General features: G+C 55.2%; 42 protein-coding genes and 1 pseudogene (1 of these 43 running past the window's edge). 34 read left to right on the forward strand and 9 right to left on the reverse strand.

Annotated features, from left to right (window positions below; genetic code table 11):
• Nucleotides 1-237: 237 nt before the first annotated feature.
• From BJF95_RS01245 to BJF95_RS01255, 3 genes are all read right to left on the reverse strand, one after another.
• A complete protein-coding gene (locus BJF95_RS01245) occupies nt 238-804 on the reverse strand; it encodes an invasion associated locus B family protein (RefSeq protein WP_075637636.1) in 567 nt (188 codons plus the stop codon).
• Between the two features lie 190 nt (nt 805-994).
• Complete coding sequence (locus tag BJF95_RS01250) at nt 995-7,165, reverse strand: autotransporter domain-containing protein (RefSeq protein WP_083638636.1); 6,171 nt, start codon at nt 7,163-7,165, stop codon at nt 995-997.
• Nucleotides 7,166-7,864: 699 nt separating this feature from the next.
• Nucleotides 7,865-8,770 carry a LysR family transcriptional regulator gene (locus BJF95_RS01255; RefSeq protein ID WP_075637638.1) on the reverse strand — a complete coding sequence of 302 codons (906 nt, stop codon included), beginning with the start codon at nt 8,768-8,770 and terminating at the stop codon, nt 7,865-7,867.
• Between the two features lie 101 nt (nt 8,771-8,871).
• Here BJF95_RS01255 and BJF95_RS01260 point away from each other — a divergent pair, with 101 nt between their 5' ends.
• The gene (locus BJF95_RS01260) at nt 8,872-9,192 is read left to right on the forward strand and encodes a nuclear transport factor 2 family protein (RefSeq protein WP_075637639.1); all 321 of its coding nucleotides are present in this window, start codon (nt 8,872-8,874) and stop codon (nt 9,190-9,192) included.
• Nucleotides 9,192-9,971 (forward strand): SDR family oxidoreductase, encoded by a 780-nt coding sequence (locus BJF95_RS01265; RefSeq protein WP_075637640.1) that lies wholly within the window; start codon nt 9,192-9,194, stop codon nt 9,969-9,971. The genes BJF95_RS01260 and BJF95_RS01265 overlap by 1 nt, the downstream gene beginning before the upstream one ends.
• Before the next feature lie 311 nt (nt 9,972-10,282).
• Here BJF95_RS01265 and poxB read toward each other — a convergent pair whose 3' ends face one another.
• Nucleotides 10,283-12,019, reverse strand: coding sequence for a ubiquinone-dependent pyruvate dehydrogenase (poxB, locus tag BJF95_RS01270; protein ID WP_075637641.1), 1,737 nt, complete (start codon nt 12,017-12,019; stop codon nt 10,283-10,285).
• A gap of 300 nt (nt 12,020-12,319) precedes the next feature.
• On the opposite strand from poxB, the gene BJF95_RS01275 reads away from it, so the two are divergent.
• The 9 genes from BJF95_RS01275 to BJF95_RS01315 all read left to right on the forward strand — a co-directional run bounded on the left by BJF95_RS01275 (nt 12,320) and on the right by BJF95_RS01315 (nt 27,666).
• Complete coding sequence (locus tag BJF95_RS01275) at nt 12,320-12,976, forward strand: helix-turn-helix domain-containing protein (RefSeq protein WP_075637642.1); 657 nt, start codon at nt 12,320-12,322, stop codon at nt 12,974-12,976.
• A 146-nt stretch (nt 12,977-13,122) separates the two neighbouring features.
• Complete coding sequence (locus BJF95_RS01280) at nt 13,123-14,226, forward strand: NADH:flavin oxidoreductase/NADH oxidase (RefSeq protein ID WP_075637643.1); 1,104 nt, start codon at nt 13,123-13,125, stop codon at nt 14,224-14,226.
• A 136-nt stretch (nt 14,227-14,362) separates the two neighbouring features.
• Nucleotides 14,363-15,286 carry an XdhC family protein gene (locus tag BJF95_RS01285; RefSeq protein WP_075637746.1) on the forward strand — a complete coding sequence of 308 codons (924 nt, stop codon included), beginning with the start codon at nt 14,363-14,365 and terminating at the stop codon, nt 15,284-15,286.
• Between the two features lie 267 nt (nt 15,287-15,553).
• A complete protein-coding gene (locus BJF95_RS01290; protein WP_075637644.1) occupies nt 15,554-17,842 on the forward strand; it encodes an FdhF/YdeP family oxidoreductase in 2,289 nt (762 codons plus the stop codon).
• Between the two features lie 528 nt (nt 17,843-18,370).
• Nucleotides 18,371-23,491, forward strand: coding sequence for an ATP-binding sensor histidine kinase (locus BJF95_RS01295; RefSeq protein ID WP_083638638.1), 5,121 nt, complete (start codon nt 18,371-18,373; stop codon nt 23,489-23,491).
• A gap of 296 nt (nt 23,492-23,787) precedes the next feature.
• Complete coding sequence (locus BJF95_RS01300) at nt 23,788-25,230, forward strand: PAS domain S-box protein (RefSeq protein WP_075637645.1); 1,443 nt, start codon at nt 23,788-23,790, stop codon at nt 25,228-25,230.
• Nucleotides 25,211-25,864, forward strand: a complete 654-nt coding sequence (locus BJF95_RS01305) for a response regulator transcription factor (protein WP_139317359.1) — start codon at nt 25,211-25,213, stop codon at nt 25,862-25,864. The genes BJF95_RS01300 and BJF95_RS01305 overlap by 20 nt, the downstream gene beginning before the upstream one ends.
• A gap of 64 nt (nt 25,865-25,928) precedes the next feature.
• Nucleotides 25,929-26,339 (forward strand): response regulator transcription factor, encoded by a 411-nt coding sequence (locus BJF95_RS01310; protein WP_245297205.1) that lies wholly within the window; start codon nt 25,929-25,931, stop codon nt 26,337-26,339.
• A 16-nt stretch (nt 26,340-26,355) separates the two neighbouring features.
• A complete protein-coding gene (locus BJF95_RS01315) occupies nt 26,356-27,666 on the forward strand; it encodes a hypothetical protein (RefSeq protein WP_139317360.1) in 1,311 nt (436 codons plus the stop codon).
• 55 nt (nt 27,667-27,721) lie between these two features.
• Here the strand turns inward: BJF95_RS01315 and BJF95_RS01320 are convergent, their stop codons facing one another.
• Nucleotides 27,722-28,048, reverse strand: coding sequence for an RbsD/FucU family protein (locus BJF95_RS01320; RefSeq protein WP_425348666.1), 327 nt, complete (start codon nt 28,046-28,048; stop codon nt 27,722-27,724).
• 55 nt (nt 28,049-28,103) lie between these two features.
• Nucleotides 28,104-28,178, reverse strand: a pseudogene (locus tag BJF95_RS24605) (fucose-binding protein); the annotation flags it as partial.
• A 355-nt stretch (nt 28,179-28,533) separates the two neighbouring features.
• Here BJF95_RS24605 and BJF95_RS01325 point away from each other — a divergent pair.
• The 13 genes from BJF95_RS01325 (at nt 28,534) to BJF95_RS01385 (ending at nt 42,048) form a co-directional block, all read left to right on the forward strand.
• On the forward strand, nt 28,534-29,595 hold the full coding sequence (locus BJF95_RS01325; RefSeq protein WP_075637649.1) for an ABC transporter ATP-binding protein: 1,062 nt from the start codon (nt 28,534-28,536) through the stop codon (nt 29,593-29,595).
• Nucleotides 29,596-29,670: 75 nt separating this feature from the next.
• Nucleotides 29,671-31,329, forward strand: a complete 1,659-nt coding sequence (locus BJF95_RS01330) for an ABC transporter substrate-binding protein (protein ID WP_075637650.1) — start codon at nt 29,671-29,673, stop codon at nt 31,327-31,329.
• A 140-nt stretch (nt 31,330-31,469) separates the two neighbouring features.
• Nucleotides 31,470-32,564, forward strand: coding sequence for a carbohydrate ABC transporter permease (locus BJF95_RS01335; protein WP_425348667.1), 1,095 nt, complete (start codon nt 31,470-31,472; stop codon nt 32,562-32,564).
• Between the two features lie 10 nt (nt 32,565-32,574).
• The gene (locus BJF95_RS01340) at nt 32,575-33,507 is read left to right on the forward strand and encodes a carbohydrate ABC transporter permease (RefSeq protein WP_075637652.1); all 933 of its coding nucleotides are present in this window, start codon (nt 32,575-32,577) and stop codon (nt 33,505-33,507) included.
• Between the two features lie 53 nt (nt 33,508-33,560).
• Complete coding sequence (locus BJF95_RS01345) at nt 33,561-34,016, forward strand: RbsD/FucU family protein (RefSeq protein WP_075637653.1); 456 nt, start codon at nt 33,561-33,563, stop codon at nt 34,014-34,016.
• 9 nt (nt 34,017-34,025) lie between these two features.
• Nucleotides 34,026-34,964, forward strand: a complete 939-nt coding sequence (gene rbsK / locus BJF95_RS01350; protein WP_075637654.1) for a ribokinase — start codon at nt 34,026-34,028, stop codon at nt 34,962-34,964.
• 111 nt (nt 34,965-35,075) lie between these two features.
• A complete protein-coding gene (locus tag BJF95_RS01355; protein ID WP_075637748.1) occupies nt 35,076-36,047 on the forward strand; it encodes a sugar phosphate isomerase/epimerase family protein in 972 nt (323 codons plus the stop codon).
• Between the two features lie 102 nt (nt 36,048-36,149).
• Nucleotides 36,150-37,202, forward strand: coding sequence for a sugar ABC transporter substrate-binding protein (locus BJF95_RS01360; RefSeq protein WP_139317368.1), 1,053 nt, complete (start codon nt 36,150-36,152; stop codon nt 37,200-37,202).
• A gap of 62 nt (nt 37,203-37,264) precedes the next feature.
• Complete coding sequence (locus tag BJF95_RS01365) at nt 37,265-38,791, forward strand: sugar ABC transporter ATP-binding protein (protein ID WP_075637656.1); 1,527 nt, start codon at nt 37,265-37,267, stop codon at nt 38,789-38,791.
• A gap of 18 nt (nt 38,792-38,809) precedes the next feature.
• The gene (locus tag BJF95_RS01370) at nt 38,810-39,787 is read left to right on the forward strand and encodes an ABC transporter permease (RefSeq protein ID WP_075637657.1); all 978 of its coding nucleotides are present in this window, start codon (nt 38,810-38,812) and stop codon (nt 39,785-39,787) included.
• Nucleotides 39,784-40,659 carry a MurR/RpiR family transcriptional regulator gene (locus BJF95_RS01375; protein WP_075637658.1) on the forward strand — a complete coding sequence of 292 codons (876 nt, stop codon included), beginning with the start codon at nt 39,784-39,786 and terminating at the stop codon, nt 40,657-40,659. The genes BJF95_RS01370 and BJF95_RS01375 overlap by 4 nt, the downstream gene beginning before the upstream one ends.
• Entirely contained in the window at nt 40,656-41,570 is a 915-nt protein-coding gene (locus BJF95_RS01380; RefSeq protein ID WP_075637659.1) for a ribokinase, read from the forward strand. Before BJF95_RS01375 ends, BJF95_RS01380 begins: the two co-directional genes overlap by 4 nt.
• Before the next feature lie 262 nt (nt 41,571-41,832).
• Nucleotides 41,833-42,048 (forward strand): hypothetical protein, encoded by a 216-nt coding sequence (locus BJF95_RS01385; protein WP_245297206.1) that lies wholly within the window; start codon nt 41,833-41,835, stop codon nt 42,046-42,048.
• 116 nt (nt 42,049-42,164) lie between these two features.
• On the opposite strand, the gene BJF95_RS01390 is transcribed toward BJF95_RS01385, so the two are convergent.
• From BJF95_RS01390 to BJF95_RS01400, 3 genes are all read right to left on the reverse strand, one after another.
• Nucleotides 42,165-42,722 carry a DedA family protein gene (locus BJF95_RS01390; protein WP_075637660.1) on the reverse strand — a complete coding sequence of 186 codons (558 nt, stop codon included), beginning with the start codon at nt 42,720-42,722 and terminating at the stop codon, nt 42,165-42,167.
• Between the two features lie 173 nt (nt 42,723-42,895).
• Nucleotides 42,896-44,566, reverse strand: a complete 1,671-nt coding sequence (locus BJF95_RS01395; RefSeq protein WP_075637661.1) for an FAD-dependent oxidoreductase — start codon at nt 44,564-44,566, stop codon at nt 42,896-42,898.
• 57 nt (nt 44,567-44,623) lie between these two features.
• Complete coding sequence (locus tag BJF95_RS01400) at nt 44,624-44,881, reverse strand: UBP-type zinc finger domain-containing protein (RefSeq protein ID WP_175577181.1); 258 nt, start codon at nt 44,879-44,881, stop codon at nt 44,624-44,626.
• Nucleotides 44,882-45,310: 429 nt separating this feature from the next.
• Between BJF95_RS01400 and BJF95_RS01405 the strand changes: the two genes are divergently transcribed.
• The 10 genes from BJF95_RS01405 to BJF95_RS01450 all read left to right on the forward strand — a co-directional run.
• The gene (locus tag BJF95_RS01405; RefSeq protein ID WP_075637662.1) at nt 45,311-45,829 is read left to right on the forward strand and encodes a Dps family protein; all 519 of its coding nucleotides are present in this window, start codon (nt 45,311-45,313) and stop codon (nt 45,827-45,829) included.
• 14 nt (nt 45,830-45,843) lie between these two features.
• Complete coding sequence (locus BJF95_RS01410; protein WP_075637663.1) at nt 45,844-46,815, forward strand: alpha/beta fold hydrolase; 972 nt, start codon at nt 45,844-45,846, stop codon at nt 46,813-46,815.
• A gap of 98 nt (nt 46,816-46,913) precedes the next feature.
• A complete protein-coding gene (locus BJF95_RS01415; RefSeq protein ID WP_175577178.1) occupies nt 46,914-48,608 on the forward strand; it encodes an MFS transporter in 1,695 nt (564 codons plus the stop codon).
• Nucleotides 48,605-49,717: an HlyD family secretion protein gene (locus BJF95_RS01420; RefSeq protein WP_075637664.1), complete on the forward strand. Its 1,113-nt coding sequence runs from the start codon at nt 48,605-48,607 to the stop codon at nt 49,715-49,717. The genes BJF95_RS01415 and BJF95_RS01420 overlap by 4 nt, the downstream gene beginning before the upstream one ends.
• A 196-nt stretch (nt 49,718-49,913) precedes the next feature.
• The gene (kdpF, locus tag BJF95_RS24610; protein ID WP_075637665.1) at nt 49,914-50,000 is read left to right on the forward strand and encodes a K(+)-transporting ATPase subunit F; all 87 of its coding nucleotides are present in this window, start codon (nt 49,914-49,916) and stop codon (nt 49,998-50,000) included.
• Nucleotides 50,001-50,020: 20 nt separating this feature from the next.
• Nucleotides 50,021-51,730: a potassium-transporting ATPase subunit KdpA gene (gene kdpA, locus BJF95_RS01430; RefSeq protein WP_075637666.1), complete on the forward strand. Its 1,710-nt coding sequence runs from the start codon at nt 50,021-50,023 to the stop codon at nt 51,728-51,730.
• An 11-nt stretch (nt 51,731-51,741) separates the two neighbouring features.
• On the forward strand, nt 51,742-53,778 hold the full coding sequence (gene kdpB, locus BJF95_RS01435; RefSeq protein ID WP_075637667.1) for a potassium-transporting ATPase subunit KdpB: 2,037 nt from the start codon (nt 51,742-51,744) through the stop codon (nt 53,776-53,778).
• A gap of 4 nt (nt 53,779-53,782) precedes the next feature.
• The gene (gene kdpC, locus BJF95_RS01440) at nt 53,783-54,352 is read left to right on the forward strand and encodes a potassium-transporting ATPase subunit KdpC (RefSeq protein ID WP_075637668.1); all 570 of its coding nucleotides are present in this window, start codon (nt 53,783-53,785) and stop codon (nt 54,350-54,352) included.
• Between the two features lie 8 nt (nt 54,353-54,360).
• Nucleotides 54,361-57,066, forward strand: coding sequence for a sensor histidine kinase (locus BJF95_RS01445; RefSeq protein ID WP_075637669.1), 2,706 nt, complete (start codon nt 54,361-54,363; stop codon nt 57,064-57,066).
• Nucleotides 57,063-57,671, forward strand: the 5' portion of a protein-coding gene (locus tag BJF95_RS01450; protein WP_075637670.1) for a response regulator. 93 nt of this gene lie beyond the right edge of the window; the window shows 609 of its 702 coding nt (coding positions 1-609); it begins with the start codon at nt 57,063-57,065; the stop codon falls past the right edge of the window. The genes BJF95_RS01445 and BJF95_RS01450 overlap by 4 nt, the downstream gene beginning before the upstream one ends.

The following is a 57,671-nucleotide window of genomic DNA, read 5'->3' on the forward strand; positions in this document are numbered from 1 at the left end:
CATGGAAAAAGCCGACAGCCTCCTCATCGGACAGACCTTCGAAGTCAAAAACCGCGACGTCATATACGCGTCCCGTCACCCCTCCGTCGACTTCTCAAAATTCGTCAACATGGTCGCAAGCCCCGTCGGTATCGTCGCTGCAGCCACTACCGTATCAAGCAATCTCAAGTAAATAATGACGCTGTGACAGGCTGGGCATTTACAGATGCAACGCCTGTCACAATGCCTATTATTCGATCAGGGCTTCAGGCTCGCATCAAGGGCTGCTGCAAAGCCGTTGAAGGACAGTGGCAAAGTCACAGGACGTCGATTGCCATCCTCAAATGTGAAACTTCCGGCTTGTGTGGCGGATTTTAGGGCCTGCAAGATTGTTGTATCCACTTCGATCTCTGCAAAACAGCCTTGTAAGCAACGCTTATATTCAAGATGCAGTGGATTTGCCTTCTCGTCTATCTTCAATGTCACACCAGCCGGCAGCCAGACGCCTGCGGGAACCTGCACAACCATCCGCATATTGTCCTTGGGGTTGATTTTTCCCAAAGCAACGATTGCCACAAGACCGCGCCCTTCCACTTGCAAATTCTGGGTGATCTCGCAGGTCTGCGCATTCTCAGCGGAGGTCACACACCGCACCAGCCAGTCCTGGTAGGTTGCCGTTGTGCCCTGAGGTTGCGAGGGCGCGTCAACCGGGGCAACCGGCTTGGCTTGTGTTCCCGCAGCCTTTGTCTGGGCCATCGCTGTGAGCGGTCCGCCTGAAAGGGCGACCAGGAGGCTCACCATTACCGCAGTTGCGCGCTTTGTCATGTCTGCTTTACCTTCACTGTCGTTCAAAAATAGATCCGCCGGAGGCACGGACCGAAAACAAGGCCCATTGAGCGATCGGCTCAACAGACATAGCAAACGGCCTGCTGCATGATGTCTTCAATCGGACTCGATTGAAGGAGAAAACAATGCAACACGTTTAAATGATGCCAAAACGCAGCGCCCAGTCATGTCAGAACTTCACAGAGAACTGAGCACTAAAGGCATTCTGAACCCCATGCGTCGCAATTTGCCCCGAATAGTTAAACTGGAATTTGGAAGTTTCGGAAATGTCGTAGGCCACGCCGATCCCGATCAACGCCGTATCCTTTGCTGTCGGCACACCAGAGACCCGGAACATTGATCCACCGGACTGGAACCGGGCGCTCGCCTCAGAGGAGGTATCGCCGTTGGCATGTTGCCAGCCAAGGGTCAGGCTTGGGGTCAACACGCTTTCACCCAAGGCTATCGTTGTTGCAGCCCGTGCACCCAAGGTGGAGTAAAGCGTATTTTGCGTGTCGGTATTGACCGCCAGTGCAGCGCCGTTCAAGCCACGTTCTGTGAAAGATCCACCCTTTGTGTTAACATAGGCCAAGCCAACGAAGGGCTCAAGATTATAACCGCCGACATCCATGTCATAGGCCAGTTCGCCAAACACCTGGGTCGTGCCAAGCATGCGGTCTGCTTGTTCTGAATCCGAGAAGCCTGAGAAGGAGATGTTCCGCGATATTGTTACATCATGCCAGGAGTGTGAAACCCCAACCCGCAGAGCAACAGGTCCGAACTGCTTTCCGGCATAAAGGCCTAAATCGTAATTGCTCATCGAGCCAGACGAATTGCGACCATCGACATCGAAATGCGATTGGCTGAAGCCACCAATCAGACCCACGCGCAAGGTATCAGACAACTCGACATCAACACCGCCAAAAACACCGCCAATCGTGTTGGAGGTTGTTGCGGCATTGGTGTTGCCAAACCGCTCACCCCAGCCACCATAGCCCTGCACCCAGACAGTGGGCAAAAGATCCTTACCCACGTCGGCACTCACAGGTCCACCCGCCTTGGCCGCGGCATTCAAGGCGCTGGAAGGATCGCCGCTTGTCGCCTCGGACTGGCGAAGACGAGCGCCAACGGCATCACGCAGATAAATAGACTGCTGGTGTATGACTGGGTTGGTAGACGCATAGATCTCGCCCGAAAGCTGATCCAGAGCAGGTGCCACCGCCGTTTGCGGCAGGGCATAAAGTGCGTCAAACACCAATTTGCCGGTGCCCAAAGACTGCGCCGCGTCAGCCACATTGGTCTGGTTGGGGGTGCGGGCATAATCTCGGAAATTCACGCCGTTAGAGTTCAACGTCAGATAGACATTCTGGGCATCGTAGCTCAACTGCGGTGACAGGAAAGCATAATTTGACGTCACACCACCAAAGGTTCCAGTGACTGTGCCCGATGTGGTGATGATTGCCATCTTGCTGGTCGAGGGATAGCGCCCCGCCACAGCCGACACCTGCACACTGGCCCCCGACGACAGGGTAACCGCCCCGTTGGCGATGATGAGGTCATGGGCACCTTCAGGGGTTACATCCACAGCATAGATCGAGCCACTATTGAATGTTACCGGACCGTTCACCGTAAGGGTGCCAGGCGAATAACCCGGAGCAGCAGTGCCCCCCGAATTGATGGTCAGACCACCAATTGAGGCAGTACCTCCGAGAACACCACCCGCATTCACGGTGAACTGCGAGGCCGTCACCGTGCCCTGTTGTAGCTGGGTAAAGCTGTCTTCGACCGACACCGGACCATTGTAAGGGGAAGAGAACTCGACCTTGCCGCCGCCCTTGAAGGTCACGGAACCGGCACCCGTGACGGAGCCGTTAAAGACGTAATTGTCAGAACGGTTAAAGACGAGGTTGGCATTGTTCACCACATTGCCGGTAATGGAACCCGTCGTACCGCCATTGCCGATCTGAAGCGTGCCTGCCGCAATTGTGGTGCCGCCTGTATAGCTGCTGGCCCCCGTGAGCACCAAAATGCCAGAGCCGGTTTTGATCAGGCCACCCGATCCATCGATAACACCGGAATAAAGCGTACTGGTATTATTGCCGCCTGCGGTGAGATTGGCACCGGCAAGTGTAATGCCACCGGCCCCCGCAATCGATCCAATTGTCTCGTTGCTCTGCACGGTCAGGTGCGCACCATTTGCCACACTCACAGCACTTGTATCACCAATGGCCTGACCGCCACTCACGATCAGCGTGCCAGCGTTAACATTGGTATTGCCCGTGTATGTGTTTGTCCCAGCCAGTGTCAGCGTGCCCGAGCCGAGCTTGTTGAAAACACCGGTGCCAGAAAGCGATCCCGCGTAGGTGCCTGCATCACTGCGGTTGAAAGCAAGAATACCGTTGTTGACAACATCCCCCAGGATTGAACCCGAAGTGCCACCATTGCCAATCTGCAAGGATCCTTGCGTGATTGTCGTGCCCCCGGTGTAGTTGTTCATTCCCGTCAAAACCAGTGTGCCGAGGTCGGTCTTTTCAAGCCCTGTTGTGCCTGTAATGTCCGAATTGATCGTCGCTACAAAAGAAGCACCCGAGGATGTTCCATCACCGACGCGAATGGGGGTCTGGCCAGAAGATGCTGCTAGCGTCAACTGCCCGCCGGTGAGGGTGTAACCATCAACCATGAACTGGAGTCCCGATGCAGAGACGGCCCCAAATGTATTGTCAATCGTCACCGTTCCGGCTGTTCCGCCGAACACGGCGAATGTGTTGCTCCATCCGCGTGATTGATTGGCCAGTGGTGTGGTCCAATTGGTCACGCCCGCGTTGTTGGTCCAGGTGCCATTGCCGCCGTGAACCGTTCCATCTGGCGTGGTCTGGCTACCATTCCAGTACGACATCGTACTGGTCAGGACGGACAGATTGACCTGCCCGGAAACCTGCTGGATCTCATAGGAAAAATCAGTTGGCGTCGTGCCAAGCCGAAGACCCGCGTTGGACGCAAGCGTGGTATAATCAAGCAAGCGATAAACACCCTGCGTCATCGCTCCGGCATTGATGACATTCAGCATGCCATCCAGAGACAATGTGCCAACAGAGGCAAGCGCGGTGCCTGTCGGCGCGCCCAGGATCACGGACAGGGTGGCATTATGCGACAACGTCAAACCTGTCATGGAAAGGCCATAGCCCGAAACGGTGGGTGGCGCGAGAACCAATGTGCCGCTGTCTTGCACCGAGACCATGCCATTGATAGCGCCACCATTTGTGGCCAACAAGAAAGCGCCAGACCCGACAGTCACGTTGCTGGTCAGTGACGTGCCATCTGAAATTTGCAACTGACCGTGTTCAACGGTTGTGCCAGCAGCCGCACTGTTGGCACCGGTCAGTGTTAACTTACCAGCACCACGCTTGATCAGCCCGCCAGACCCGGTGATAGCCCCGCCTGCGACAACATCGTCTGTACGATTAAAGACAACCGTGCCGCTGTTGGCAATTGCACCCGCGAGTGAACCGGAATTGCCACCATTGCCCAGTTGTAATGTGCCTGCCGACACGGTTGTGCCGCCGGTATAGGTATTTGCGCCGGTGAGTGTCAAAACGCCCGCACCTGCTTTGGTGACAGATCCTGTGCCCGAGACGGTGTTGGCGTATTGCACATCATCGGAACGGTTGAAAACCAGGGACGCATTGTCCGTAATGTTGCCCGCAACCGAACCTGCGGTACCGCCATTGCCGATCGATAGTGTACCACCCGAAATTGTCGTGCCACCGGTATAGGTGTTGGTGCCGGTGAGAATACTTGTGCCGCTCAATTGGCTCAATTGGCCGGCACCAGTGATATTGGCGGAGAGGCCAAAGTTGCTCTCCGTATGGTTGAGCACAAGCTTGCTTGCGCCAGCACCCAGCACGATTTCAGCGGTGTTGATGGTGCCAGCCGCCGCTGCCGTTTGCCCGGAGGCAGCACCGACATTCAAAGTACCAATCGCGCCACTCAGATAACCAACCTTGATGGCAGCGGCAGAGATCTGCGCGCCATCGGACAAGGTAAGCGTACCTGTTCCTTCACTTCCCACATACAGATTGCTGTTCATCTGTATTAGAGAGCCGTTGCCGCTCAATGTTACTGTGCCTTGGGAGCCGACATCATTGCCGATGTAGAGCCGCTCGCCGCTCACAGTCCCGCCGTTGCTGATCGTCAAGCTGCCAGCACCAAGCCGACCAACATTCAAATAGCCGGAATAGGTGATGCTATTATCGACGAACGCCGACCATTTAGACCCACTGCCGGAGATGCTCATCGAACCTGATGATCCCGCCAGATCGCCAAGCGTTCCTTGCAGGCCGCTAATTTGACCGCCATTGCTGAGTGTCACGGTGGCATTGGTGCCTGCGCTATAACCAGCGATGAACACACCGGAGAGGTTCATGGCCGCCGATGCACCAGAAACCAAGAGAGTGGACGTCGAACCTGTCAGGGTGGAAACATAGCCATCCACCGCCGCGACCACAGCGCCATTTTGCACATTGAGTGTGCCATTGCCGCCGTTGCCCACGTAGATGTTTCCAGTGCTCGTCCATTTGCTGCCAGAACCGGAAACCGTGACAAGTCCGTTACCACCGGCATTGGTGCCAATCGTGGCATGGCTGCTGGTCAGCGTGCCCCCCGCGTTGACGTTAAGCGTCGCCTGCCCGGTATTGCCAATGGTCATGGTCGAGAGGCCAAGCGAGCCCGTGAGCGTCAGAGTTCCCGCGTCGATGGCACCCGCACCACCAAAACCAGTTGCTCCGTCGCCAGTCACGGTCCACTGACCTGTGCCCGATTTGGTCAGATTGGCAAAGCCCTGGAAATTACTCGCAGTGCCCGCAGCACCAAGAGCGAGGGTTCCGCTGGCTGAGCCGGTCAACTCCAGCATATTGCCTGTGCTGGCATTCACCACCTTGCCTGTCAGCGATGCCGTATCGGAAAGAACGAGACGATTGCTTCCCGATCCCATGCTGATCGCTGTGTCCGAGGCCGTGTGGGCGGCGATCACACCATTCGCCACCACCGTGCTGTTGCCATTGCCGGTCTGCACAGCTGTCGATCCGCTGGAGCGGATGGTGCCGTTGTTCTGAAGCAGGTTGGTGGTACCATTCAAGGATACCCCGAGGCCCGTGCCCGTGATGGTGCCGTTATTGGTGAGCGACACCGCGCCATTGCCGCTGGTGAGGGCGGCGCCATTGCCAGCAGTTGCTGTAATCGTGCCCGTGTTGGTCAATGACACATCGCCAATCGTGGCATTGGCGACAACACCATTGGTGCCCGTTACCCGCCCAGCGTTGTTCAGCAAAATCGTGCCGTTGTCCGCCTGCGCATAGATACCGCTGTCTGATCCCGCAATCACCCGTCCCGTTGCCGTGTTGGTGACCGTAACATTGTTGGTCGCGGACGCGGAAATGCCCTGATTGGTCGTCGAAACACCAAGCGACGTGTCGCGCTGGGCCTCAATATAACCACTGTTGGTGACAGTCACATTGCCCGCGTCGACAGAGGCCTGCACACCGATATAATTGCGCGCCAGAACACTCCCGGAGTTGTCGATATTGGCATCACCTGACTGTGACCAGGCAATCAGACCCTGTTTGGTTGTCGAGGTTACCGTTCCGGAATTTTCAATTTTCGCGTTACCAAGATAATCAATGGCGCGGATACCCGCGAGGTAGGCATTGACCAAACCGCTGTTATTCACCGTAACCGGCACGGCTGAACCTGCAACAGGGCTGCCGTCAGCGTAGATGCCCCAATTATCGGTGGAGGTAACGGTGCCTGTGTTGGTGATACTCACTGACCCGGCATTGCTGGTTGCTGTCAACGCCGGAGAGCCTGTGGACGTGATTGTTGCCCCACTGGTGACAACAATATTGCCGCCCTTCTCATCGCGCACCCAAAGACCGCCGGAACCGCCTGTATTTTCAAGGACAACATCTGAATCCAAATTCACCGTGATGTCGGCCGCATAATCGTGAGCAGATACATTCACAGCACCATTACCAGACGCAGTAACGCTGGTATTGGAAACAATGAGCGTTATTGCCAGCGGCTGGGTAACGACCTGTGTCCCTGCCGGCCTGACGGAATAATTGATCCATCCGCTCGGAATCGTCATGCCAACAACAGTCGTTACATCCGTCCCATATGGCTGAATGTTCACGCCGCCCGCGTCGCATTGAAAGCTAAGCACTGATCCGGTGCTGGTACAACCGGCTTCTGCAGGGCTTGCACCGGCAAGGCCAGCAGCAATCGCAATGCCCAGTGTTTGCAGCGAAACGCCTGCGCGAAGCAACCCACGCCGATGAGATATCTTGATCAATCCAGTCCGACTCATTGCTACCCCCTTACAACGCTATACGCCATACAAGGCGCACAGAGGACGCTGTAACTCTTTAAATCCGCTGCATAATTCCTTAAATCGATCCCGATTTAAGGAATTATGCAGTAGAGCATGGTGCAGAAAACCGGTTCCCACTTATCGCCCTATGCTATCGCATGCTGTCGCACTGAAGCTTTCCGTCCGCTCTTTCGCCAACGCTCCGAATCACACAGGTTTGTCACCACCCTGGCGCGATATTTCCTTACGCATATGACTGAGATGGCATAAATGGGCTTTCGACGTCAACTATTCATCAGGTCTAAATCAGTGCAAAATCATCAAATAAATTCAGTTGACCTAAAAAAGGTCACACTCACAATTTTACACCAAAAAGGTGCAGCTAATAAATTAAGCAACTAAAAATGTTAACTTGAATCCAATGATAATTCTGTAACGCGAATTGTCATTCCCAAACGACCAAGCAAGAGCTTGTATTCTTTTATTTATATACCAATCGCCATATTACTCTTGATCATGCAAGGAGCCAGAAAGGCTGGCACCGCGCATCGTCCTTAACGGGAAAATTTGGATACAAGCCATCCGATCAAAAACATCAATGCCTTCTTGCAAACAGGAACCTTCGGCCTTTGGTGTCTTGATACCGTTGCCAACACCGTTAGAAAACACGGACTGTGGGACGTGAGCTTTTTCGCATCAAGTTTGCTGCCGTCTTGCGAAATCGCGCGCCAGTTCCAAAAAAGCTTTCATGCCCGCAGAAAGATTCCGCCGGCCAGGGTAATAAAGACACAGCCCCGGAGAGGGCGGCGTCCAATCTTCCAGGAGTCGGATAAGGCGACCGGCCGTGATATGCGGCAGGATGTCTTGCTCTATGACATATCCTATGCCCAAACCTTCAACCACTGTGGCTTTCACCAGGCTGGCTTCATCAAGTGTGATCGGCCCTTGCACGTTGATGTGCACCGGTTCTCCGTCTTTTTCGAACCGCCATTGAAAAAGAGAGCCATCGGGAAGGCGCACGCGGATACATTGATGAGCAAGCAGATCGGTGGGAACCACCGGCCTGCCATGTCGTTCGAGATAGTCGGGCGAAGCGATAATCGCATGTCGATGGGGACGGCCAAGCGAGACCGCAATCATGTCGGTGGGAACAAGACTTGCGACCCGCGCCCCCAGATCGAAACCGTCTTTGACAATATCGACCATTTTGCCTTCCGTCACCAGATCGATATGCATGTCGGGGTAGCGTCGGAGGAACTCCAGAACAATTGGTGAAATGATGGCGCGGGCCGCAAACGGTGCAGCATTGATACGGATTGTTCCCGAAGGAGTTTCGCGCTGGGAGCGCACGGCGGTCAAGGTCTCACAGATGTCATGCAGCGAGGGCGTTACTTCGTCGACCAAAAGCCTGCCGGCGTCCGTCAGCGATACACTACGCGTCGTCCTATTGAACAAACGCACCCCAAGACCCGCCTCAAACTTCGCAATCATATGGCTGAGGGCCGTGGTGGACATTTCAAGTTCGACCGCTGCGGCACGAAATGTTCCGCGCCGGGCAATCGTAATCACTGCATTCAGTTCTTTAAGGCTTGCCTGTTCCATTATCCTGATTTTCTCATCATCGAATGCCACTTTATCCCACTTATCGAAATAAACAAAGACGCTTATGTCTCCAGACAGAGATAGAAAGCAGGGAGAACATGATGACTATGCCCAAAATTGTGGCCTCGTATTTCGAGGCTGATCACCGCAATGATGCGGATGCGCTCATGGATACATTCACAACGGATGCCGTTGTCGACGATGAACGGAGCCTGCATCAGGGGCAGGAGGCTATCCGCACATGGTGGACGGCGGCAAAGCAGGCATCGCAATTCGTGCTCCGGCCTTTGGACGTCAAAACCGACGGCAACGTATCCCATGTCCGCGCCAGCGTCAGTGGAGCATTTGCCGGAAGCCCGATCACGCTCACGCATACGTTCACCATCACGGATGAGAAAATCACAAAGCTGGAGATCAATTGATGGCAGATTTCATCGATCTGACAGGCAAGCGCGTCCTCGTGACAGCAGGAACCAAGGGGGCCGGGGCCGCCACCGTTCAATTGTTTCAACACCTTGGCGCACAAGTCCTGACAACTGCGCGTTCGCGCCCCCCTCATATACCGCAGGCGTCGTTTGTCGAGGCAGACCTGACAACAGAGGCAGGGTGCAAAGCCGTGGCAATGGCCGCCCGTAAGCATCTGGGTGGCATCGATATTCTGGTGCACATGCTTGGCGGCTCCACGGCACCTGCCGGAGGCTTCTCAGCGCTTTCGGACGATGTGTGGGATCAGGAATTTTCGCTCAACCTTTATCCGGCCGTTCGGCTTGATCGGCAATTGGTACCAGAGATGATTGCCCAAGGCGGTGGCGTTGTTATTCATGTCACGTCCATTCAGAACGTTCTTCCACTCCCGGAATCCACGACAGCCTATGCCGCGGCAAAAGCTGCACTTTCCACCTATAGCAAGTCTCTCTCCAAGGAGGTTTCGCCCAAAGGCGTTCGGGTTGTTCGGGTTTCTCCCGGTTGGATCGCCACAGAATCCTCTCTTCATTTAGCGGAACGACTGGCAAAGCAGGCAGGCACAGACCTTGAGGGCGGCAAAAAGATCATCATGGACTCATTGGGTGGGATCCCCATTGGCCGCCCGGCCAAACCAGAAGAGGTCGCCAATCTGATTGCATTTCTGGCGTCCGAGCGCGCCGCCTCCATAACCGGCGCAGAATACACCATCGACGGTGGGACCGTGCCAACCGTCTAGCCAGATGCCATGCTGGCGGCGGTTTCGATTTGAGCAGACAATCGCAATCCTCGAGCCCAAAATCTCAGTCATGATGTGGGAGTGCTGTCTTTGTGCCTTGAACAGCCAATAGACAGCAAAGGTATAGATCAGCGTGATCCAGACGGGCGACAAACTGGAGCCCAAAGTGAGTATGGCGCAAGCGACCCACGACCCCGCGCGCGCGGCAAAAACGAAGACCATCGCGCTGTTTGCAGGCTGCGCGATGGACTAAAATCTTGTTTTCGAAACAGATTTTTCAAAAACAGGCACCCACTTTTCGGAGCAAGGCTTTAACGCCAGAGGTTTGTTGCGGCGAGATCAACCAGTTCATCACCGCGGCCGTTGAACACCGCCTTCAACATGTAGAGGGTGAAGCCTTTGGCCATTTCGACATTGATGGCGGGAGGAACCGGAAGCTCGGTGCGGGCCACGACAGCATCAACAAGCACCGGGCCGTCATGGGCAAGTGCTTCACGTATGCCGGGTTCAACGTCATCCGGGTGTTCGAGGCGAATACCCTTGATGCCAATGGCCTCGGCCATTGCCGCAAAATTGGGGCTATCAAGATCGGTTCCATAGGGAAGAACACCGGTCGATTTCTGCTCGACCTCGACAAAGCCCAGGGACGAATTGTTGAAAACAACAATTTTAACCGGCAGTTTCAATTGCCTCAGCGAGAGAAAATCCCCCATCAGCATGGAAAAGCCGCCATCGCCCGACAGGGAAATAACCTGACGGTTGGGAAATGCGGCCTGCGCGCCAATGGCATGCGGCATGGCATTGGCCATTGAGCCATGGGAAAAAGAACCAATCAATCGCCGCTGGCCATTCATTTTCAAATAGCGTGCAGCCCATACCGTGGGCAAGCCAACATCACAGGTGAAAATGACATCCTCTGCGGCGCAATCGCTGACAACCTTGGCAATCTGCTGCGGATGAATGATGCCTTTTTTGCCTCGCCCCGCAGCAAGTGCGTCCAGATCGTTTCTGGTTTTTTTGTAGTGTGTCAGGGCCTGATCAAGATGGGAGCTGTCTGTTCGCTCTTTAAGCAGCGGCAGCAGGGCGTTGATTGTTGAGGTCACATCGCCAACCACACCGAGATCAACCGCAGCACGTCTGCCAATCTGGCCGGGTCTGATATCGACCTGCGCAATGGCAACACCAACGCCCTGCGGGTAGAACTGCCGATAGGGAAAATCCGTGCCCAGCATCAGTAACATATCGCAATCCTTCATGGCATAATAGCCGGACGAAAAGCCGATCAGCCCGGTCATGCCCACGTCGTAAGGATTATCGAATTCAACGTGTTCTTTGCCACGAAGCGCATGGACAATCGGGGCTTTAAGCTTTTCAGCCAAGGCGAGAATGTCGGCATGCGCCCCTTTGCAGCCGGCACCGCAAAACAAGGTCACCCGCGCCTTGCCATTCAACAGATCGGCGAGGGCGTGGATATCGGCCTGAGGTGGAACCACCGCTGGAGCGCGGGGAAGCGATGCGAGGGGGCGTTGTGCACCATGAGACGCTGCATCTTTCAACGCCACGTCACCCGGAATAACCACCACCGAAACGCCGTTGTTTCCCACTGCTTCTCTCATGGCAATTTCCAGAGTGCGCGGCATCTGGTTTGGATCAGAAATCAACTCGCAATAATGGCTGCATTCCTTGAAAAGCTCCTGAGGGCGAGTCTCTTGAAAGTAATTCGAACCAATTTCAGCCGACGGTATCTGAGCGGCAATGGCAAGCACAGGCACGCGTGAGCGATGGGCATCAAAAAGGCCATTGATAAGGTGAAGATTGCCAGGACCGCAGCTGCCCGCACACACAGCAAGGGAGCCGGTGAGATGGGCTTCAGCCGTGGCCGCAAAGGCTCCAGCCTCTTCATGGCGAACATGAATCCATTCGATCTTGCCCTGCTTTCGAATAGCGTCGGTTATCCCGTTCAGGCTGTCACCAACCACCCCGAATATTCTCTTGACACCAGCCGCTGCCAAGGTGTCGGCAAACTGATCTGCCACTGTATAGGCCATGGGTTTTCTCCCGATTTATGTGGAGGTTCAAGGTTGAAAGACCATAATCCGCCAAAGTCATCGGGGTCTTGTCGAAAACGACCGCCTATGTCAGATCAAACGCATATGTTGCGCTGCTCTTTCTTCTTGATGAGGCGGCATGCATTTTGGCCACGCGCAGAAGCCCCAAAGCACCACTATACATAGGTATAGTCACGCTACACTCATGTCTAGAAGACCTTTGATAACAGTAGGATAGCTTCCCGGCATCGACGTGCGCACAGTGGCACTCATCGGAAACAATCATCAAGAGGTGAGAAGATGTCAGCAGTTGCCGTGTGGAATGAATATGCGATCAAGGTCGACAGGCCTGATCATCATTCCAACACCCCGATTGAAGCATTAAAACACTTGCAGATTGCCCTCAAATGTATTGAGGGGCATGATACCGATGCAATCACCTATATTCGAAATGCAATGATGTTGATTGAGTTGCCATCGCAGCCTGGCACCGACACCAAGCCCCCCAGCCGGGCCGGTAAATTTCTGACGGGCGGATTGGCCCCATGGCAGGTAAAACGCATAACAGCCTATGTTGAGGATCATATTTCTAGACCCATTTCGCTGGGCGATCTGGCGCGCCTGGTCAATCTGAGCGCAAGTTACTTTCCGGTCGCGTTTAAATCGGTGTTCGGAGCATCGCCCCATAATTACATCTTGCAGCAGCGGATCGAGCACGCAAAAAAGCAGATGATGATCAGCGATGCCCCCCTTTCGGAAATCGCACTCGCCTGCGGCCTGTCAGATCAGGCACATCTATCGCGCACGTTTCGCCGCATAACCGGCACAACCCCAAGCGCATGGCGCAGGTTTATCTTGCGCGCGCGCGACGGGGATGAGCAGCGCGAGGCGATTTCGAAGAGAGACGCGGTGATCGAAAATGGTTTTCTTTCCAACGCGTCACCGGGCTTGATTTGACGCATGAGTGGGCTCACATCTAAGGGCCCAACAGGTTGAGGTGAAATTATGCAGGAGATATCAAGTGCTATTTTGCGCCATATAGGGCGGACAATGCTGTAGCCTGTGCCAACCAAACGTTTTTCTATTCAGGATCGGACTCCAAGATGACCACTGCTGCCCTTTTTCAGCCGCTGTCGATCGGCAATGTCAATTTGAAGAACCGGATTGTCATTGCGCCTATGTGCCAATATTCCGCCATTGATGGTCAAATGACCGACTGGCACACGATGCATCTTGGCACCTTGGCCGCATCAGGCGCTGGCATCCTCACGCTGGAAGCCACAGCTGTGTCGCCAGAAGGGAGAATTAGCTATGCCGACGTGGGCCTCTATTCCGACGCCTGCGAAGCGGCCATGAACAAGACGCTGGATGCGATCAGAACATGGTCTGACATGCCGATCGCCATTCAATTGGGGCATGCAGGGCGAAAAGCGTCATCGCAAGTGCCTTGGAAGGGTGGGGCGCAAATTCCGCCCGGCTCTGCGCAGAGTTGGCAAACAGTGGCACCCAGCGCTGTGCCGTTCAAATCTGATTATGACGCCCCGAAGGCGCTCGACATCGACGATATAACAAGGCTTCGTCTGGAATTTGCCGATGCGGCGGCGCGCGCTGCCCGCCTTGGTCTCGATGCCGTTCAAATCCATGGCGCACATGGCTATCTTTTGCACCAATTCCTCTCACCTTTGTCAAACAAACGTAACGACGAATACGGTGGATCGCTGGAAAATCGCATGAGGTTTCCGCTCGAAGTGTTTGATGCGGTTCGCAAAGCCTTTCCGGCAGATCGCCCCGTCACCATGCGGGTTTCAGCAACCGACTGGGTCGAAGGCGGCTGGGATCTGGAACAAACAATCGCCTTTGCGCAAGCCTTGGAGGAAAGAGGTTGCTCGGCCATTCATGTCTCCAGCGGCGGCCTCTCGCCCGATCAGAAAATCGCAGTCGGACCCAATTATCAGGTTCCCTTTGCACGGGCCGTGAAGGCGGCAACCAAAATGCCCGTGGTTGCCGTTGGTCTGATCACCGAATTCGAACAGGCGGAAGCAATTCTCAGCACCGGTGATGCCGATATGATCGCAATTGCCCGCGCCATTCTCTACAATCCGCGCTGGCCATGGCATGCAGCGGCCCATTTCGGTGCATCCGTAACAGCCCCCAATCAATATTTGCGATGCCAGCCACGTCGATTCCCATCACTGTTTCAAGGATAGGCGTATTGAATGCATCTCAGCTCTCATGCACTGATGATCATCAAACCACAGAAGCATGATGTGGCGGCGGTAAACCATCTTGCAAGGCTTGCACCTGCAAGATGGCTTTCCAAAAGGGGGAGCGGGCAAATCCAACATGAAAAACGATGATATGCAATGGGATGCATTGACCGACTACGTGCTGGACTATGGGATTGATTGCGCCAAAAAGGGCAATCGTTATGTCATCGTGACCTTGGTCCGAATTGATGGTTCCTCGCCGCGCTATCCTGGTGCTCAAATGGTGGTTTCAGAAGACGGGTCGTTCATTGGCTATCTATCTGGCGGGTGCATTGAGCGCGCCATTGTTGCCGAAGCGTTAGAGGCGCTGGCCCATGGCCAGAACCGTCTGGTCAGATATGGCGAGGGATCGGACTATTTCGACATCCAATTGCCCTGCGGCAGTGGAATTGACCTCTATTTTGATGTGAGCCAGCCCACAGAGAGCCTCGTTTCTATCGATAGCGGGCTGCAACAACGCCGTGCCCAGACAATGACCCTGCACTTGCCAGCATTTCGCAGGGATGATGCAAGGATGTTCACTGTGCAGTACAAGCCGCGACGCCGGCTCATCATTGCGGGCAGCGGACCATCTGCGGTTCAATTGGCCCGTCTGGCGGCAATCTCTGAGTTTGATGTTCAGCTGGTGTCTGCCGATGCCGTGACCCTGGAGCATGGAAGGTCTTTGGGCGCGCAGGTCGCGGCGCTTGTCAGCACCACCAAAACCTATGATCTTGCCGCCGACGCGCGCACGGCCATTGTTTTCATGTTTCATGATCATCTGTGGGAAGACGCGCTCATCGCATCGGCGCTTGCATCGCCTGCCTATTATATCGGTGCGATCGGAAATGAGGCGTCCCATGCCCGGCGACGTGAAACGCTTTTGAACCGCGGATTTTCAAAAGGACATATCGAACGCATTCACGGGCCTGCTGGCATTTTTCGCGGGTCAAAATCGGCGCAAGACATCGCCGTGTCGATTCTGGCCGATATTGTCAAAAACCAGCCTTCTGCGACCTGATCTTTCCATAGGTCTAACGCGTTCAGACGCTGTTGGCCCCGCTCTCCAGCCTTAACCGCCATTCACAGAATGTTGTACTGCTGAACAGCGGGTTTTGTCGCGACGGTTCCGATCTTCTTGTCTGTCAAGGTTGGAAGATAGAACGAGCGCTATACATCTGTATGGTACCGGGCCGCGGTCGTTGCCATTATTTTTTGCAAAAGCATCACAGTGTCAGGCCAACGGTGCGTGACTGCGTATCATTTTATAATCAGGATGGAGCCGACGATGAGCAAGAAGCGCCCTGAAGGTATCAAAAAATACAATGAACCTGCCGGAGGATGGGGTGCCTTGAGAGCGGTCGCGACGGCATTGAAAGAGCAGCAGGTGTTGGTGCAAGGCCCTCAAACTCTTCTCAAAGCAAACCAGCCTGATGGCTTTGACTGTCCGGGCTGCGCCTGGCCAGACCCCGACCATACGTCCACATTTGAATTTTGTGAAAACGGTGCCAAAGCGATTTCGTGGGAATCAACCTCAAAGCGCGCCAATCTGGAGTTCTTTGCCCAGCATAGCTTAAAAGACCTCTGGGCATGGAGCGATTTTGAGCTGGAGGATGCCGGGCGGCTGACCCATCCGATGATCTATGATGCGCAAACAGATCATTACGTCGAGATCAGCTGGGCCGACGCCTTCACCCGTATTGGTCAGGAACTGAACCGCCTTAACCCGGATCAGGTCGAATTTTACACTTCTGGCAGAGCGTCGAATGAAGCAGCCTTTCTGTATCAGCTGTTTGTGCGCAGCTTTGGCACCAACAATTTCCCCGATTGCTCCAACATGTGCCACGAGGCAACTTCGGTTGGTCTGCCACGCTCAATCGGCGTTGGCAAAGGCACCGTCACGCTTAAGGATTTTGATCATGCCGATATGATCCTCAGTGTTGGTCACAATCCCGGAACCAATCACCCCCGCATGATGACCACGCTGCATGAGGCCGCGCGCCGCGGTGTGCCGATCGTGGTTTTGAACCCGCTGAAAGAGCGCGCACTGGAGCGCTTTTCCGCGCCGCAAAATGCCGTGGAAATGGTGAGCCTTTCCTCTACCCCCATTGCATCCTCTTATCTACAGGTCAAAGCGGGTGGGGATTTGGCGGCCCTCAAAGGCATTATGAAACTGATCTTTGAGCGCGACGATGCCGATCTGGCCAACGGCGGTCCGGGTGTGTTGGACCGCGAATTTATTGCCGCCCACACATCCGGTCTTGACGCTCTGCGAGCAGATATAGACGCCACGGACTGGGCGCAAATCTATCGCAAATCGGGCCTTGACCGCGCCAGTCTGGAAACCACGGCAGAGACCTATCTCAAGGCAAAGAATGTCATTGCTTGCTATGGTATGGGCATTACCCAGCATTCCATTGGCACGGAAATCGTCCAGCAACTCGCCAATCTTCTGCTGCTTCGTGGCAATATCGGCCGCACAGGTGCCGGAATTTGCCCGCTTCGCGGCCATTCCAATGTTCAGGGCGATCGGACGGTGGGCATTACCGAAATTCCAAATGCTGCCTTGCTGGATGGCATGGAACGCGCCTTTGGCTTTCGTCCAACCGGTGAAAAAGGCCATAACGCAGTCGAGGCCATTCAAGCCATCATTGATGGACGCTCCAAGGCGCTTGTGTGTCTCGGCGGCAATCTTGCAGTGGCCATGTCCGATCCTGACGCCACCTTTGCAGGCGTGAGAGGACTGGATCTTGCTGTTCATCTGGCCACCAAACCAAACAGGTCGCATCTGCTCACGGCCCGCACCACCCTTTTGCTGCCCGTGCTGGGGCGTACCGATCAGGATATTCAAAAATCCGGTCCACAATCGGTCACCGTGGAAGATTCCATGTCCATGGTCCATGCCTCTCGCGGCTTTCTCAAGCCACCAAGCGATAGCCTGATGTCTGAACCCGCCATTATCGCCGGGATTGCAAAAGCAACACTGGGCGATAAATATGGCATCGACTGGGATGGAATGATTGAAAACTACGCCCGGATCAGAGACAAAATCGAGATCGTCTTCCCTGACTTTCATGATTTCAATGCCCGCATCAAAACGCGCGGCGGTTTTCGACTCAATGTGCCTGCCTCACGGCGAGAATGGCACACAGTAAGTGGCAAGGCCAATTTTCTGGTGGCGCGCGGGCTGGAAGAGGATCAGCGCCTCAATGATCCCGACACTCTGATTTTGACGACGCTTCGCAGCCATGGCCAATATAATACCACCATCTACAATCTGGATGATCGCTATCGCGGCGTGTTTGGCAGACGCGATGTGATCTTCATGAGCAAAGAGGATCTCGCCTCACGGGGCCTGAGCGACGGTGATCGCATCGATATCATCGGCATCGATATCACAAGCGACACCCAGCGTGTGGTGAAGGGCTTCACGGCTGTTGAGTATGATATTCCGACAGGAAGCATTGCCGGATATTATCCTGAAATGAATAAGGTTATTGCTCTCTCCGACTATGACGCGCTCTCGGGCACGCCCGCCTATAAAGGTGCACCGGTCCGGATCGCGCGATCCATCTAAACGCAGACAATAGCGGAACCTTGCCTCTCCTGCATCGTGCCTTAAATCGGGATCGATTTGAGGCACGATGCAGGAGATATGAACGCACAACTTGATCGGCGCGAAGCGATCGCGGTGATGCAAGGAGCCGTTGAGTGCATTGCGATCTGCCTTTTATTCCAAAGACAGGAATTTTCTACAATACAGAGGCGAGCTCACAGGGCCATTGTGGGCTACTGCATAATTCCTTAAATCGAAATCGACTTAAGGTGAAAAATTATGCAGCATATTTAAGGCGTTACAGCGTCCTTTGTGCGCCATATGTGGCGCACGGCGCTGTAGCGCGCGAACTTTTGCAGATTGTTTTTGCGTGCGTGACAATTGGAAGGTCGCCTCGTCGTTGTAAATTATAAAAAGACAATTTTACAATCTGATCGTTCAAACTGAAACTCTGTCGGCGTCTTCAATCAGAATGCCGGCAATGACAGTATCGCTGTGGCAGGTGCCCAAAGCACCAAGGGCGGCGACGCGTGGGGAACGGACGTTACAATGAATATGGATGTCGATACCAAATTCCCGTCCTTGTTAGAGTCGCAACTGGATGAGGCATGGCTTGCGCGCTTAATTCGGACAAAAACAAGTGTGCGCGACGGTATCGAGCATGTGGACGCTATTGATCCGGCCACCAACGAAGTTTGGCGCTTGCTGGTCAGTGGCGCAGAAACGCAGCGGACATTGCTGGCCCATGAATATGCGCTGATCCAGATTCTTGACGAATGCTGGGCCGAAAAGCCCATCGCCCTGATCACGCAAGGGGCACAAACAGTGCTTGTTTTTTCGCACCAGTTGGGACGATCGATTACCACAATCCCTCGTCAAGACATGGAGCCGATCGGCAGATTTCTCGAATTGGCCGCAGCCACTGCTTCGGCTTTGTCACAGATGCATGCAGCAGGCCTGGTGCATGCAAGGCTGCAATCGAGCAATATCATCGTGACATCCAATGGCAGGGTATGCTTCTCGTCCTTCGGTTTCAGTCGATTGTGGGGCAATGATGACATTGTACCGCCCCATAGTCCGACGCTGACCGATATGGCCTATGCGGCACCTGAGCTGGCGCGCAGAGATCGGCCCGATTGTGATCAAAGATCAGATCTCTATGCGCTCGGGGTTGTTTTATATGAGGCGTTAACTGGCCAATTGCCGTTGAAAGCGGCGACCATGGCCCAATGGCTGCACGCCCATGTTGCCGTAGAGGCAAGACCGCTGGGCGATCTTCGGCCCATACCCGCGGCTGTCGAACAGATCATCATGAAGTTGATCGAAAAAGACCCGGATCTTCGCTATCAAACTGCGCACGCCGCCCACGCCGATCTGCAACGCTGTCTCGACGAATGGACGAAGACACAATCCATCATGCCTTTTGCCCTGGGGCGGGCTGATTTGTTGCAATCCATCGTAAAGTCGGATCATCTTTTTGGACGATCGGCCGAACTTCGCGCGTTGGCCGAACTGGCCATGCAAACGGCGCGGTCTGGCAAGCCGGAAATCGTGCTGATTTCAGGCGCACCGGGTGCCGGAAAGTCGGTGCTGGTCGATAAACTGCCGAAACTGGTTGGCCGCACGCGCTTTGAGTTTGCAACAGGCAAAAGCGAACAGCTTCTCAAGGACGTTCCATTCGCACCTTTTGCACAAATCCTGACCTCGCTGATCGTCAACGTGCTGAGTGCAAATTCTACCGTTGTTCAGGACGTGGCCAACCGCCTGTCCGAGCAGATGGATGGCCACAGCGATCTTCTGCTCGAACTTGTGCCGGAAGCCGGGTTTCTTTTAAATCCGAAACAGAAATCCCTTGAGCTGCAGGCAAATGTGTCGCAAGGCCGCATGATCCGAACGATTGTTCAAGCGCTGACATCGTTCTCCACCCCGGATTGCCCGCTTGTCCTGTTTCTCGACGACATCCAATGGGCCGATGTTTCGACCGTTGCCGTCATCAAGGCCCTTATTGCGCAACCAATCCCTCATCTCATGCTGATTATTGCCTATCGGGACGAAGACATCAGCCAGACGCTTATCGATGTTCGGGATGCCGCCAGAGCAGGGCAAGTGCCGGTGACGCAAATCATTTTAAATCCCCTGACGGTGCACGACACGGCAGATCTCATCACAAGCTTGCTGGGCAACATCGCACTTGATGATGTGGAAGCATTGTCAGAGCTGGTTCACGCCGAAACGGGCGGAAATGCGTTTTACATCCACCATTTCCTGCGCAGACTTGCCGAAGAATTCATCGTCAAATTTGACATAAAACTCCAGCGGTGGACGTTCAACCGCAAGCAGGTTGCCCAGGGTAGCAACGTCATTGATTTCCTCAACCACCGCCTCAAGGCGCTTTCAGCCAAGCAACAAAATGTTATCAAAGCGCTGGCTATTCTGGGTGGCCAGGGCGAGCTGCCGCTGTTGTCAAAAATCTGCCTCCTCGACATGGCCGAGCTTGACCAGGTTATTCAATCACTGTCCAATTCCGGCCTTTTGGCGCGCCGTGGCGCAAGTCTGTCGCTCTCTCATGACCGCGTTCTGGAAGCGGCCTATCGGCTGACCAACAAACAAGACCGCGCCAAAGAACATAGCCGGATCGCCAAACTGCTACTGGAGGAGCACACCGACGGATCTGTCGACAAGACGTTTCGAATTGCCCATCAGATTGAAAGGGCAGCAACCGGCATCATCGCTTTTGAGGATGAAGATCAGCGCGCGTTCGTGAGCGTCATGGTGTCTGCCGCGCGCCGCGCGCGCAGCACCGGTGCCGTCAAGCAATCCATCGAATATCTGGAGATCGCGCAAAGACTGACAACGCAGACTTGGGAGCAAAACAATCGCGCGCTTCTGTTTGAGCTGGAATATCTTTATGGCGAATGCCTGATCAATGCCGCCCGCCTTGATGAGGCAACGCGCACAACCCATCGTCTTTTTACCTTGGCCGACCGACAGGTCGACAAAGCCAATGTCCTTCGATTGCAGGCCGTCATACACACGGTGAGGTCTGATTATGAGAGCGCCATTAATGCAGCACTCCAGGGCCTTGCCCTGCTGGATATCACGCTTGATCGCACACCCTCAGCCCGCGAATGCGATGCTGCCTATGATCTGGTGCGGCATATGCTGAAAGAGCGGACATTGTTGGCACTCACCCAGTCTGCAAATGCAACCTCTGCGGAGATCAAAGCGGCGATGGCGCTGCTTTCTGCCTTGAGCGCGTCGTATTTTGTCGAAGGTGGTCTCGCCTTCACCCATCTTGCAAAAATAGTTGAGCTGAGCTTGCTCCACGGTGCCACGCCTGAAACAGCTTATGGGCTGGGGTGGTTCGGCGTGCTCTCGGCCAGTCGCTATGGCAATTACGGCGACGCCTACGAATATGCCACCGCCGCCGCCGAGATGGTGTCGCGCAGCGGTTTTGAAGCGCAGCGAACCGGAACATTGCTCGCTGTGGAGCAACTCACGCCCTGGACGCGGCCATTGCAGGATGCTTTGGGTCTTGCACGCGAAGCAGCAAAGGCAGGGCATACGGCTGACGACCTTGGCATGGCCTGCTACGCCCGCAATCACATTGTCTCAGACCTGATCGCCATGGGAACGCATCTCACCATTTTGAAGGATGAGGTGGAACAAGGCATAGCGCTGATCCGGGAGGTTGATTATCAGGACATTGAAGTGATCCTGCAGGGACAATCCAATTTTGTCCAAATGCTGCTTCACGGCAATTACGGCAGCCATCAATCGGCTGCAGCAGCGCAGATAAAATCCATTCCAACCCAATTCTGGGCGAGTTTCTATGAAGGGATGGGAGCCTATTTCCTGCGCGAGGACGATACGGCCGTAGACCTTTTAAGCCACGCGATGAAATTTTCATGGTCTTTGCCCGCCCATATTGATGTGGCCTATGGACATATGTTCATGGCGCTCGCCCTGTCGCGTAAGGTTACGACATCCGGTGCCACAGATTTTGTGTTTTCCCAGCTCGAAAATCATCGCAGCATGTTTGCAAAATGGTCCGAACTGAACCCCACAACCTTTGCCAACAAGCTGGCCCTGATCGAGGCCGAGATTGCCTCCTTGAAAGGCGAGTTTCGTCTGGCGGCAATGCGCTATGAGCAATCGGTCAATCTGGCAGAAGCCGCGGGCTTTGTGCATGAGCAAGCACTAGGCCATGAACTGGCGGGTGCCTTCTATGAGCGAAGCGGTTTGCAAACCGCCGCACAGAGCCATATGCACACAGCCCACGCCTGCTATAGTCTTTGGGGTGCAGAGGGCAAAGCCCAGCAAATTCAAGCGCGTTTTCCAGAGTATTTTTCCAAGATGCTGGCTGCAACAGCAGCGCGTGGCGATAGTCAGGCCGATCTTGATCTGGATGTCGTTATTCGCTCATCGCAAGCGCTCTCGGAGGAAATTGTGCTTGAGCGCGTGATTGGCGCTCTGATGAAAGACATGATCATTCATGCGGGCGCGCAATATGCCGTGCTGCTGATGATGCATGATGACCAGCCCATGATTGAAGCCAGCGGCCGTGTTGTTCATCAGGATGTGGTGCTGGACGTCGCACAATCTCTGCCGCAACCTCAGGCGCTTCCCTTTTGGGTGTTGAATGCTGTGGTGCGCAAAAAGAAGTCCATGGTGTTGGCCGACGCGTTTGCCGAAGCACCGCAGATTCGCACCGATGGGCCAAGCGATCGTATTTTGCGCTCTGTGCTATGCCTGCCTTTGATCAAGCGCGGCACGCTGGTTGGCATTATGTATCTCGAAAACAATCTGGCTCCGGGTGTTTTCACCACAAACCGCGTGGCAATGCTGGAGATTTTGGCACCACAGGCGGCGATTTCGCTCGACGCAGCGCGCCTTTATCGCGAGTTGACCGAGGAAAATCTGCGCCGCGCGCAAGCCGAAGCAGATTTGATGCAAGCCAGAGCAGCATTGGCCAACACCTCCCGGTTCACGCTGATGGGCGGGCTTGCCGCCTCGATTGCCCATGAGATCAACCAACCCCTTGCCAGCATTGTATCCAATGCCGATGCCAGCACCCGTTGGCTCAAGCGTGAAAAACCAAATCTCGATGAGGCCATCGCCGGTCTGGAGAGCATCCGTGAGAGCGGCATCCGCGCTGCAGATATCATCAAGGCGTTGCGCTCACTGGCAAAACAAGCACCTGTCTCCCTGCGGGCCGTCGACCTGAACGCAATCATCAAGGAGGTGATCAGATTGACATCTCCCGAAATTGCCAAAAACACCATTCGGATTGAAACTGCCTTGCAAGCGGAGCCGCAGATTATTCTCGGTGACCCAATCCAGCTTCAGCAGGTCATTTTGAACCTCGTTACAAACGCCATTGATGGGATGTCTGATCTGCCCGACAACAAACGCGACTTGTTGATTGATGTCTCAAGGATCGACGACAAAATATTCGTTCGCGTTCAGGATAAGGGCACAGGCATAGAGAAGGACACATTGCGGCGGATTTTTGAGCCATTTTTCTCCACCAAGGCAACCGGAATGGGCATGGGTCTGGCAATTTGCCAGTCAATTCTGGAGGCGCACGGCGGCCGTCTGGAGGTTAATTCTGTTGTTGGCCAAGGTACAACCTTCTCCTTCAGCCTCACCGCCGTTGACGACGGCTGATACTAAAAATAGCTCTTGGTATTGCCTTTGCAAATATCTCAAGCGCTGGGCTGTGCCAGCAGCTTCTAACCTTGGTATGGGTTTGCTTCCTAAACTCGCCTTTTAGCCTCACCGCACAGCGTGAACTGCGCGACGGTATGCCATGTCAGCAGAGCACGCACCATCCTTGTGTATGGTAATCTCCGCGCCCCAAAACTGCTAAATAAGATCAAAGATGAATTGGCCCGCATGGCTGTGATTGCACAGTTGGGCGTTTTTTCAGGCATTAGCAACACCCACGCCTGCGGACATGAGCGATGAAAATGGATCGAGGCGCGCTGCTTCAAAATAACAACGTTTTAAAAATGGCGCTGTCAGCGGCGCTCGGTGCTGCAATTTTCTGCGTTGAAGTGTTCACCCATGCTCAGGCTGGTCTCGCCAGTCTCTATGTTTGCACGCTTTTAATTTTGCCGGAAGCCATGCCGACCAAAGACATTCTATTTATTTTTGCAACATGTGCTCTTCTGTCAGCCTGCTTATTTGCGTCGATTGATGACATCAATCAAATCTATGCAGTTATATTTTTTATCGTCAACATATTGATGTATTTATACATTTTATATTTCGTAATCTTCCGAAGAAAAGAAACCGAGTATCTCTCAAATTTAGCCACAGAGGCTGACGACGCTATTATTATATCAGACGCACAGGACCAGATTGTATATTGGAGCCACGGATCAGAGCTCTTGTATGGTTGGAGTTCGAGTGAAGCCAAGGGCCAGGTCTCGACCACGTTGTTGAAGACAATTTTCCCTGTGTCTCAGGAGGCTTGTCATGCCGCTTTGCTGCGGGATGGAAAATGGGAAGGGGAGCTTTCGCAGATCTCCAAGCATGGCAAGCGTGTCATGGTCCTCAGCCGCCGCTTGCTGCAACATGATGGCTCTGGAGCAGCCCACACAACAATCGAGACCACCATTGACATGACGCTGAACTGCGATCGGCAGGATCATATCCAAAAAGCTGCCTGGCAGTCTGATGATGTTTTCCGCAACATTCTGCTTGCTCAAATGACAAGCTCGGTGGCCCACGACCTCAGCCAACCCATCTCGGCACTGATGATTGGAAGCAAGGCATCGCTGCGCTGGTTGCAGCGCGATGTCTGCAATATTGACGAGGCAAAAAATGCCGTTGAAAACGTGATTGCCAACGCGCACAGGGCAGGTGAGGTCGTCGGGCGCGTTCGCCAGCTCGCCGGGCCTGACACGAACTTGTGTGAGACAATTGCGCTTCATTCTTTGATAAAGCAAGCACTTGAGACCCATCAGAGCGGGCTTCTGTATCATCGGGTGGCGCTTGAGATGGCTTTCGAAGACGAACTCCCCGAGCTGACGGGAAATCAGACATTGCTCAGCAAGGTCTTTGCGGACCTGCTGATATCCGTGGTGAATGCCCGACCATCCGGCTTGTCAGCCTATCGCCTTAAGATTGAAATAAAAAAGCACATCAACTATTTTGGCCTTCGCGAGATCATCGTGGAGATTGGCGCGCGATCCGCCTTCGATCATTTCGATCGTCTGGTACGCGACAAAGAGCCCTCCCAAGATCTCGTCAATGACACGATTGGCTCAAAGCTTGCGGTCTGTCGCTTTATCATTGAATCCCATTCCTGGCGATTGGATATCGCCTCAGATCCTTCCTACGGGGTCGCATTTCGCATAAAAATACCAATACAGAAGGATAATCACCTTGAGATTGGATAGCCCATCAAAAACCTCAGGTTCGCCAAATCATCAACCGACGGTGATTATTGTCGACGATGATGAAGCGTTGCGACATGCGCTGTCGAGTCTGTTTCGCTCGGTTGGTCTCAATGCCGTGCTTTTTGCATCTGCCACGGAGGTTCTCGCAGCCGTTCTGCCGCCAGCGCCGCGCTGCATGGTCCTTGACATTCGCCTGCCGGGCATCAGCGGTCTGGAATTTCAATCAAGCCTGAATAAATCTGAGAGCACAATGCCGATTATCTTCATGACCGGCTATGGGGATGTGCCGATGAGCGTGCAAGCAATGAAGGCAGGTGCTGCGGATTTTCTGATCAAACCGTTTCGGGAGCAAGACCTACTGGACGCCGTTTTTGCTGCAATAGAAACCGACCGCACCCAGCAGAGGGCGCAGGAGGTCGTTAACACCATGAAGGACCTGTACAACTCTCTGACTCCCCGCGAAAAAGAGACAATGACCTTTGTCACCTCTGGTCTCATGAACAAACAGGTGGCCGGTAAAATGGGCGTCAGCGAGATTACGGTGAAACTGCACCGACGGCAGGTTATGGAAAAAATGCGCGCCCGCACATTGGCAGATCTTGTTCGAATGGCCGAAGTGCTCCAACTCAAATAGGTTTTGAACGATGGGATCGGGGTTGGCTATTCGGCAGGTTCCGCCATCAATGAAGGAAATAACTGTGGAGTCTCACACGACTATTAGCATCATTGATGATGACGACGCGGTGCGCATGGCAACAGCAAGCCTTGTGCGTTCGCTCGGGTTTCAAACAACGATATTTGCATCTGCCGAGGAATTTCTTCAATCGCAGCAGGTCCAGACATCCGCCTGCATTATCACGGACATTCAGATGCCGGGGATGAACGGGGTTGAGATGCAATCTGCCCTGCGTGCCGCAGGCAACAATATCCCGATGATCTTCATGACCGCCTTTCCAGAAGACAACATTCGACGCCAAGCCTTTGAGGCAGGTGCCGCGGGCTTTCTGATCAAGCCGTTTGAGGGCGATCAAATTTTGGCCTGTCTCGATAAAGCGATTGGTGCTGGCAGTCGGGGTGCTGAAAACCACACCCTGCCAGGTTCGGATTAGAGTTTGTCAGGGAAAAGTGGAATCCAGTTTTACTGATCAGACAAACTCAAACACAGACACTAGGCCTGCAATTGAGCAGGGGATTCGGGCTCAGCGGTCACAGTGGGCAGTGCATAGTGCTGCTATGGGCCGATGGCGCAGAAAGGTCCGCATTACCTCTCTCTATCTGCGGCATAATTTTCGGTTTACGTCCGGCAAAAGACTGAACGGACCCTTGATTTTTTTCAGATTTTTCTCATCTCAATCAAAGATGCAGAGCGGTATGGAAATCGAACATATGATCCACAAGCCACGACGTGCCACGAAGATCACGGTGTTTTTGACGGCGGTCTCAGTGATGTGGATGTTTGCATTTTCTATCTCCTCAGCACAGGACGCGCCCGTCAACAGCAAGCTAAACGACACGATTTTGGCGTGTTTCATGCCACCACCTGGAGCGACCCATATAGCAGTGATTTCTGCGACATTCGCCGAAGACGGATCTTTCAAAGAAAAACCAAAGATCGTCGAAAGTGGAGAAGGTTCGATCGATGCCGCGTTTGCAGCTGCAGCGCTGAGAGCTGTGATGCGATGCGAGCCCCGAATTGCCGAATTTCATCTGAAAGGTGTCGTCAGCTTCAGATTTGATCCATCATCCATGTCCCTTGGAACGCAAACGACTGATATCCCCGATGTGCCGTCACCCGCGCGGCTTCAGGCGATGGCAACGGCTGCTGACCAACTGCGAGACATCGTGAAGAAACGCAGGCAATCAGGTCAATCGATCAGTCCCACGCAACCCGAAATCGCACCGCTTCTCTCCGTGCTTTGCGCTCCACAGGAGGCGGAGCGGCTGAAGAACGCATCCCTGAAGCAGTACGAACTGGTCAGCCAATATGCCCGTCACGTCAATACAGTCATGGCTGTTTACGAGGCCGAAACAGAGCGGGGTCCGCAGGCGTTAATCACCGAGCGCACACGGCAGCTCGGAGCCTGTTTTGATGCCACACTCTGGACCGGAACGGTGACGCTTTCGATGTTCGAGACGTTCTTTTCCGCAACCCCCGCTCTCTCCAACAGCCCGGAATGGATTGTCACGCGCAAAACATTTCACAAGAGCCTGTTCACGGCCACAGAAGGCGTGCTGGATGGCTATCGGCTTGACGGCATCGGCTCCGACTGGTGCCTCGCACGCATAAGACCTTTGGACGCGATGACGCGGGAGTTGATTCCAACCATGCCAGCCGAGCAGAAAAAAAGATTGCGCCAGTCGCTCCGTCTGGCGGCAAAGTGTGGCCCTAAGGTGCAAGAACAGTTGCAACCTATCGCCAAAACAATCGAACGCTGACCTACCAATCTGCCTGATAAGCATCGACGCCCCCAAAGAGTCGCGGGCGCTCTGTCTAAACAACACCCTTGCTGAAAATGAAACATCCATAGGGGCCGGGATCGGAGGTTCGAACAATAGCGAAAGACGACTTTGCCGCGGCATAAAAAGCGAAGCGCTCCAAGGCCTCGATTTGCACCTCGCGCCCTTCAGCGCGATCAACCACATTCTGAATGGTAGCAAATATTGGCACTTGTGCATCACGATCCCCAACCACCTCCATTCTTTTGACGGGTGCCTCGACAAACGTGTCGAGAGGAAAAAGCGTCAGGATGGCTTGCGTTGCGATCTCCAGATTGCAGCCGGACAGATTGATGAGTTTGCCATAGGATGAGTTTGCCATAGGTTGTGTGCTTGGCAATCGTTTCTGCCGGATGATTGATATCACACAGCACCAATTGGTCTCCGTGCCCCATCAGCATCAAAGCATGCAACAACTCCGCATTCAAAACTGGATCGATTCCCTTCAACATTGACTTTGCATCCCCTTTGAGATTGCCTTCTCTTCACATTTTCGCACTGTATTGTGATGTTTTCTTTCGAGAGTTTGACTCGATCCGTTTCAGCGCCTGGTTTGCGCCTTCATTTACAAAGCCACAGCCGTTCAAGTTGCACATAGCGATCGTAATCATGTGAATATCAAAAATATTTACTTGGAACGCAAGAACTGACTTTACCAAAATAAAACATTGTGTGAAGTTCGGTGCGCGTAGGGCACTTTTCGGAGCAAGGGCTGCGGCAGGGAGATGGAGGTCTCATCCGCTTGCGGTTTTCGAAATTTTGCCTCACGCCGTGTACAGTGCACGCCATTCTGGGAGGAGACCTGTTTTGGCTTCGATGAATATCGCCAATGTTGGCAAAGCCTATGGTAGTTTGACGGTCATTCACGGCGTTTCTGTCGAGATACCCGATGGCGAGTTCGTTGTTCTGGTCGGCCCATCGGGCTGCGGCAAATCGACATTGTTGAGGATGGTTGCCGGGCTGGAGCCAATCACGTTTGGCGATATCGTGATTGACGGCAAGGTCGTGAACGATCTGCCGCCGAAAGATCGTGATATTGCGATGGTCTTCCAGAGCTACGCGCTTTATCCGCACAAAACTGTGGCAGACAATATGGGTTTTGCTCTGAAAATGCGCGGCGAAAGCAAAGCGTCGATTGATGAGCGCGTTCGCAAGGCTGCCGACATTCTCGATCTTACTCCTTATCTGGCGCGTTATCCGCGTCAACTCTCGGGTGGCCAGCGGCAGCGGGTGGCCATGGGCCGGGCAATTGTTCGAGACCCCAAGGTTTTTCTGTTTGACGAGCCACTGTCCAATCTCGATGCGAAACTGCGCGTTCAGATGCGGGCCGAGATCAAGGAATTGCAACGTCGGCTGGCAACGACAATGATTTATGTCACCCACGATCAGGTCGAGGCCATGACCATGGCGGACCGCATCGTGGTGCTGCGTGATGGCCGCGTCGAGCAAATCGGCTCGCCGCTGACCCTTTACGACAAGCCTGCCAACATATTCGTGGCCGGTTTTATCGGATCACCGTCAATGAACCTGATCAAGGGACACATCCGGGCAGCAGCCACACCATGTTTTGAGACGGAAGACGGTATTAAGCTCCCTCTGGCTTCAGCCCCTGAGGGATCGGACGGACGATCGTCCTTTTACGGCATTCGTCCCGAGCATTTTGTGCTGGGTGGCAATGTAACCGCCAACATCACGGTGATGGAATCAACCGGCACGGAAACGCAAGTGTTCGCAAGGCTTGGCCAGCAGAAAGTCATCGGCGTCTTCCGTGAGCGGCTCACGGAGCCAGCAGGTGGAGCCATTGCCATGACGCCAAACCCGACGATGGTTCATCTTTTTGACGGCGAAACGGGGTTGCGCATGGCGTGATAGATGCAGCGGCTGCCAGGGGAGAGGCGGGCCGCATGCGAGGTTCGGAACAGTTAAAATAGGGAGGAAACAGGTATGAAAGTCAGCGAATTCGAGAGGATGATGGCAATCGGCCTTAGCCGTCGTGCCATTCTAAAGACCGGAGCCAGCCTTGGGGCCGTGGCGGCCACCAGCGGTTTGCTGGGTGCCGGCACGGCGGTTGCCGATGAGGCATCTTTGCGCAAGCAAATCCTGCAAATTCCGGGTGTTGGCAAGGGGTCTCCCACCGATGCCGATTGGCAGAAGGTCGGTGAAATGTGCCTCGAAGCCACAAAGAAGACCGTCAAAAAAGGAGAATTTGCCGGCGTCGAGCTGTCCTTTATGGGCCTCAACAATCAAAACCTGCACAATGTGCTGTTTCGTGGCTTTTTGAAGCCATGGGAGGATTATACCGGGGCGAAAATCACCTGGATCGATCTGGCGCAAGCCGATTATAATCCGCGTTTGCAGCAGGCCATTGCCACCGGCACCGTGGATTTTGATATTCTCGAAATGGGCGCGCCGTTTGAAGGCGATGTGTGCGGCAAGGGGCTGGCCTCGGAAATGCCGGACTGGGTCAAGGCGCAGATCGACATGGACGATTACGTCGACTACCTGAAAGCGCCGGTTGGCACATGGAATGGCAAAACCTATCGCATTTCAGTGGATGGCGACTGCCACAACTTCAACTACCGCAAAGACTATTTTACCGATGCCGATCTGGCCAAGGCGTGGAAGGCGGAAGGCCATTCAGGCGAATGGGGCGTGCCAAAAACTTGGCAGCAGGTGCAGGAAGTCACCAAATTCCTCAAGGGCAAGAAGATTTCCGGCATGGACGCGATCGGCTATCTTGATGCACCGAAGGCGTGGGGCGGCTTTGGCTTCTACTTCCTCGGCAGTCGGGCAACGGCTTATGCCAAGCATCCCGACGACAAGGCTTGGCTGTTTGACATTGATACGATGAAGCCACGCATCAACAATCCCGCTTGGGTTCGCGCCATTCAGGACGTGGTTGATGCCCTGCCGTCGGAAGCGGGCGACCAATTGAATGCAGACCCCGGCACCACGGCATTCCAGCAATTCCTCGCAGGAACCGGCTCGATGGTGTCATGGTGGGGCGATGTGGGGCAGAGCGCGCAAACCAGCGACAGCTCGGTGGTGGGCGATACGATTGCCTTTGACATCCTTCCCGGCTCCGATGACGTATATAATGCCAAGACTGGAAAGTGGGAAAAACTGGCGAGCGGGCCAAACCATGCACCCAACATGGCCTATCTCGGCTGGGGTGTTTACGTCATGGCCCGCGTTGATAAGGACGAGAAGAAAAAGAAGGCGGCCTGGAGTGCTGCGGCCCATCTCGGCGGTAAGGATCTCGCCTTGTGGACCGCGGCCTACCCTTCCGGCTTCCAGTGCTATCGCAAGAGCCAGTTCGACATCAAGGAATGGGTCGCTGCGGGCTATGACGAGGGCTATATCAGCAATTATCTCGCCTCTCAGTCCAATTCCTACAATCACCCTAATGCAGCGATTGAGCCGCGCATTCCGGGAATCTTCCAATATTACAGTGTCGCGGAAGATGAGCTGGCCAAGGTGTTTGCGGGACGGGTGAAGCCGCAAGAAGGTGCTGACGCGATTGCTGCCGCATGGGAGAAAATCACCGATCAGCTTGGCCGCGACAAGCAGATCTCTCTCTACAAGGCATCACTTGGCCTTTGAGACAGGTGGTTGATTGTCAAGACATCGCAGCAGGCAAGGTCTCGCCTGTGCCTGCTGCGCCATGAACAGCCCAAAACGATCCTGACGACTGGTTTCTGAAGGGTGTTTTGTCCAAGGGTTAGCTTATGTCCGATACGACCATGCCTGTTATTCGACCCAACGAGCAGCCATCACGGCGTCAGCCCCATGCTCGGCATGGTCGTCTGTTGCTGGCAATAGCATCGCTGCTTCTGCTTGGTATGCTTGTGCTGCAATTGCTCGATACGATGGAGATCACAGCGTTCGGCTTCTCCAACTGGCGTCCATTGCTCTATGCCTATGTCGCGTGGGCCGTTGCGTTGTGCGCAGCACAAGTGCTTATTCGTGGAGAAGACGGCCAAAAGGCTGCATTTGTGCTGCCAGCGGTGCTGTTCACTGTTGCCATGGTGGTGTTTCCCACGGTTTTTGGCCTCTATATTGCTTTCACCGACTGGAATCTCAGTGCCGCCGCTGGTCGGCATTTCAACGGCATCGATAATCTTCGCGCTTTGTTTGCCGATTTTTATTTCTGGAACGCGCTTTTAAACATGATCTATTATGTTCTGGCGGTTCTGGCGCAATATGCCATCGCCTTCGGGCTGGCCCTGCTGCTCAATGCCGAGATCAAAGCTCGAAAATTCTTCCGCGTCGCGTTTTTGCTGCCGCTGATGCTTAGCCCGGTGGCCGTCAGCTGGATGATTGGCAAATCCTTGATGGAATATCGTTTTGGCCCCTTAGCGACCCTTGCCCGCCATTTGGGATGGGACAATCCGGCGTTTTTCTCCACCCCGTGGCTTGCGCGCATCTCGCTGATGGCCATGGATGCCTGGGTTTCTATCCCGTTCATGATGATCCTGCTTCTGGCAGGCTTGCAGGCGCTGCCGATGGAAATCAAGGAAGCGGCCAAGGTGGATGGCGCATCCGGCTGGCAAAGTTTCAAGGAAATCACCTTTCCGCTGATGCTGCCCGTGAGCATCACCGTGATTATTCTGAGGGTGATTTTCCAGCTGAAGCTTGCCGATATCGTCATCAACGTGACCGCAGGCGGTCCGGGCGGTGCGACAGACACCGTCTCCAGTTTCATTTTTCGCGAATACCGGGACCGGTCAAATGTTGGCTACGGCACCATGCTGGCCGAGTTCTATCTTGTTATCATCATCATCTTCGTCTCGCTCATCCTCAAGATGACGAGCCGCTGGCTGCAACGTTCAAACTGAGGCGCTGACCATGGCACTTGATAGCATCCGCCATAACGGCGCTGAAAACTCCACTGGATCTCGGTTTCGCCGCCCTCAATTTCTTACAGGCAGTCTTCTGATTTATGCGGCGCTGGTGTTCTGGGCCTTTATCTCGCTATTTCCGATCTATTGGACCATGACCACATCCTTCAAGACTGCGGTCAATGTCACGCAGGGGCACCTTATACCCTTTGTGGATTTCACCCCGGACTGGAAGGGCTGGCGATCGCTTGGTCTTTCGCCCGACACGATCTTTTTGGCATCCACCGTGCGCGACGAATTCATGCGGCGGTTTGCCAACAGCGTCATTGCCTCAGCGGGAGCATCCTTTCTGGCGGTGGTGATCGGATCGCTGGCCGCCTATGGCCTCAGCCGGTTTTCCTATAAATTTCTCTGGCTGCGCAATAAGGATATTTCGTTCTTCTTCCTGTCCCAGCTGATCTTGCCGCCCGTTGTGCTCGCCATGCCGTTTCTGGTGCTTTACAAGCACCTGATGTTGCTGGACACCCTGACTGGCCTTATTCTGGTTTACACCCTGATGGTGTTGCCAATCGTGATCTGGATCATGCGTGACCAGTTCGACACGATCCCGGTTGAACTGGAGCAGGCAGCATTGGTGGATGGCTGCTCGATCTGGGGGGCCTTCATGCGGATTGTCTTGCCCATTGCTCTTCCGGGCATGGTGGCCGCCTTCATTTTATCGGTCATACTGTGCTGGAACGAGTATTTTTTCGCAGCCCTTTTAACCAGTTCAAATGCAAAGACATTGCCCGTCATGGTCGCCAGTCAGACAGGCTCCCAGGGCATCAACTGGTGGTCGATGGCGGCCATTGCCACCGCCGCCATCATGCCGCTTGTTTTGGTCGGGATTTTTCTCGAGCGATTTATCGTCAAGGGACTGACCGCCGGTGCCGTCAAATAGGCCCCAACCTTTATTCATATGCCCAATTCTTTATCGCAGGAAAGGAACACTCCATGCTGAAAAATCTTCACCCCGCCTTGAACGCCGATGTGCTCCACGCGCTGCGATCGATGGGGCATGGCGACACATTGGTGATTTCTGACACCAACTTCCCAAGCGACAGTGTCGCGCGCCAGACCGTGCTTGGCCGCCCGCTTTCCATGGCCAACCTGTCGGCCGCCGAAGCCGTGCGCGTGCTGCTGTCGGTTTTGCCGCTCGATACGCCGCTGCAAAACTCGGCCGGGCGCATGGAGGTGATGGGAGCACCGGATGATATCCAGCCGGTGCAACGTGAAGTTCAGGCGGAAATCGACCGTGCCGAGGGAAAGTCCTCACCCATGTATGGCATCGAGCGGTTCGCCTTCTATGATCTTGCAAAAAAGGCCTATTGCGTCATTTCCACGGGTGAAACCCGCTTTTATGGTTGCTTTCTGTTCACCAAAGGCGTGATTCCACCGACTGGGCACTGAGGAGACACCATGAACAAAAGCATTTCAATTCTCGGGATTTTTGTGGCCGACACCGCTTATCTCGCAGCACGTATGCCCGTTGTTGGCGAGACAATTACCGGCAGCGGCTTTGCGGTAGGACCGGGCGGCAAGGGCTCCAATCAAGCCGTTGCGGCAGCGAGAGCCAGCGCGGTTTCAGGGCAGGGCCCATGCGTTTCCTTCATTTCGAAAATTGGCCGTGACACATTCGGCGATCTCGCGTTAAAGACCTATGCCGAAGCTGGCGTGATACCGCGACTGACCGTGATGGATGATCAGCCAACCGGCGCTGCCTTCATTTACGTCAATGACAAGACCGGCGACAATGCCATCATTGTCTATCCGGGTGCGGCTGGAACCATCACCGTTGACGATGTCGAGGCGGCGCGCGCGGTGATTGAAGCAAGCGCGATTTTCGTGACCCAACTCGAGCAACCGGCAGAGGCCGCCCATCATGCCTTGAAGATTGCGCGTGCGGCAGGCGTCACCACAATTTTCAACCCGGCGCCGGCAGAGCCCTTTCCGGACGCAATCTACGGGCTGTGCGATTACATTATACCCAATGAAACCGAAGCCGCAGCCCTGGTTGGTTTTCCGCTCGATACCATTGAAGATGCCAAACGTGCAGGTGATGTGCTGTTGGGACGGGGTGTGGGCGCGGCCATCATCACGCTGGGCAGCCGAGGCGTGTTGTTTCACGCTCATAATGCGTCGGTTGCCATCCCAGCCGTGGCCGTTGGCCCTGTGCTCGACACAACAGGGGCCGGAGACGCCTTCGTTGGTGGTTTTGCCGCAGCCCTTGCCGATGGGAAAAGCCCGGTTGATGCTGTCCGCTTTGGTTGCGCAACGGCAGGGATCGCCGTGACAAGACGCGGAACCGCACCGGCCATGCCACGACGCGAAGAAATCGACGCTTTGCTGTCACGGTGAGGCGACGACTGGCCATTTTGCAGCGCTGATCTCATTTTTTACTTTACAAATCACGATTTTTTTGTGAAGTATGAAGTGAAGCGATAAAAGTGAGCCAGAGCCGTGACCCAGCTGAAATTTGCAACCCGTCTGAATTCTTTTGCCTCCTGCCCAAAAGCAGAATGGCCGGATCTTTCCGGTAAGCCAACCATGCTCCAGATGGCAAAGCGTGCCGCGAAAGTTGAGGGCCTCACGGATCTTGATTTGAATTATCCCGATCATGTTGGCGAAAATCCCGCTGAATTGGCCCGGCAGATTGGTGATATGGGCTTGGCAATCAATGGTTTTGCCATGCGCTATTATACCAATCCTGCCTTCAAGATCGGCGCGTTTACCAACCCCGATCCGGCAGTGCGGCGTGAAGCCATAGACCTGACCAAAGCAGGCATTGACGCCACCCGTGCGGCTGGTGCCAAATTGATGACGCTCTGGCTTGGCCAGGACGGCTTTGACTATGCCTTTCAGGCCGACTACCACACGCTGTGGCAACACGAAATTGACGGAATCCGTGAAGTTTGCGCCCATGACCCGGATTGTCAGATCAGCATCGAATACAAGCCCAATGAACCTCGCTCCTACAGCCTGATGCCGGATGCTGCGACGACGTTGCTGGCCATCAAGGATGTCGATATGCCCAATCTCGGCGTGACACTTGATTTCGCCCACGTGCTCTATGCTGATGAGCAGCCAGCGTTTGCCGCCGCCTTGATTGCCCGCCACAGCCGCGTGCTCGGTGTGCATCTAAATGATGGCTATGCCAAGCGCGATGACGGGCTGATGGTGGGTGCCGTTCATACTCAACAAACCATCGAGCTTTTGCGCCAAATCCGCAAGGACGGCTATGATGGTGCCATTTACTTCGACACGTTTCCGGACATGACCGGGCTCGACCCCGTGCATGAATGCGAAGTGAATATTCAGACAGTCAAGCGCATGCTGCGGATTGTCGATCGCCTTGATCAGGACAATCGACTGTCTGGGGCCATTGAGCGTCAGGATGCCGTATCTGCGCAGGCGATTGTGCAGGAACTCATGCTCGGCTGAAGCCAGCAACATCAAAATCAGCGAAATTTCAAACCTTTGAAAATAAGGCACGCCGAAGGCGTGCCGTGTGACACCACCCGGGAGGAACCGATGAAGTCCATGATGAAATTGACTCTTGCAACTGGCCTTGCCGCCAGCTTTTTGTTGAGCGCAGCCTTTGCGCAACAGCTTGCGCCGCTCAATTCCGACACCGAAAAGGACCGGATGGATTGGTCAGAACTGGAAGCGAAACTTGGTCCATTTCCAAAGCTTCCCGAGGGCACCAAGGCCGGAGCGGTTTCAAAGACCCTGACCAACGAATATTGGCGTTCCCTTGGCGAAGGCTACAAGGCATTTGGCAAAGAGAAGAACGTGCCGGTCGCCTATCAGGCTGCGCAAAGCGAAGGCGACCAACTGGGTCAGTTGACGATTGCCGAGGGCATGATCACGCAAGGCTATAATGTGCTGCTCGTTTCGCCACAAACGGATTCCAATCTTCAGCCCGTGATCGAGCAGGCAAAGGCCGCGAAGATTCCAGTTGTGGATGTCAATGACGCGGTGATTCCGCAAGCTGAGCATTATGTTGGCAACGTTCAGCGTGACAACGGTGTTCGCGTTGCCAAATGGTTCATTGCCAATCGCCCGCAGGGCGGCAAAGTGGCCATTATCGAAGGTCAAGCGGGCGTTTATGCGGCCGTGCAGCGCACAGAAGGCTTCAAATCCACAATCAGCGCCGACAACAAGTTCAAGGTTGTCGCCAGCGTTCCCGGCAATTGGGATCGCCAGACATCCTACGACGCTGCCACCAACATTCTCAATCAATATCCCGATTTGATCGGCTTTTACGCCAACAATGACGGCATGGCACTGGGCGTCGTTGAAGCCGTCAAGGCTGCAGGCCTTGCTGGCAAAGTGGCGGTTTTCGGCACAGACGGCATTTCAGATGCCTATGCTTCCATCAAGGCCGGTGAGTTGACCGGTACTGTCGATAGCTTTCCGGTTTTGACCGGTGAAGTGGCCATGGAAACCGCACTTCGGCTTGTGGCTGGCCAAAAGCTTCCGCGTGTGGTGGCCACGCCGCAGGCGCTGATCACCGCCGATAATCTCAGCCGCTATCAGGGGCAGGGTGTCAATGTTCGCACTGTGCTGATGGAAGATGCCAAGGCTGGCAAGTAACAGACGTGCAGAGATGCCGAACTTAGGTTCGGCGTCTCTGGGCCTTGCGGGAGGAGGCGGCTATGGTTCCGCGACTAGGTTTCGAGACGATCTCAAAGAGTTTTCCGGGCGTGAACGCGCTGACGGATGTGAGTTTCAAAGTGGCCCCTGGTGAAATTCACGGATTGCTGGGCGAAAATGGTGCCGGAAAGTCGACGCTTCTGCGCATTCTGTCCGGTGTTTTTCGGCCAACATCCGGCTCGGTTTTTGTGGATGGTGAGGCTGTTACCTTTCGTAAGCCGCAGGATGCCCGGGTTGCTGGCATTGCCATGATCCACCAGGAACTTCAGCAAGTGCCGCACTTAAGCGTTGCCCAGAACATGTTTCTTGGTCACGCGCCGACCCGATTGGGTGGGCTTTTCGTCTCTCGCAGCGAGCAGGAAAAGCGCGCAGCCGAAGCGCTGTCGATGATTGATCGCAGCATTGATGTTTCAGCACCAATCTCCAGCCTGAAAGTTGCTCAGCGCCAGATCGTCGAAATCGGGCGCGCCCTGCTCGACAAGGCGAAAGTCATCGCCATGGATGAGCCAACATCGAGCTTGACGCCGAGCGAGTTCGACCGCTTGGCGGAGGTGATTGCCAATCTCTCAGCCAGCGGCGTCTCGATCATCTATGTTTCGCACAAGATGGACGAGGTTTTCCGGATCTGCCAACGGGCCAGCGTCATGCGAGACGGCAAGCTTGTTGGTGTGGTGGATATGAAAACCGCATCGGAAAAGCAGGTCATTGCCATGATGGTTGGGCGTGAACTGATGCAGGAAACACACAATTCGTTTGCGACTGACCAAATTAAGCTTGAAGCGCGCAATCTTTCATCGTCCACCAAAATCAAAAATATTTCCTTCTCGCTGCATAAAGGTGAGGTTTTGGGCATCGCAGGCCTTGTGGGCTCTGGGCGCACCGAACTGCTGCGGCTGATTGCCGGCGTTGATCGCCTGAGCGCGGGATCGATCACAATCGACGGTAACGTTGTAAGCCCGAGAAACCCGCGCGATGCGATCGCCGCAGGCATTGGCCTTGTCCCCGAAGAGCGCAAGCGGGAAGGCATCATTCCGTTGCGCCCCGTGAGCCTCAATATGGCGCTTGCCTCGCTGCCCAGTTTTTCCGCTGCGGGCATCATCAGCAATCACCGGCTGCGTGCCAGCGCCAGTGATCTGTTGAAGCGGGTTAATCTGCGACCCTTTCAGCTTGATCGTCCCATCCGGCTGTTCAGTGGCGGGAACCAGCAAAAAGCGATCATTGCCAGATGGCTGGCGGCCAAATCGCAGATTTTGCTGTTTGATGAACCCACACGCGGCATTGATGTCGGCGCAAAATCCGAGATTTATCAGTTGATCGAGACCCTCGCCAGCGAAGGCTGCTCCATCATCGTTGTGTCTTCCGAGCTTCCCGATGTCATACGTTTATCTGACCGCGTCCTCGTGATGCGGGACGGACGGATTGCTGCTGAGCTGACAGGCGACCAACTGACCGAAAGCACGATCGTGGCGCACGCCATTCCGGGAGCGATTGCTGGTGCGAAACCCGGCTTGATCGCAAACCCCGCGTAAAATTTGAGGATTTTTGTCATGACCGCCACTTCAACTGCCGGTGCCAATGCATCTCCCGCCTTTCGCCGCTTCTCTTTCTCTTTGCGTGACGCGGGAACCCTGATCGGTCTCATTGTCATCATGGCGGTGTTTGCAGCCCTGGTTCCCGGCTTCCTTTCAGAGCGCAATCTCACCAATATCCTTCAGCAATCCAGTATCAATGCCTGCCTAGCATTGGGTATGACATTGGTGATCATTTCAGGTGGCATCGATCTTTCCGTTGGGCCAACCGCGGCTATTGCCGCCGTGATAACGGCAACGCTGATGCTGGGCGGCACACCTGTTCCGCTGGCCATTCTTGCAGGCCTTGGCGTGGGTGCCGCCTGTGGTTTCATCAATGGTTTGCTGGTCGCCTATGTCGGTTTGCAGCCTTTTATCGTCACACTTGGCACCCTCTCCACCTACAGGGCGATTGCGCTGATTTTCACCGGAGGCAACCCGGTCTTGGGTATTCCCGCCGGATTCAGGTCATTGTTCAACGGCACCCTGTTTGGCCTGCCAATCCCGGTATTGATCGTTGCAGCTGCTTCGGTTGCGGCCTGGGTGCTGTTGAAAAAAACACCGATTGGCGAATACCTCATGGCGGTTGGTGGCAACGAAGAGGCTGCCTATGTGGCCGGGGTGCCGATTGCGCGCACCAAAATCATCGCCTATGTCATTTCCGGTGTGCTGGCAGCCCTTGCCTCGTTGATCCTGATTGGACGTCTCGGCGCTGCTGAACCCATTCTTGGCAATCTGTGGGAGCTTGACGCGATTGCGGCGGCCGCCATTGGTGGCGCATCGCTGATGGGCGGCAAGGGGAGCATTGTCGGCACCATTCTCGGTGCCATTATTCTCGGCGCAATGCGCAATGGTTTGACGCTGATGAATGTTCAGGCCTTCTATCAACTGCTCGCCACTGGCCTTATAATCCTCGTCGCAATGATGATTGATCGCGCGACAAGGGGACGGGAATGAACACGGATAGCTTTGATATGAAGGCGGTAGGGCCGCGCATCCGAATGATGATGCCAACGCTGACGCCGCTCGAAGCAAAAGTCGTGGATACAGTGTTTGGCATGCGGGATTTCAGCGAGGAAACCTCGCTGAAACAGATTGCGGAAAATGCGGGCGTCTCAGAGGCCATGGTGGTGAAGATCACCAAAAAACTTGGTTTTTCGGGCTTTCGGGATTTCCGCTCGTCAGTCAGTCAATACAACCGCCAGCCAACGACCGAAATGCATCAGGAACTGTCTGTCGATGACACGTCCCTCGAAATTGTTCAAAAGGTTTTTCGCACCTCCATCCATGCCCTTGAAGAAACGCTTGCCATCTTAGACATGGCGGCGTTTGATACGGCTGCTGACATGATCCACAAGGCGCAACACCGGGACTTCTACGGCGTCGGCGGCTCCGCACAAATTGCGCGCGACGTCTCTCACAAGTTTTTGCGGATTGGCGTGCGGGCTAACGTTTTTGATGACGCGCACATGATGCTGATGTCTGCGTCCCTTCTCGCGGGGGGCGATATCGCCATTGGTTTCTCGCATTCCGGCAATACCATTGCCGTCATCGACGCGCTCCAGCTTGCCCGCAGAAACGGTGCGAGCACGATTGCCGTGACCAACTATGGCTCATCAGCGCTTGCCCAATCCGCCGACGTGGTGTTGTGCTCCACAGCCCAAGGCTCGCCTTTGATGGGCGAAAATGCTGCGGCCCGCATTGCCCAGCTCAATATTCTCGACGCTATTTTCGTCGCCGTCGCCCAGCGCGATTATCAGGCAGCCGAGCGCAATCTCGACCGCACCATGTCTGCCGTCACCTCAAAACGCAAAGATCGACTTCCATGACATCCTCTCCTATCGTCACCGTTTTTGGCAGCCTTCACTATGATATAGCGGTCTTCGGCCCAGACCGCCCACGCAAGGGCGAAACGGTAACGGGCACCTCCTGGCACCCAAAATTTGGCGGTAAGGGCGGCAATCAGGCAGTTTCGGCAGCAATGTCCGGGATATCCACATTCATGATCGGGGCCGTTGCCGAGGATGAATTCGGACGCTTTCTTCTGGAAACCCTCAGGCGCAGAGGCGTTGATGACCGCTTCGTTCGGCGGGATTCTTCTGGAAGCGGCACAATGTCAACCGGAATGAGCGTGGCAATTTTTGATGAGCAAGGCGATTATGGAGCCGTCATTGTCTCTGGCACCAATCTGACCCTGGGTGACCACGACGTGGCTGCAGCCGCAGATCTTTTGGCCCGCACCACGGTGCTGGTGTTGCAAAACGAAATACCAGATTCGGCCAATGCTGCAGCAGCAAAAATGGTCAAACAAGCAGGCGGTCGCGTTCTGATCAATGCAGCACCTGCGCGCCCTCTCTCAGCCGATCTTGCACCGTTGATTGACATCATCGTTGTCAACGCCATTGAAGCGGAAATGCTGGCGGGCGTGCCCGTTGTCGAGACCCTCGACGGTGCTTTGGAGGCAGCAAGGAAGCTGGTGGACAGGTTTCCTGAAGTCATCGTCACCGCAGGCGGGGCAGGCGTTGCTTATGCAAACAAGAACGGAGACGATATTGTGCTGCCGGCAGTGAAGGTGAAGGTGGAAAGCACCCATGGTGCTGGCGACATGTTCATCGGCGTGCTGGCTGCAGAAATTGCCTGCGCCAAACCCATCTCCGAGGCCCTTTCCAGAGCCAATGCCGAGGCCGCAAAACTGGTCGCAACACCAGAAAACATGCGGTTCAATGACATGGTTGCTTAAAGCAACAGGCTTTTAATCTGTGGTTATGTATTAAGAATGTTGCCTGTGGGCACCAGATACCCAGGCTGAAAGTCACGATTACAAATTGGCCGGACTCTACAGCGCCGTGCGCCGTATATGGCGAACGGCGCTGTAACCTTTAAATCTGCTGCATAATTTTCACCAACCCGATGAGAAAAGACGGCGGATCGTGGGTCAGCGGCCCGCCTGTTGACGATTGAACTGCCGCTGGCCGTTCCCGGTCATTGCCGCGGGTTTGCGTGTGGCGGTGGTGTCCAATGTCAGCATCGTCTCAGTTGCCACCCTGATCGGCACACCGCAGCTTGGCGCGCTCTTCACGCAAGGTCTGCAATTGCATTTTCTAACCCCCATCATCGCAGGCATTGCACTTTGCGTGGTTCTGGCGATAGCGCTGAACGGATTGGCGCTCGGCGGGCCACCAAAAGCCTCTTTCCGGCGCAAAATATCGTGCCGGTGACTGGCTGGCGCAACACAAGCTCAACTAACGTCTGTGCCGTGGCGCGCGCGGGAGACACGGCACCAGAGCATTGGGCCAAAAACCGATTTCCACGTTTCGGTCCGATGCAGTCTCTTCTATTTTTCCGCATATTTTTGATAGAGGAGGGCGGCGCACATCAATGCAAAAATTGCCACGAACGCGATAGCGAGATGCGCTTCCAGCGCAAATCTGCCCAGCAGATTTTCAATGCCATGGCCAAAGACAAATCCGATCCCGGCAATGACCGGTCCCCAAATTGCCGCAGCCATAGCGTTCAACGCCATGAATTTAACGATGGGAATGTGTGACATGCCAATGACAATCGGGCTGATGGTCCGCATGCCATAGATCCAGCGAAACGCGATGACAAACCCGGTTGGATAACGCTCCAGAAGGTTTGTGACACGGCTCAAGATCGGATGCGCGATCATCTTGCGCACCCAGCCATTGCCGCTGGCATAGCGACCGGCAAAAAACAACAATTGGTCCATCAAAAACGAGCCTGCGGAGGCAGCCAGAGCCACCTGCCAGTAGATCAGCAAGCCTCGGTGGGCGAGAACGCCTCCGAGAAAAACGACAGCTTCACCTTCTATCCCGGCACCGCCAAAGATCGCGAGCAAGCCATAATGTTCGACAAAATGTTCAATCGACAAAAGTGTGAACCCCTGACATCTGCTGGAGACACACGATAGCCGCATATCTTTGCACGAAAGCTTTCTTCACGGCATGATGAAACGGACTTCAGCGTCCGCTGTTTTCATTCATCAGCACTGAAGCAAGTCGCAGAAATGAGCAAGGGTTGATTTTGCGGCTCTCGCGAAAAGAATTAAAGCGCAACGCCGGCTTTCATCAGGCTCAACACGGTGTGAATTTGCGCGACGACAGCCGCACCTTCACCCACCGCAGCAGCAACGCGCTTTGTGGATCCGGCCCGAACATCGCCAATTGCAAACACATTCGGCAAGCTGGTTTCCAGCGGCAGCGGTTGGCGCGCAACAGCGTTGTTCGATGGAAAGGGCTGGCCGGTTAAGATGAAGCCTTTGTCGTCGGTGCGGATCTGATCACGCACCCAATCGGTGTTCGGGTCAGCGCCGATGAAGAGGAACATATGGCGAAGGGGAAGGTGCTGTTCGCTCCCGGTCAGCCGATTGCGGATTGTTGTCGAGGTCAGACCCGTGGCGGCTTCACCTGTGATGGCATTGATTTCACAATGCATATGCAATTCAACATTAGGCAGCGCCTTGATCCGATCAATCAGGTATTGCGACATAGTTTCTTCGAGCGCGCGCCGCACCACCAAATGCAGTTTTCGAACCTGAGGGGCCAAAAACGCAATGGCCTGGCCGGCGGAATTGCCACCCCCAACCAGCACCACATCTTCACCAGCGCAAAGCTTTGCCTCGATGGGGGAGGCCCAATAGGAAATCCCATTGCCTTCAAAATTTTGAATATTGGCAACATCCGGTCGCCGATAACGGGCACCGGCTGCAATCACTATGCTGCGGGCCGTAACCTCCTGGCCGCCTGCACATTCAAGCGTCCACATCGTGGCATGTGCTGCCAGCCTTTTCACTTCGATGGGCAAAACCACTTCCGCGCCAAATTTAAGCGCCTGATTATAGGCGCGCCCCGCCAGTGCTTGCCCGGAAATGCCGGTTGGAAAGCCCAGATAATTTTCAATTCGCGACGATGCACCGGCCTGCCCGCCGACGGAACGTTCGTCGATAATAATGACCTCCAGCCCTTCGGATGCGGCATAAACCGCAGCAGCAAGACCCGCAGGCCCGGCACCAACAATGGCAACATCATAAATCTTGTCGGGCTTAAGCTCGGGCGTCATGCCAAGGCACGCTGCCGCGTCAGCATCGGTTGGCTTTTTAAGCACGGTGCCATTGGGGCAGACCATCAGGGGCAGGTCTTCACTCACAATTCCCAATCGTTCAATCAAGGCACGGCCTTCGCCCTCGGCAGACGAATCCAGCACTGTGTAGGGAAAGGCATTGCGGGTTAGAAACCCTTGCAGGCGCGCGAGAGCGGCATCGCCCGCAGGTCCGATCAACACGGAGCCAGCACCTTCATCCAGCAAATGAACCCGGCGAAGAATGAATGCGCGCATGATGATTTCACCAACATCGGCCGAACCAATCACCAATGCGCGCAAATGCGCGGCATCGAATGAAATGGCCGTGCAACCCTTGCGGCCTGCGCGCCCGCCCGCCAGCGTTGGGCGGCCGGAAAGCTGGTTGATTTCGCCGGTGAGCTGACCGACGCCATGGGTGGTGATCGGCGCTTCGCCCGATAGGCCCTCGTGGCGAAAAACATCAATTTCCCCCTCCAGCACCAGCCAGGCCGGTGCCTGGTGATCGCCCAGCCGGTAAACAAAGTCACCGGGCAGAAAATGCTGAGGCGCACCATTGGCAAAGCGCTTGGCTATTTCGAGCTGCTGGGCGTTAAGCACCGGAAACATCTGATTCTGGCGGGCGCTGAGATCTGGCATCTGTCACTCCTGATCGAACATAGGCTTGAGGCATGATTGCCGCATTTCAACACTTGCTCAGTCGTATCGAGGGATTGGGCCGCGCTGGGGTGTCTGGTTGGGCAGATCCACAAAGGTCTCGTCGACATAGCACCAGCCCCAACCTTCTGGCGGATCGTAACCTTCCATGATCGGATGCCCCGTGGTGTGAAAATGAGCCGTTGCATGGCGGCCCGGCGATTGATCACAGCAGCCCACATGGCCACACGTGCGGCAGAGCCTCAGATGAAGCCATTCCTGTCCGGTTTGCAGGCATTCCTCACATCCAAGTGACATTGGCCGAACCGAACGGATTGTTGATCTGTGCGAGCAGCCTTGGGCGGGAAAATCATAGGACATGGCGGGTGTAACCTTCATGAATTCGGGTGGATTGACACGAAAGGCCGCTTTGACGGATGGCACAGGCCGGAATGTCAAAGGGTCATTTTCACAGGTGATGGAGCTTGGACACACAGTGTAACTGCGCCCGCGCACTTATCTCCACAGCAATGAATGCCCACGATTGATAAGCCCCATCGGGGGTTGTTGAAACTATACATAGGTGTGGGATCAACTACACAAGTATTGGATACAGCAGCCTGCCTCCATCGCATACAAGTTTGTCATCGAACAAGCGATGCTGGAGCAGCAAGCACAGTCTTCGACGTTCTCTGATCCGCTCAATGTCGACACCATCAAAATCCGACCATGCCAAAGGAGATTATAATGGACCGTGAACTTGCTGAAAAGCATCGTAAGGCACCCCTTGCAACGCCCACAAACCTCGCAGCAAATGCAACGGCTGATATTGCCGCAGCATTGACGACGCTGTTGGCCGATGTGTTCGTGCTCTATCTCAAGACCAAGAATTTTCACTGGCACATGAGCGGTCCACATTTTCGCGATTACCACCTGATGCTCGACGAGCAGGGCGCGCAAATTTTCGCCATGACAGATGACATTGCCGAGCGCGCCCGCAAAATCGGTGGCACAACCCTTCGCTCCATTGGTCACATTGCGGGTCTGCAGCGGCTTCTCGACAATGACGCACCCTTTGTAACGCCTGCCGATATGCTGGCAGAGCTTCGCGATGACAACCTGACGCTGGTTTCGCTGATGAAGGAAACCCACGAGCTTTGCGAGGAACATGGCGACATCGCAACGGCCAGCCTGCTCGAAAACTGGGTTGATGAAGCAGAACGTCGCGCCTGGTTCTTGTTTGAGAGCACGCGCGGCGCGCAGTGAACCCGGAGAGAGTGATGACCCCTGAATTCCCCCTTTCGCGGCGACATGTCCTGCTCACAGGTGCCGCAATTCCCCTGACGCTGGCAGTTCCTGCTTTGGCTTCAACCAAGAAAAAACCCCATACAACAAAAGGAGAATTTGAGATGACCCATAGTTTTGTCACCACAAAAGACGGCGTAGAGATCTTCTATAAGGATTGGGGTCCAAAGGACGCGCAGCCTATCGTCTTTCACCATGGCTGGCCTCTGTCGTCCGACGATTGGGATACGCAGATGCTGTATTTCGTCAGCAAGGGCTATCGCGTTGTCGCCCATGACCGTCGTGGCCACGGCCGTTCAAGCCAGGTGAGCGATGGCCATGATATTGATCATTACGCCGCCGACGCCTCTGCTGTGGCAGAACATCTCAATCTGCGCAATTCGGTGCATATCGGTCACTCGACCGGCGGCGGCGAAGTGGCACGCTATGTTGCAAAATTTGGTCAGCCACAGGGCCGGGTTGCCAAGGCCGTTCTGGTGGCCGCCATTCCGCCGATCATGGTCAAAACCGCCAACAATCCCGGTGGCACACCGATTGAGGTGTTCGATGGCTTTCGCGCAGCGCTGGCCGCCAATCGGAGCCAGTTTTTCCTCGATGTTGCCTCCGGTCCATTCTATGGCTTCAACCGTCCCGATGCCAAAGTGTCTCAAGGTGTCATCGAGAATTGGTGGCGTCAGGGCATGATGGGAGCCGCCAAGGCCCATTATGACGGCATCAAAGCCTTCTCGGAAACAGACCAGACCGAAGATTTGAAGGCCATCACCGTGCCAACTCTGGTGCTTCAGGGCGATGACGATCAGGTTGTGCCTTACAAGGATGCGGCAGAACTTCAGGCCAAGCTGCTCAAAAACAGCACGCTGAAAATCTACAAGGGCTTCCCGCACGGCATGTTGACCACCCATGCCGATGTGATCAATCCCGATCTTCTGGCCTTTATCAAGGGCTGATTTTCTCCCTTGTAAAAGCTCGGATGTGGCGGACCCGCCTGTTCGCCACATCTGTCTACGCTCTTTTGAAACCATGCCTCAAGCGAATGGGCTTCGACATGCGCATCGTTTTGCAAAAGCTTATGTCCTTCATCCGTCATCGATCGCGTTCGGGTATTGCCTTTTATGACGACCAGAATTGGGAATTTTCGGAGGCGGAAAGCGGCGTTATTCCGGGCGCGCCACCGTCGCCAGACCATCCGCTGGCGCGCCGTATTGTCTATGGCTTTACCGGCGTTCTGGTGGCGATCACCGGCGGTTTGGGCAATGCGCTTGTGGTGGCCAATCTGCCTTATCTTCAGGGCGCTCTCGGTCTCAACCTCTCCGAAATTGCCTGGTTGCCAACGGTCTATCTGATCACCAGTTCCATCACCGGCTTTATCTTGATCAAATACCGTCAGCAATTTGGGATACGCTCGTTTTGCATTGTCTTTCTGATGCTGTATGCGGCAACCGTCTTTGCCCATCTGTTTGTTGACAGCATGGCCAGCGCCATCGCCGTGCGGGCGGCAAGTGGCATTTCCGGTGCAGCTCTCACCGTGCTCGGGGTGTTTTACATCAATCAGTCTTTGCCGATCCAATATCGGCAGACAGCCGTGGCGCTGGGCATCGGCCTGCCGCAATTGGCCCTGCCGCTTGCGCGTCTCTTTCCCATATCAGGGCTGGCGCTGAGCAATTGGCACGGCATCTATCTGTTTGAATTGGGCCTGTCGTTGCTGTCGCTCGCCGCCGTCCTCTATGTGCGGCTGCCCCCCAATAAGCGCGTGAAAGTGTTTGAGACGCTGGATGCGCTCACCTTTGGCTTTTATGCCTGCGCAATTGCCTGTTTTGGCGCAGCCGTCGGCATGGGAAGCTATTTCTGGTGGACGGACACGCCTTGGATCGGTTGGCTTTTGGCCATTTCCGCCCCCTGCATGGCAATGGCCCTCGGCATTGAATATTGCCGCGCCAGACCTTTAATTGATGTGCGCTGGCTGGGCAAATTTGTGTTGCTGCGTTTTGCCATCGTCACCATCATCGCCCGCATCGTCTTTTCCGAGCAAACCACAGGTGCCATCGGATTATTGCGCGGCTTCGGCCTGACCAACGACGATATCCGCCCGCTTTCTCTGTGTATCTTGCTGGCGGCCATTCTGGGCGTTGTCGTCGGTGCCATTGCAGCCGGGCCAACACGGCTCACGCCTCTGGTGATGATGGCCGTGGGCTTGGTGGCGGTTGCATCCTTCATGGACACATCGATCAGCGATATGACGCGCGCGCCGCAGTTGATCGTGACGCAAAGCCTGATTGCCTTTGCCACAACCGTCTTTATCGGGCCGTCATTTTTGTTTGGCTTGAGCAAGGTATTGGCGGAGGGCGGATCAAAAATGACCAGTTTCATTGCACTTTTTGGCATTACCCAATCGCTTGGCTCGCTGATTGGCGTCGCATTTGTGCAAACCAGCGTGCTGTATCGCCAGCAGTTTCATCTACAGAGCTTTGACGCACAGCTGGCCAAGGACAATCCGCTGGTCACGAATGAAATCACACGCTTGAGCCATGGGCTTGCCAGCACTGTTCAAGACCCCACATTGCGTTTTGCCGAAAGTGTTGCAGCACTTGGCCAGCGCGCGCTGCTTGAGGCGCAGGTGGCCGCCTATGCCGATGTTTTTTACATCATTTTCATTCTGGCCTCGCTGGTTGCACTCTTTCTTCTGGGTGTGATCTTGCATGAGCGGCTGCTCAAAACCCCATCCGATAAGGCTGCACAATGACCAACACAGAACAGGATATTTCAATGGTCACATCCTTTGATCTTCCCAAGCCCTGGCGACCGCCCGTCCACAGTCTCGTAACGCTCGTGCTGATCACGGGGCTTGCGATGGCGGGGACATTGTCGGTTTTGGCCGCCTGGCATCTGCCGCCGTTTGAAACCGCGATTGAGAGCACGGAAAATGCCTCTGTTCGTGGCAAGACCACAATCATCAGTCCCCAAGTGAGTGGTTATATCCATCACATAACCGTGCAGGATTATGAACGCGTCACAGCCGGGCAGGTGCTTTTGAAGATTGATTCAAGCGCCTACAAACAGCAGCTTGCACAAGCGCAGGCAAATCTTGATATATCCGTGGCCAATCTGGCCAATAACACCCAACTCGTGGCCCAAAGGCAGGCAGATGTGGCAACAGCGGGTGCGAAAATCCTGAGCGGGAAGGCCGAGCTGGTAAAAGCAACGGCTGATCTTGTCCGCGCCAATGATCTGGTCACCAGAGGGTCATTTTCGGTGAGTGCATTGGATGCTGCCAAGGCCACGGAAGAGGCTGCAAAAGCCGCTGTGACCGAGGCGATTGCCGGCAATGAAAGCGCCGAGCAGGCACTGCGTTCTGCGCAAGTCAATGCACGGGTGCTTCAGGCCGAGGTGGAAAGTGCCAAAGCCCAGCTTGAACTCGCCAAAATCAATCTGGATTACACCACGGTGGCGGCACCCGAAAGCGGCAGGCTGAGCGACATCGGCGCACGATTGGGCCAGTACGTGACAAATGGCACACAGCTGATGTTTCTCGTGCCTGATGAACAATGGGTGATTGCCAATTACAAGGAAGCGCAGACGGATCGCATTCAGCCCGGCCAAAGGGCATGGTTTACGGTGGATGCGCTGGGTGGCGCAAAATTCACCGGCAAGGTCGAGCAGCTTTCTCCTGCAACAGGCTCCGAATTTTCCGTGCTTCGCACCGACAATGCCATTGGCAATTTCACCAAAATACCGCAGCGCATCTCCGTCAAAATTTCCATTGATCCGGGCCAGCCGCTTCAACAACGTTTGCTGCCCGGCATGTCTGTGGAGGCCAACGTCGACACCGCATCGACCTTGCCACAGCCGTGATAGGCAGGATCTTTATATTTTCCTTATGCCCGAACCTGCTCTTCGCAATCGAAACCTGAGCTGACTTCAGCCTAGATTGCCCCTGTAAACAACAGGAGTGCGGCAATGTCCGACATCATCTTTATTGCGCTGGGCGTGGGCATCTTCGGTGTGCTCGCGCTTTATGCGCATTCTCTCCAGCGTTTGTGAGGGTGCCATGCTTGAGCCCCTTATTGGTCTTTTTATTGCAGCAGCGCTCGCAGTCTATCTGGTCGCAACCCTGCTCAGACCCGAGAAATTCTAAACTCCTCAAGGACGTTTCCCATGACTTTGATCGGATGGATGCAAATCTGCATCGTCTTTCTGCTCGTCCTTGCCGCAATCAAACCGCTTGGGCTTTACATGAGCGCGGTTTTTTCCGGCAAACGAACATTTCTCACCCCCGTTCTCGCCCCGCTGGAGCACGGATTTTATAAACTGTCTGCGATCAAGGCAGACAAGGAACAGGGCTGGCTTGCCTATACGCTGGCCATGCTGACGTTTTCGCTGGCTGGCTTTGTTGTTCTTTACGCCATCATGCGTCTGCAAGCCTATCTGCCCATCAACCCGCAAGGCTTTGCCAATGTGCCTGCCGATCTGTCATTTAATACCGCAGTCAGCTTTGTGACCAATACCAATTGGCAAGCCTACAGCGGTGAAGCGGTGATGAGCAACTTCACCCAGATGGCCGGTTTGACAGTGCAGAACTTCCTGTCTGCTGCCACGGGCATTGCGCTGGCCATTGCCGTGACGCGTGCCTTTATGCGCTCGCAAAGCGCAACCCTTGGCAATTTCTGGGTCGATGTCACCCGCGCTACGCTATATGTGCTGTTGCCGCTGGCCATTATTCTGGCGCTGGTGTTTGTGGCGCTTGGCCTGCCGCAGACACTGGATGGCTCCGTGGCTGCCACCACGCTGGAAGGCGCAAAGCAGATTATTGCCGTTGGCCCTGTTGCCAGTCAGGAAGCCATCAAGCAGCTTGGCACCAATGGCGGTGGCTTTTTCAACGCCAATGCAGCCCATCCGTTTGAAAATCCCAATGTGATTTCCGGCTATCTCAACATCTTTGCAATGATGTCTATCTCCTCAGCTCTGGTGTTCACTTTTGGCGAAATGACCGGCAACCGCCGTCAGGGTTGGACCCTGATCTGCTCGATTGCCGCCTTGCTGTTTGCGGGCGTGGCCATCATCTACTGGGCAGAATCCCATGGCAATCCCATATTGACCTCGCTGGGCGTTGATGCCTTGCAAGGCAATATGGAAGGCAAGGAAGTGCGTTTTGGCCAAGCCATGACAGCGCTCTATGCCGCCGTAACCACGGGTGAATCCAATGGTGGCGTCAATGGTATGATCGGCTCGTTCACCGGCCTTGGTGGCCTGGTGCCGATGTTCCTCATCCAGCTTGGCGAAATTCTGCCCGGCGGGGTTGGCTCCGGTCTTTATGGCCTGATTGTCTTTGCCATCCTGGCGGTGTTTGTGGCGGGCCTAATGGTGGGGCGCACCCCGGAATTTCTGGGCAAAAAGATTGAATCGCGCGAAATGAAATTCGCCATGCTGGCAGTGTTGATCCTGCCCGTTGTTATCCTTGGTTTTTCGGCCGTGTCTGCCATGTTGTCCTTTGCTGTCGCCAGCATCGGCACGCCGGGTCCGCATGGTTTGTCGGAAATTCTCTATGCCTTCACCTCTGCTGCCGGCAACAATGGCTCGGCTATGGGCGGTCTGAATGCCAATACCGCTTGGTATAACACCACGCTGGGTATTTCCATGATGCTGGGTCGCTTTGGCTATATCGTCCCCGTGATGGCTATCGCCGGATCGCTGGCCGCCAAGCAGAAAATTCCGGCGTCTGCGGGCACATTCCCCACCGCCACACCGCTTTTTGCCGGTCTTCTCGTCGGGGTCATTCTGATCCTTGGTGGCCTGCAATTTTTCCCAGCACTCGCCCTTGGTCCGATTGTTGAGCATCTTGCCATGCTCGCTGGCCAAACATTTTGAGGGAGATTTTTATGTCTCGCACGTCCTCCAGCATGAGCATTCTTGATCCGTCCATTCTCGGACCAGCCGCCAAAGATGCTTTCATCAAGCTGGACCCCCGTAAGCTGGTGCGCAATCCGGTTATTTTTGTCACCGAGGTTGTGGCAGCGTTTGTCACCGCCCTTTGCCTGCGCGACCTGATAACCCATACAGGCGATCCGCTGTTTTCCGGACAAATTGCCGCTTGGCTGTGGTTTACCGTGTTGTTTGCCACCTTTGCCGAAGCCGTGGCCGAAGGCCGGGGCCGCGCCCAGGCCGAAACCCTGAAAAAGACCAAATCCGAGCTGGTGGCCCGCCGTCTCTCCGCCAATGGTCAGGAAGAAATGGTGCCCGCCACCACGTTGAAAGTGGGCGATGTCGTGCGCGTCGATGTGGGAGAGCTGATCCCCGGCGATGGCGAGGTGATCGAGGGCATTGCCTCGGTCAATGAAAGCGCCATTACCGGCGAATCCGCCCCTGTTATTCGTGAATCCGGCGGTGACCGTTCTGCTGTTACTGGCGGCACACAGGTGTTGTCGGACTGGATCAAGGTGCGCATCACCGTGCAGGCAGGCTCCAGCTTTGTGGACCGGATGATTGCCCTGATCGAAGGGGCCGAACGGCAGAAAACGCCAAACGAAATTGCCCTGTCCATTCTGCTGTCCGGCCTGACGCTGATCTTCCTGGTTGTCGTTGTCTCGGTCTGGGGTCTGGCAGGCTATTCCGGCACGGTTGTGTCCATCACGGTTCTGGCGGCCCTGCTGGTGACGCTGATCCCCACCACCATTGGCGGCTTGCTGTCGGCCATCGGCATTGCCGGTATGGATCGTCTCGTGCGGTTCAATGTCATTGCCACATCTGGCCGTGCCGTGGAAGCCGCAGGCGATGTGGATACGCTTCTGCTCGACAAAACAGGCACCATCACCTACGGCAACCGCATGGCAGCCGACTTTATCCCGGCACCGGGCGTTGGTGCCAACGAGCTGGCCGAGGCAGCCCTGCTGGCCAGTCTGGGTGATGAAACACCGGAAGGTCGCTCCATCATTGCCTTGGCCAACAGCAGCTATGGCGTTCAAACGCCGAATGTGACGGTAGATCTTCTGGTGCCATTTGCCGCCGAAACCCGTATTTCGGGCTGTGATATTGGCGAGCGGCGCTTGCGCAAGGGTGCGGTGGACTCGGTGCTGCGCTTTGCAGGCGTCAAGGAAAACAGCGCCCCCGCTGCTTTCCGCCAAGCTGTGGAAAAGGTGGCCCGCACCGGCGGCACGCCGCTGGCAGTTGCCAATGGCAATCGTCTGCTGGGTGTGATTCATCTGAAGGACATGGTCAAGCCGGGCATCAAGGAGCGGTTTGCCGAGCTGCGCGCCATGGGCATTCGCACTGTGATGGTCACGGGCGATAATCCGGTGACCGCCGCCGCCATTGCCTCTGAAGCCGGGGTGGACGATTATCTGGCCGAGGCCAAGCCCGAAGACAAGCTGGCCTATATCCGCAAGCAGCAGGAGGGCGGCCGCCTTGTGGCCATGTGCGGAGACGGCACCAACGATGCCCCGGCGCTTGCCCAGGCCGATGTGGGTGTGGCCATGCAGACCGGCACGCAAGCCGCTCGCGAAGCCGCCAACATGGTGGATCTCGACTCCAGCCCCACCAAGCTGATTGAAATCGTTGGTATTGGCAAACAGCTCCTGATGACCCGTGGTGCGCTGACAACCTTCTCTATTGCCAATGATGTGGCCAAATATTTCGCCATTATCCCGGCCTTGTTCGTTGTCACCTATCCGCAGCTCAATGCCTTGAACGTCATGGGGCTGTCCTCGCCCAAGTCGGCCATTCTGTCGGCTGTGATTTTCAATGCACTGATCATCATTGCGCTCATTCCGCTGGCGCTGAAGGGCATTGAATATCGCCCGGCCAGTGCTGCCGTGCTGCTGCGCCGCAACCTGCTCATCTACGGGCTTGGTGGTCTGGTTCTGCCCTTTGCGGGCATCAAGATCATCGACCTTGTGGTTGGCTTCCTCAATCTGGTGTAAGATCATGATCAACCATCTTCGTCCCGCCTTTTCGCTTGTCGTCCTCATGACCCTGCTCACGGGCATCGGCTATCCCCTGACTATTACCGGGGTTGCCAAGTTTGCCATGCCCGCCCAGGCCAATGGCAGCCTGATCACCAAAGGCGATGTGGTGATTGGTTCGCAACTGATTGGCCAGAATTTCACAACCGAGCGTTATTTCTGGCCGCGGCCATCGGCCACAAGCCCCGATGCCTACAATCCCATGGCATCGGGTGGCTCCAACCTGGGGCCAACCGCTGCCAAGCTGCGTGATGCGGTTGCCGCCAACATCAAGCACCTGAAAGACAGCGGCATTAATGGCACGCTGCCCGCCGATGCTGTCATGGCCTCGGGTTCCGGGCTTGATCCTCACATCTCGCCAGAGTTTGCCAAGGCGCAGATTGCACGGGTGGCCAAAGCACGTGGCTTGCCAGAAACCAGCGTTGCTGCTTTGGTGCAGAGTGAAACAGTTCTGCCGTCCCTTGGCTTCATTGGCGAACCACAGGTCAATGTGCTGAAGCTGAACCTGGCACTGGATGCATTGAAAGGCTGATCAAGCGCATGGCTGCAAGCAGTCAAGACCCGGACAAGCGTCCCGACCCGGATGCTTTGCTGACCCTGGCGGAGAAAGACCGCCGGGGTAAACTCACTGTTTTCCTGGGGGCTGCCCCGGGTGTCGGCAAAACCTATGCCATGCTGTCGCGCGCGCGGCGCTTGCATGAGGATGGTGTCGATATTGTTGTGGGTCTGGTGGAAACCCATGGCCGCTCGGAGACCGCTGATCTTCTCAAGGGCCTTCCGATTTTGCCACGGCAACCGGTCAATTATCGTGGCCGCGTGCTGGAAGAATTTGATCTGGATGCAGCGCTGATCCGCAAGCCCCGCATTCTGATTGTCGATGAGTTGGCCCACAGCAATCCCGAGGATGCCCGCCATCCCAAGCGCTATCAGGACATTGAAGAACTGATCGAAGCGGGTATTGATGTCTGGACGGCGATCAATATCCAGCATCTCGAAAGCCTCTCGGATCTTGTCACCCAGATCACTGGTGTCACCATCCGTGAGCGGGTGCCCGATACGGTGTTGAACAAGGCCGATGAGGTGCTGCTGGTGGATCTGCCCCCGGCGGAACTGGTGGAGCGCCTGCGGGGTGGCAAAGTCTACCTGCCGGAAAGCGCCACCCGGGCGGTGGATCGCTTCTTTCGCATCGGTAATTTGACGGCCCTGCGCGAGCTGGCCCTGCGCCGCACCGCCGATCGTGTTGATGACCAGATGATCGATTATCTGCGCCAGAATGCCATCGAAGGGCCATGGGCCAGCGGTGAGCGTTTGATTGTCTGTGTCGGCCCGGACCCTTTGTCTGAAAAGGTGGTGCGCACGGCAAGCCGCCTTGCATCCGGCCTGAATGCGTCATGGATCGTTGTGCATGTCGAAATGGTCGATCGCGACGCCGGGCAAGGCGAAGACCAGCAACGGCTGGAACGTACGTTGCAACTGGCCCAACAATTGGGTGCCGATCTTCGCCGCGTGACCGGGAGTGATTTCACCGAGGAACTGATCAAACTCGTGCGGCGCGAACACGCCACCCAGATTGTCATTGGCACATCGCAAAAGCGCCCCTGGTATTCCCTCCGACGCCGCACGCTGCCCGATGCGCTGGCAAAGCGCTCGCCGGGCGTTGCCATCCATCTGGTGCCGCCCGATCAGGATGAGAAAAAGCGCCCATTCATTTTCAAGCCAATCGAATTGTCCAATGCACCGCGCTCATTGCTGGTGGCGGCGGGCTTTGTTGGTGGTGCCACCGCTCTTGGTGTTGCAATCGACAGCTTTGTTCATCTGCCCAATCTGTCGATTATCTTTCTGCTGGCCGTGTTATCGGCGGCAAGCTATGGCGGCCTGTTGTCAGCGCTGGTTGCGGCTGGCCTGTCCACATTGGCCTATAATTTCTTTTTCATTGTGCCGCGCTATACGTTCACGGTTGCCGAACCCTATGAAGTGTTTGCACTGTTTGCCTATCTTGGGGCCGCAGTCTTGGCGGGCAGCTTAGCGGCACGCATTCGTGAACAGGCTGCCACAGCCCGTGTGCGCACCATCGCCATGCAGGCGCTCTATGATTTTTCCCGTAAACTTTCCGGCACCGTCAAATCAGACGAGGTGCTCTGGGCCGCTGTGACCCAATTGCAGGCCAGTGTCAAAGGCAACGCCATTTTGCTTTTGCCGCAAGACGGTGATCTCAAAACGCAAGCGGCATGGCCGCCCGATACCGAGCCGGGAGTAACCGACATCACCGCCGCACGCTGGGCCTATGAAAAGCAGGAACCAGCGGGCAAAGGAACGGGCACCCTTCCCAACAGCCGCTTTCACTTCAGGCCCTTGATGACACCCCACGGCGCCGTTGGGGTTTGCGGCATAGAGCAAGGCGACACTGCGCTGGATGCGGCGGGAGAAAAGGCATTTTCGGCCATTCTGGATCAGACCGCCATTGCCATTGACCGGGCACGCCTGTCCAAAACCAGCATTGAGCAGGCCGCAAGACTGGAAGGGGAGCGCTACCGTGATGCGCTGCTGTCGTCGATCTCGCATGATTTGCGTACACCGCTTGCCACCATCACCGGGGCCGTGAGCAGCCTGCGCACCTTTGGCGACAAGATGGATGCGGAAAGCCGCGACGATCTGCTGCAATCGATCGAGCAAGAAAGTGAACGTCTTTCACGTTTTGTCGCCAATCTCCTCGACATGAGCCGCATTGAAGCGGGAATGTTGCGCCTTAAATGCGATTGGGTGGATGTGGCAGATGTTGTGCGAGCCTCCACGGATCGGGCGCGCAAATATTTTCCGGGACGGGTGATTGAGACGGGCATCGCCCCCGACCTGCCATTGATCGAGACGGACAGTGTTCTTTTGGGGCAGGTGTTGTTCAATCTTCTCGACAATGCAGTCAAATACGGCGGAACCGAGCCGATCAACGTCTATGCCCGGCGCGATGGCAATGAGGTGCTGATTTCTGTCACAGACCTTGGTAAAGGTATTCCTGTGGAAGAGCTTGAGCAGGTTTTTGAGAAATTCTACCGCCGTGGCAAAGCGGATGGCCGCGCACCGGGAACAGGGCTTGGCCTTTCGATTGCGCGGGGTTTTGTCACCGCCATGGGCGGGACAATCAAAGCGGAAAGCCCCGCTTTGAAAAAGAGAGGCACGAGAATTGTGATGCGGTTTCCGATCAAAGAGATGCCGGGCAGGGACATGCCCTGTAGAGAGGACGCACCATGAGCCTCGATCGGGTTTTGGTGGTGGATGACGAGCCGCAGATCCAGCGCTTTTTGCGCCCGGCGCTGACGGCCGCCGGCTACCATGTGATTGAGGCTGGCAACGGCGCTGAAGCCCTGAAAGCGGCCGCCACCACTGCTCCTGATGTGATGATCCTTGATCTGGGCCTGCCCGACATGGACGGCAAAGAGGTGATTGCCAGCGTGCGCGGCTGGTCGGAAATCCCGATCATCATCCTCTCGGCCCGCGACCGGGAAAGCGAAAAAATCGCAGCCCTCGACCTTGGCGCGGATGATTATATCGAAAAGCCCTTTGGAATTGGCGAATTGACAGCGCGCATTCGCACCGCCCTTCGCCGAAAAAACCGTGAAAGCGCCGTTGCGACACTTTTGAACGTCGATGGTCTGACCATCGACACTGTGCGCCGATTGGTGGCACGAGACGCAAAACCCATCAAACTGACACCGAAGGAATATGACCTTCTGGTGCTCTTGGCACGCTACTCAGGCCGGGTGGTCACCCACAAAACACTGCTCACCTCCGTTTGGGGCCCCGCCCACGGCGATGACCTTCATTATTTGCGGGTGTTTATTGGCCAGCTGCGCCAA

The sequence above is a fragment of the Rhizobium oryziradicis genome, assembly GCF_001939045.1.
Classification (GTDB): domain Bacteria; phylum Pseudomonadota; class Alphaproteobacteria; order Rhizobiales; family Rhizobiaceae; genus Allorhizobium; species Allorhizobium oryziradicis.

Bases quoted from the DNA above. Each gene is read 5' to 3' on its own strand.
- BJF95_RS01395 (WP_075637661.1), bottom strand. From the start codon at position 44,566: ATGCCAGATCTCAGCGCCCGCCAGAATCAGATGTTTCCGGTGCTTAAC.
- BJF95_RS01250 (WP_083638636.1), bottom strand. From the start codon at position 7,165: ATGAGTCGGACTGGATTGATCAAGATATCTCATCGGCGTGGGTTGCTT.
- BJF95_RS01245 (WP_075637636.1), bottom strand. From the start codon at position 804: ATGACAAAGCGCGCAACTGCGGTAATGGTGAGCCTCCTGGTCGCCCTT.
- BJF95_RS01255 (WP_075637638.1), bottom strand. From the start codon at position 8,770: ATGGAACAGGCAAGCCTTAAAGAACTGAATGCAGTGATTACGATTGCC.
- BJF95_RS01300 (WP_075637645.1), top strand. From the start codon at position 23,788: ATGAAAATGGATCGAGGCGCGCTGCTTCAAAATAACAACGTTTTAAAA.
- BJF95_RS01375 (WP_075637658.1), top strand. From the start codon at position 39,784: ATGAACACGGATAGCTTTGATATGAAGGCGGTAGGGCCGCGCATCCGA.
- rbsK (WP_075637654.1), top strand. From the start codon at position 34,026: ATGAACAAAAGCATTTCAATTCTCGGGATTTTTGTGGCCGACACCGCT.
- BJF95_RS01445 (WP_075637669.1), top strand. From the start codon at position 54,361: ATGGCTGCAAGCAGTCAAGACCCGGACAAGCGTCCCGACCCGGATGCT.
- BJF95_RS01370 (WP_075637657.1), top strand. From the start codon at position 38,810: ATGACCGCCACTTCAACTGCCGGTGCCAATGCATCTCCCGCCTTTCGC.
- BJF95_RS01295 (WP_083638638.1), top strand. From the start codon at position 18,371: ATGAATATGGATGTCGATACCAAATTCCCGTCCTTGTTAGAGTCGCAA.
- kdpA (WP_075637666.1), top strand. From the start codon at position 50,021: ATGACTTTGATCGGATGGATGCAAATCTGCATCGTCTTTCTGCTCGTC.
- BJF95_RS01380 (WP_075637659.1), top strand. From the start codon at position 40,656: ATGACATCCTCTCCTATCGTCACCGTTTTTGGCAGCCTTCACTATGAT.
- BJF95_RS01345 (WP_075637653.1), top strand. From the start codon at position 33,561: ATGCTGAAAAATCTTCACCCCGCCTTGAACGCCGATGTGCTCCACGCG.
- kdpF (WP_075637665.1), top strand. From the start codon at position 49,914: ATGCTTGAGCCCCTTATTGGTCTTTTTATTGCAGCAGCGCTCGCAGTC.
- BJF95_RS01340 (WP_075637652.1), top strand. From the start codon at position 32,575: ATGGCACTTGATAGCATCCGCCATAACGGCGCTGAAAACTCCACTGGA.
- BJF95_RS01335 (WP_425348667.1), top strand. From the start codon at position 31,470: ATGCCTGTTATTCGACCCAACGAGCAGCCATCACGGCGTCAGCCCCAT.
- BJF95_RS01275 (WP_075637642.1), top strand. From the start codon at position 12,320: ATGTCAGCAGTTGCCGTGTGGAATGAATATGCGATCAAGGTCGACAGG.
- BJF95_RS01410 (WP_075637663.1), top strand. From the start codon at position 45,844: ATGACCCCTGAATTCCCCCTTTCGCGGCGACATGTCCTGCTCACAGGT.
- BJF95_RS01420 (WP_075637664.1), top strand. From the start codon at position 48,605: ATGACCAACACAGAACAGGATATTTCAATGGTCACATCCTTTGATCTT.
- BJF95_RS01290 (WP_075637644.1), top strand. From the start codon at position 15,554: ATGAGCAAGAAGCGCCCTGAAGGTATCAAAAAATACAATGAACCTGCC.
- BJF95_RS01405 (WP_075637662.1), top strand. From the start codon at position 45,311: ATGGACCGTGAACTTGCTGAAAAGCATCGTAAGGCACCCCTTGCAACG.
- BJF95_RS01400 (WP_175577181.1), bottom strand. From the start codon at position 44,881: ATGTCACTTGGATGTGAGGAATGCCTGCAAACCGGACAGGAATGGCTT.
- poxB (WP_075637641.1), bottom strand. From the start codon at position 12,019: ATGGCCTATACAGTGGCAGATCAGTTTGCCGACACCTTGGCAGCGGCT.
- BJF95_RS01285 (WP_075637746.1), top strand. From the start codon at position 14,363: ATGAAAAACGATGATATGCAATGGGATGCATTGACCGACTACGTGCTG.
- BJF95_RS01365 (WP_075637656.1), top strand. From the start codon at position 37,265: ATGGTTCCGCGACTAGGTTTCGAGACGATCTCAAAGAGTTTTCCGGGC.
- kdpC (WP_075637668.1), top strand. From the start codon at position 53,783: ATGATCAACCATCTTCGTCCCGCCTTTTCGCTTGTCGTCCTCATGACC.
- BJF95_RS01280 (WP_075637643.1), top strand. From the start codon at position 13,123: ATGACCACTGCTGCCCTTTTTCAGCCGCTGTCGATCGGCAATGTCAAT.
- BJF95_RS01415 (WP_175577178.1), top strand. From the start codon at position 46,914: ATGCGCATCGTTTTGCAAAAGCTTATGTCCTTCATCCGTCATCGATCG.
- BJF95_RS01265 (WP_075637640.1), top strand. From the start codon at position 9,192: ATGGCAGATTTCATCGATCTGACAGGCAAGCGCGTCCTCGTGACAGCA.
- BJF95_RS01330 (WP_075637650.1), top strand. From the start codon at position 29,671: ATGAAAGTCAGCGAATTCGAGAGGATGATGGCAATCGGCCTTAGCCGT.
- BJF95_RS01320 (WP_425348666.1), bottom strand. From the start codon at position 28,048: ATGGCAAACTCATCCTATGGCAAACTCATCAATCTGTCCGGCTGCAAT.
- BJF95_RS01360 (WP_139317368.1), top strand. From the start codon at position 36,150: ATGAAATTGACTCTTGCAACTGGCCTTGCCGCCAGCTTTTTGTTGAGC.
- kdpB (WP_075637667.1), top strand. From the start codon at position 51,742: ATGTCTCGCACGTCCTCCAGCATGAGCATTCTTGATCCGTCCATTCTC.
- BJF95_RS01260 (WP_075637639.1), top strand. From the start codon at position 8,872: ATGACTATGCCCAAAATTGTGGCCTCGTATTTCGAGGCTGATCACCGC.